The organism is Corynebacterium sp. HMSC059E07, assembly GCF_001814395.1.
Classification (GTDB): Bacteria; Actinomycetota; Actinomycetes; order Mycobacteriales; family Mycobacteriaceae; genus Corynebacterium; species Corynebacterium hesseae.
On record NZ_KV816333.1, the window covers coordinates 110701 to 157055 of the forward strand.

Here is a 46355-nt window from a genome sequence, read left to right on the forward strand (position 1 = left end):
GAGCCAGCGGGGGCAGTGGGGGCAGTGGGGCCAGAGGCGGCTGCGTTGCGGGCGGACGCAGAAGCAGCTGCTGGAGCTGCGGCGGCTGTGCCCGCCGCGACGGTTGCGGTTGCAGGGGCGGCTGCAGCGGCGGCAGTGGGGGAAGCCTGTGCTACTCGCCGCTTTTCTGATCGGCGTTTTTCCTGCTTGGCGCTTAACGCCCCGACGGATTGCGAGCGGCGGGCCAGAGCACGCGAAATCTCGTTCTCGGTGCCGGTTGAAGCCTTCTTCTCAGGCTGCTTGGAATCCCCAGTTTCTTTGCTCTTTTGGGGCGTTGTGGTTTCCCGGGGCTTTGCGGCCGCCTCGGTCTTTGTCTCCTCGTTGGCCTTTGCAGTCGCCGGGGCTTTCTTGGGTTTCGGGGCCGTCGCGGCCTTTTCGGCTCCTTCTTGCCGCTTGGGGTGTGCTGGAGCCGGGGAAGGAGACTGTGCTTTGTCGCCGTGTGCAGGTGGCTGCTTCGCAGCGGGCTGAGCTTGTGATGGCTTGGTTGTTGAAGCCTTGTCGGCGCTGGGCGTTGCAGGTGCCTGGCGTCGTTGGGCGGGGGCCTGCGGGTTCGGATGCCGTGGAATGGCCCGACGTGGGCCGCGCCGACCGGTCGAGGCTACTTCGGCTTCCTCACGGGCCTTAACTAGTTTGGCCTTTTTCACTGCCGAGGCTTTGGGAAGTGCATCCGGAGTCAGATCTAGAGTGAAGTCTTCAGCCGAACGCGGGCGTACGCGGCCAGGCCGAGAGGCAGGACGCTGGGTATTACGCGGGCCACGCCCAGTGGGTGCCGGTGGAGTCTTAGGGGTGCTTGCCTTAGCAGGCTTATCGCTCGCTGCAGGCGCGGTGGACTGAGCAGGTGGCGGGGACTGAGAAGGCGTAGCAGGCGCAGTGCGCGCGGAAGTTGCAGCGGGTGAAGGCGAGGTAGTTTTCGAGGAATCCGCCGAGGAGGACGGAGCGGGACTCGATGCAGACGACTCGCCCTTTGCCAAACGTGACATCATCGACCGCAAAAACTTCTTCACTACACACTCCGCAGGTAGACACCGGGGTTCGGGTACTGAGGCTCAGTAACCCGAGTAATCCTACTCTGTGCATACGGGCTACTCGGGCAAGGCTGCGGGGGAGCGTGTTAGGTGCGCAAAAGCTGGCGTAGTACGGTGCTAACCCCGTTGTTGGTATTAGCTGGGGCGATGATATCTGCAATTTCCTTCAGCTGAGGATGCGCGTTTTCCATGGCCACAGCCGTCCCGGCGGCGCGCAGCATCTCGAAATCATTGAGGTAGTCACCGAAGGCCACAGTGGCTGCGATCGGAATACCGGCGAGCTCAGCGAGCTTAGTTAGCGCCATACCTTTTTCCACGCCGCGGGCCATCACATCGAGCCAGACCTTGCCGGATACGGCGACATTGTCCTCCGGGACGGCGCGGACGATGGGATCGTAAATGTGCGCCTCAGTACCGGATTCGCAGAAAATAGCAATCTTGATGATGTTGCTATCCGGCACTGCATCCAAGTCATCGACCCAAGTGACCGCCTTGTAGTACTTTGCAATCTCTGTACGTGCCGCGTCTGACACATCCCGTGCAACGTAGGCGGTCTCCGGGGAACATAGAACTACGGTATGTTCCACACCGATGGCCGCAGCAGCCTCTCGTGCCGCGTGCACGGTGGATTCCGCAAGCGGGAATGCCGCGATGATCTCACCGCCGCGCATGATGACCGAGCCGTTTTCGGCGATAAACGTTTCGCCTTTCGGGAACATGTCCTTCAAGGTGGCCAGTTGGCGCCCCGAGGCCGGAACCAGCTCGCAGCCGCGGGCAGTGGCCAGGTCCTGGAGCTCCGAAAAGTCTGCAGGGAGTTGGCCATGCGCGTCGAGGAGCGTGCCGTCCATATCAAGGGCAACAAGTTGTGGGAGCAAGTAAGTCACACCAATCTAAAAGTGTTGAGCTAGAGGCAGGGAGCCATGTCCAACGTAGCGCCAAGAAATAGGTGGCTGAAACTTTTGTGATATGGAACACTGGTGCGCATGACTACGACTGATCCAGTACTCGTTTCCGTGCGCAACCACACAGGAGTCCTCGAACTCAACCGGCCGAAGGCCCTGAACTCTTTGAACCCGGACATGATTGACATCATCCGCCGCTCCCTCGAAGCGTGGGCACAGGATGACGACATCGAGCAGGTCCTTATTTACTCCAACAGTCCCAAGGCATTCTGCGCAGGCGGTGACGTGCGCCACGCGCGGGAGGGAATCGCGGAAGGCAAGCTGGAAGAGGTTGATGCCTTCTTCGCCAGCGAGTACCTCACCAACGGCGATATCGCCGAGTTTCCGAAGCCCTACATCGCCGTCATCGACGGCGTCGTCATGGGCGGTGGATTGGGCATTTCCCTGCACGGTTCGCACCGCGTGGTGACGGAAAAGGCCTTCGCTTCGATGCCGGAGATGAATATCGGCTACGTCACGGACGTCGGAGTAGCTTATGCGGCCCAGCGCATGGTGGGCACTCGCGGTGTAGCCTCGCCGGGTTTGGCAAAGTTTTGGGGTCTGAGCGGGTACCGCATGTATGCCGCGGACATGCTGTGGACGGGCGTGGCAACCCACGTGGTCAAGGATGCGGCCGAGCTGATCGAAGCCGCTATCGAGCGCGGTATTGATGCCGCACTGGAAGAGCTGGCCCTACCCGCGCCACAGCAGCCAGCACCGCTCGAGCAGGTGGCTCAAGACCTGGAGGAGACCTTCGCGCTGCCCACGTGGGAGGAGATTTCCGCGGAGCTGGACAAGCGCCCGCAGATCGCCGGCGAGGTGCGTCGCCTCATGGCAGCCGCGTGCCCAGCCGCCATCATCGCGGCCAATGAGCTCTATGAGGCGGAAGCCGCTGTCGACGATATCCGTGAGGCGCTCCTGCTAGAACTCAAACTGGGCATGCATATGTACCGCCGCCCCGACTTTTCCGAAGGCGTGCGTGCGGTACTGGTGGACAAGACCCAGGACGCAGCGTTTAACCCGGCGACCACGGAGGACGTTGACGTCGAAGAATTCCGCGCGGTGCTGAGCTCCTAGCGGTTATATAGGGCGTGCCCGCTGGTAAGCGGCGCGCGCCCGTTGCTCATCCACTCCCGCCGGCACCGCAACATTGAGTGTGGCCTGCGCGGCGGCCCGTGACGGCGCGGGCAGGTGAAACGCGGGGGCGTCGGATAACGCCAGCCCTTGGCGGCCGTCGGGTAGCTGCACTGGCAGCAGGGTCCACAGCCCCAGAATTGGCATGGCTAGCTGCGGCAAGCGCAGAGAGTGTGCCTCGGGGATGGGTACGCGGGCGCGAATCAGTTCGGGGATGGCATTGTCATATCCGAAGCGGCGCAGGTTCGCCGCGGCGTGGGCGGACATGGAACCGGAGAGCTCGTCCGCCCATGCCCACGTAAAGGTGTTCGTTGTGGCGTTGAGGGTGGCGATGAGATGGGAGGGAACCGTAAGCGAACCATAATCAGAGTTCACCACGGTGCGCGACGTGTCAGGGTCAAGGTCAGCCCACAGGTTGGGGAATCGGGCCTCCAGGAAGAAATTGTGCTCGGTGGCCATAAAGTGGGCGTCGGCCAGCACATCGCGTGCGCTGAGCCCGCCGCGGCCCAAGGGATGGGGGAGAGCCGTGATCCGGGCGCCGTGGAAGTGCGCGAGGCCTTGTACAACATCTGGTGCCACGCCCACATAGGAGGCGAGCTCGGCGGTGGCGAGGTGTTCGTCGACGCCTCCCTCAATATCCCCCGTATGCTCAAGCCCGGCCAGGATGCTGACACGGGGATCGGGGTGGATCTCCGCGAAGTTGACGGCGACGAGCGCCTCGCCCTCGCCCTGCGGGACGCGGATGACTGGGCGGTCACCCACGAGCCGCCGCGCCAAGCCGCGGAGCAGGGCGGAATCGGGTTGCGGGCCGTGGAACTCCGGTTGCGGCGCGTGTTCCGTCAACCCCGTAGACCAGTGCAAGCGGCCATCCTGGATTGTGGCTAGGCGCAGGCCATCGAAGTCATAGGTCCCAGAGGCGGTAGTAAAACGCACCACTGCGCGCTGATCGGTGGCGGGCTCGGAGTCGGAAGATGCAAAGTTCACCTCAACGTCGCGCACGTCGCCCAAGCGTGAGGAGAACGCGGCGTCGATGCCGGCTTGAATGAAGGCGCCAGCGGAGTACAGGTCCTGGGCTGAGTCCATTAGTGCTCCTTGACTTGGTTTTATTCCCTGAAGAAGGGATGCTCGATAGCCTCCTCATAGGCCTGAAGGAGGGCTTGGGTGGATTCTACCCAGGAATACTTTTCGGCTTCGCGGCGGGCGGCAGCACCCATCGACTCCCGACGCGTGGCGTCACGAAGAAGATTGACGGTAGCGCTGGCCCAGGCCTCATCATCGGCATCGGGTTCGATGAGATGTCCTGTAACGCCTTCCTCAATGACGAAGGGAATACCGCCGGCATTCGTGCCGATGACCGGCACACCCGAGGCGAAGGACTCTAGCGCCACAAGGCCCAGTGTCTCCGTGGCGGAGGGGAAGAGGAAGACATCTCCGACAGCGAAGGCAGCGGCGAGCTCCTCGCCGGACAAGTAACCGGTGAACACGGTGTGCGAAGGATCGAAGTTGGCCTTGAGCTCCTCCAGCGCAGGGCCATCGCCGACGACGGCAAGGCGGGCGTCACCAAGCTCTGTCCGCACCAGGTGCATTACGTGGTCGAGGCGCTCCAAGTCCTTTTCCTTGGAGACCCTCCCGATATAAGTCACCAGCGGGGAATCCGGGTGTCCACCGGTGAGGCGCTCGCGCATCTGCGCGGTGGCGCGGCTGGGGTGGTAGGCCTGCGTATCGACAGCCTTGGGCCACAGGTGCACGTTGTGGATCCCCACCTCCCGAGCCTTATCCACCATGGGGCCTGAGGTGCATAGGTTCACCGCAGCCTGGTTGTGCAGGTACTTCAGAGCGGCCTCAGTCAGCGGGCGGGTCCACCCGATGCCCAGTGCATCGACGTATTCAGGCACGTTGGTGTGGAAGCTAGCCACCAGCGGCACGGCATCGCGCTGCGCGGCAAAGACACCGAGCGCTGCTGTCCAAATGGGATTGACCGCGTGGATGACATCGGGATCGAAATCCCTGATTTCCTTGAAGAACTTCCACGAGGGCAAGCCGAATTTGATTTCCGGGTAGACCCACAGCGACAAGCTGGGTATGCGGGTGACCTCAAAACCAGCGTAGGAGTCAGGGGCCTTGCCCGTGGCAAAAATCCGGACCTCATGGCCCATCGCGGCCAGCTGGTCCAGAGTGCGCGTCAGGCGCGTGACCACGCCGTCGATCTTGGGGAGGAAGACCTCGGTAACGATTGCGATGCGCACGGAGGACTAGGCCTCCGTGGAGGGGACGCCGGCGTGCTGCTGGCGCGTCCACAGCGATTGCGCCGGAATCTTGGAGCGGTCAGCGCGGTCGGCGTACTTGCGTGCGACTTCCTCCACCTCGTGCAGCAGCCCTTCAGACAAGGTGGTCGGTTCCAGCCCCAGGTTGAGGAAGGTGTCGTTGGTGACGTGGAGCTCATTTTCCGCGGATTCCTTGCGCGGGTTCGGCACGTAGGCCACCTCTGCGCCAGAGATCTTCGCAACCAACTCCGCTAAGTCACGTACGCGGTGGGTTTCCGTCATCTGGTTGATGATCTTGACGCGCTCACCGCGCGCCGGCGGGTTCTGCAAAGCTAGCTCGATGCAGCGCACCATGTCCCGGATGTGGATAAAAGCGCGGGTCTGGCCACCGGTGCCGTGCACGGTCAGTGGGTAGTCGATGCCGGCTTGGATGAGGAAGCGGTTGAGCACCGTGCCGTAGTCACCGTCATAATCAAAGCGGTTGATAAGGCGCTCGTCCTTCTGGGTCTGCTCCGTGTGCGTGCCCCAAATGATGCCCTGGTGCAGATCGGTGATGCGCAGCTCATCGTTCTTGGCGTAGTAGGCAAACAGGTGCTGGTCCAGCACCTTCGTCATGTGGTAGACCGAGCCCGGGTTGGAGGGGTACAGGATCTGCTGCTTGACGACGCCCCCCTCACCCGCATCCACCTGCACGTCCAGGTAGCCTTCCGGGATCTTCATTCCGGCGGTGCCGTAGCCGTAGACACCCATGGTTCCCAAGTGAGCGACGTGGATATCCTGCTCAGATTCCACGATGGCGGCGAGCAGGTTGTGGGTGGCGTTGATGTTGTTATCCACCGTGTAGCGCTTGGTGCGCGAATTTTTCATGGAATAGGGGGCGGCGCGCTGCTCAGCGAAGTGCACCACGGCATCCGGACGCTCAGTGTTGAGGAACTCGAGCAGGTCGTCGTAGTCCTGGGCCACGTCGAGGTTGCGGAAGCCAATGGTCTTGCCGGAAACCTCGGTCCACGCAGCCAGGCGTTCCTCAATGGAGGCGATGGGTGTTAAGGATTCCGCGCCCAACTCCTCATCGATGGCGCGCCGGGAGAGGTTATCCACGATGATGACGTCATGGCCTTGGTCGGAGAGATAAAGGGAAGCGGGCCACCCACAGAAGCCGTCTCCGCCGAGAATCGCTACCTTCATTACTTATCTCTCCACATCACTGTCGGGGGCACGAGCTACGGCGCCGCCGACGATGGGGAAACCCCGTCGCGGCGGCAAGCACTTTTCAATACCTTACCGTTGACGGCCCTCACATGAGGGCCCTTAACGGTAAACAGTGAGTGAATGTTTCCTCGGGCTGCACCACTAGAGCAAAGCATGGTGCAGGGCGCAGGAGGCTCGGTGTCCAGAGTAAGTTCTGCAAACGCGCCCTGTACACTGGCCCGCATGCTTGAAGCCGTGCTCAATGCCTTTGCCGATTCCGTCAACGCCCTACTGATCGGAATCCTGGTGGCTATCGGCATCATGCTTCCGCGGGGGAGCTACCGCAAGATTGCGGCCCTCGTCATCGTCGGCGATTGGTTCGGTGTGCTCACCGCAGCCGCCGTGGTGATGTTCGTATTCGTCGGTATCCAGGACAAGGTTGCCGCGGCCTTGGAATCGCCTCTGCTGGGGTGGGGGCTGGTAGTCATTGGCCTTGCTCTGGGACTTCTAGCCTGGCGCTCCCAGGGCGAACCCAACGATATGGTGCAGAAACTGCTCGGCCCGCTGCGCACTCCTTCGGCTAAGACCGTTGTGGTGGGCTATGCCATGGGCGTTATCCAGTCCTTGACCTCCGTGCCCTTTTTCTATGGCCTGATGCACCTAGCGGCCAGGGACTTTAGCAATACCGTTAAGTACGGTGGCCTCTTTTTCTACGCCACGTTTGCGCTCTCGCTGCCGACGGTGTGCGGATTATTCATCGCCCTGGTGCGGGCGAAGCCACAGTCCTGGGCCGGACGCGCCTTTGCGTGGGCCCGGGAGAACTCCACCACCGTGGCATTGTGGAGCGGCTACGGCGTGGCCGCTTTCCTGGTGGTCATGGGCATCTTCGCTCTGCTTTAGGGGCTTGCCTTCAAGGCGACTCGGCAGCTGTCCTAGCTTCGCGGTGGTGGAACTGCCCTAGTTGCCAAAATTCTGGCCAGATCGTGCGGCAGGCTCGGGAGTTTTGGCAACAACGGCAGTTGCGACTGCTAGTCGTAGAGGACGGCGTCGAGAGGGAGGGCGTCGCCAAGCAGCGCCTGATTTTTTGAAATTTCGACGTAGCGCGCGGCGTGCGGTATGAAGGCGGCGGATTCCTCAGGGCTCAGCTCGCGCCGCACCTTGGCTGGAACCCCGGCGGCTAGTGTGCCGGCGGGAATGTCCTGGCCTTCGAGCACCACCGCGCCGGCGGCGATGAGAGAGCCAGGGCCCACGGTGGAGCCGGAGAGCAAGGTGGCTTTCATCCCGACGAGCGTGCCCGCACCCACCCGCGTGCCGTGGAGCATGGCCATGTGGCCCACGGTGACATCATCCTTCAGCACACACGGCTCGGTGGATTCAACGTGGATGACGCAGTTGTCCTGGATATTGACGCGGGCGCCTAGACGGATGGAACCAACGTCCCCGCGCAGCACGGAGCCATAAAACACGGAGGAGTCAGGGCCGATGGTGACGTCACCGATGATGGTGGCATTCGGGGCGATCCAGGCGCTGCGGTGGATGCGGGGAGTGCGTCCTTGGAAGGGAAGGATGAGCATGGCAGGCTAGCTTTCTTCAGGGGTGGTTTCGATGGAGACCGCAAGCGACTCGGAGACTTCATAATCGCCGGGCGTGGCGCTGATCTGGGCCAGCATGTCCCGTTCCGCAGGGGATAGCGGGATGGCCCAGCCCCGCTTGGGATCATGGACCGGACGCTGTGCCTTCGTCGTGGGGGAAAGATGCACCGTGGTCTTAGAGCCACTTAAGCGCGCGGGCTCGCCGGAGCGCGCCACCTCACTGAGTACCTGTGCGCCGGCTGGGGAGGTAACCAGGATGATGAGGCCGCCGGCCGTGTGGACGGACAGGTGGTCTACGGAGACCTCGACGGCGTGGGGATCCGGGGAGGCCAAGCGGACGGTGGGGGAGCCGCCGAGCTTATCGACGATATCCTTTACCGCGGAAAACAAACTCATGGCGCGATCCTAGCGCGGGGGTACCATCGTGCAGTGTGATTGACGCGAAAGATACAGCACTCGTCATTGAAGGCGGCGGTATGCGCAATTCCTATACCGCCGCGTGCATCGTCAAACTCCTAAAGGAGGAGGTGGAATTCGGCTGGGTCGGAGGCGTGTCCGCGGGCTCCTCGCACACCGTGAACTTCCTTTCCCGCGATGTGGTTCGCTCCGAGGAATCCTTCGTGGACTTTGCCAAGAACCCCAGCTTCGGCGGCCTGGGCTCACTGTTGCGCGGTAGCGGCTACTTCAATGCGGAGTTCATCTACGAGAAGGCTGCGGACCAGGACATGCCCTTTGACTGGGAAGCCTTTGACGCTAACCCGGCGCAGGTGTGCATTTCCGCCGCGCGCGCAGATACGGGGGAGAGCGTGTATTGGGGGCGTGAAGACATCAAGACGCAGGAAGACCTGATGGTGCGTGTGCGCGCCTCCTCGACGCTGCCGTTGATCATGCCGATGCGCGTCATCGACGGTGCGCCGTATGTCGACGGCGCCATGGGGGAATCCGGCGGCATCCTCATCGAGCAGGCGGAGAAGGCCGGGTTTGAGAAGTTCCTGTTCCTGGGGTCGAAACCGCGTGGCTACGTGCGGCCTGAGGTGGGGCGGCCGGCGGCGCTGCGACGAATCTTCCGAAAGTACCCTGCCGTAGCGGAGGCGATGATTGCTCGGCCGGCCCGGTACAACGCCTCCAAGGGCCGGCTTCTGGAGCTGGAAAAGGAGGGGAGCGCACAGCTTTTCTTCCCGGAGGATATGCAGGTGGCATCGACTGAGCGTTCTGTGACAAAGCTGCGCTCCAACTATGAGGCTGGGCGCGCGCAGACCTATGCCGAATGGCCGGCGTGGAAGGAATTCCTCAGCAGCTAGTGAGCTCAGCGGGGTCGTGCGCGACTCACTTTTGCCAACACGGTGTGAGTCGCGCCTCCTCTAGGGAGGAGAAGCGGACCCATGCATGGAGTTTTCTGAGTGTTTTCTTACAATGATTTCCCGTGTTGGCACTATTTGATGGAAATATTTGGCTGAGCATTTTCTTTATTGCTTTGCTCGGCACGTTATTTGGCATGATTCCCTTCGGCCCGCTGCGCTTCGGCGCAGCCGGCACCTTGTTCGTGGGATTGGCCATCGGCGCCTTTATCGATCTCGACGGCACGATCCTCAGCAGCCTGCAGGAGATGGGCCTTGGCCTCTTCATCTATATGCAGGGCTTGTCTGCCGGCGAGCGCTTCTTCAAAGGCTTCTCTGAACAGCTCAAGCACATGATTACTGCCGCGATAGCGGTGGTGGGTGCTGCCGCCGTGGCACTTCTCGCGGGCGGCTGGTTGGGACTGTCGCCCTTGCTCTCCGTGGGCGTGTTCTCCGGTGCGACGACCTCGACGGCATCGCTTGCCGTGGCGCAACAGCAAACGGGCGAGGAACTGCCCGCCGTGGGCTACTCCTTGGGCTATCCGGTAGGCGTGGCCGTCGCTATCCTCCTGGTAGCTTTTCTGCTCAAGCAGTCCTGGCCGGCCACTAAGGACAAGGACAATTCCGCGGAGGAGGTCTTTCGCTCCCGGACTATTCGGGTGACCAAGGACATCACCTACGAGGAGCTGGTGGAGCGATTCGAGGATCAGTTTGTTATCGCCACGATTCGCCGCGGCAATATCCGAACCGTGGCCGGGGACCATCCGGAGATTCGCAAGGGTGACATCCTGCGCGTACTCGTGACGAAGGCGAAAAGGCACGAGCTTACCGCTGCCCTAGGCAAGCGTCAGCCTCAAGTGCCCTTCGTGGACAAGCGCTTGGTCATTGAAACCGTGGTGGTGTCGAACTCCGATATTGCCGGTCGAACCGTGGAGGACCTCAACCTCTTCAAGCGCTATGGTGGCCGCATTGTCCACGTGCAACGCGGCGATGAAGAATTCCTGGCCAGCTTCGATACGCACCTCGATGCCGGTGACCGGGTGACGGTGATTGTGGATCAAGACCGCCTGGGCGATATTCGTGATTACTTCGGTGACTCGGTTCAGGGGTATTCCCAGCTGAACTGGGTTGCTGTCGGTGGTGGTCTGTTCTTGGGCTACCTCATCGCGCTCATTGTGGTTCCGCTACCAGGTGGTGCGTCCTTTGAGCTTGGCTTTGCACTCGGCCCATTGATAACCGGACTTGTCCTCGGTGCTCTGCACCGCACGCGCCGCGTGCCCTGGAAGGTTCCGGCTTCAATCAATCTGGCTCTTCAGCAGTGGGGCCTGGTTATCTTCCTGGCTTCGGTGGGCTTGGCCTCGAGTGAGGCTTTCCAGTCCACGGCATTCTCCTGGATGGGCCTGAAATGCATGGTTCTCGCCGCCATCATTACCGTGGTTGTCGTCGTCCTCTTCGCTGTGGCTAACAGGTTCCTCGGCCAGTCAGAAACCCGCACCGCGGGCGGCGTTTCCGGCATCTTTGGCCAGCCTGCCGTGGTCGACTACGCCACAGGAATCAGCACGGATTCCCGCATTATGACTGGCTACGCGGCCACCATTGTGGTGGCGCAGATAGTCAAAATCGTGGTCATTCCGCTGATGCTCACGGTCTAATCCGCCACAAGTGTTTCGATGGTGAGCTCCGGGTGCTCCTTCTCAATGAAGGCCAGCTTCCATTTATCACCAAAGAGCGCGATGAGCTCGCCGTCGGTGCGGGTAAAGATTTCTACGCCGCGCTGGCGGCCCAGTTCGGGCGCGGATTCGGCGTCGGTACGGCGGGCCACCGAGTAGGGGATGGGCTCGGTGATGGTCTCCACGTTGTACTCGACCTCCATGCGAGCCTGCATGACCTCGAACTGCATGGGGCCCACCGCAGCCATGACCGGGGCGGCATCGCCACGCGTATCGTTGCGCAGAATCTGGACCACGCCTTCCGCAGCCAGTTGGTCCAAGCCCTTGCGGAATGCTTTGTAGTCACCCAAAGACTTCGCGCGCAGGATGCGGAATGCCTCCGGCGCGAACTGCGGCATGGGCTTGAACTGCACCTTCTTGCCCGTGTAAATCGTGTCACCAGGTGCCAAGGAACCGGCATTGACCAAGCCCACGATGTCACCCGGGTAAGCCGTATCCACGGTGTCACGCGTGCGGCCGAAGACCGTCAGAGCGTACTTAGTGGAGAAGCTGCGCCCAGACTGCGCATGGTTGACCTGCATGCCGCGCTCAAACTCACCGGAGACGACGCGCATGAAAGCCAGGTTATCGCGGTGCTTGCGGTCCATACCCGCCTGCACCTTGAAGATGACGCCCGCGAAGTCATCGGTGACCTCACGTACCTCATCGATGGCGGAGGTAGCGGCCTCGATGGCCTGCGGATCTGATTCGCGCGAGCGCGGAGCCGGGGCGATGGCGCACAGAGTATCCAGGATCTGGTGCACGCCGAAGTTCAGCATCGCGGAGGCGAAGATGAGCGGGGACGTCACGCACTGTTCGAAGAGCTCCTGGTCGTGCAGGGCGCCGTCGGCTGCCAGCAGCTCTGCTTCCTCCACGGCCGTCTCCCAAGCGTCCTCTTCCTTCGCGGCTGCATCCTCAGGCGCGTAGTGCTCCTCCGGGGCGATGGTGGAACCACCGGCGGTGCGCAGGAAGTGCACGTACTCATCAGCCTCGCCGTCATCGTTGATGTGGGCCAAGCCGCGGAAGTCGCCAGCGATACCCACCGGCCAGTACAGCGGGGTGGGCTGCAGCTGGATTTCGTTGACGATTTCGTCGACAAGCTCCAGCGGCTCTCGTCCCACGCGGTCCCACTTGTTGATCACCGTAATGATCGGCAGGCCGCGGGCCTTACACACGCGAAACAGCTTGAGGGTCTGGGGCTCGAGGCCCTTGGCGGCGTCGATAAGCATGACGGCAGCATCCACCGCCGTGAGCACGCGGTAGGTATCCTCCGAAAAGTCCGCGTGGCCCGGGGTGTCCACCAGGTTGATCATGTAGGGCTCGCCCTCGTGGCCCTCGGGCGCGTACTCGAACTGCAGGGCCGAGGAGGCCACGGAAATGCCGCGCTCCTTCTCCATCTCCATCCAGTCAGAGACCGTGGACTTGCGGTTGCCCTTGCCGTGCACCGCGCCGGCTTCGTTGATGACGTGCGCGTGAAGTGCCAGCGCCTCCGTCAGCGTGGACTTACCAGCATCCGGGTGGGCGATGACGGCGAATGTGCGGCGGCGGGAAGCTTCGGAGGCAATACTCATGCGGGCTAGTTTAGCCGCTGGCTGTTACCACTCCACATTGAGCTGGCGGCCCAAATCATCGAAGACTCGCCGCGCCACCGAGAGCTTCTTCGCAATCGGCCTCTGCAGGCCTGGCTTGCGCTTGTTGTTGTAGTACTCGCCGGAATTGAAATGGATGCCCGGGGTGCCGCTGAGGAAATAAGCAAGGTTCTCGCCGCCCTTGTCTGCCTTGCCCAAGAAATGCTTGGCTGCAGTGGTCGAATACAGCTTGCTCGTCCTACTCGTTGAGTTTTGCCCGAAGCCAGTATTCAACACGCCCGGGTGGAAGGCCACGGAGGTCAGACCGTGCGAGTCGAGGTAGCGGGTCAGAAGAATATCGCCCAACTTGGCGTTGCCGTAAGCGCGCTCCGCGGTGAATTTTTCAAAGGTATTTGGGTCACCGGGGTCGAAAGCGGAATACAGGACGTTGGCCAAAGAGGCGGTTTGCACCACGGTGGTGTCGCTGGCCCGCAGGGTATCGCGCAATAAAGAGGACAGAAGAAAAGGCGCCACAACGTTGATCTGCCACGTGCGCTCGAAGCCATCGGCGGTGGTGAAGGGGCCGTCGAACATGCCGCCGGCGTTATTGCCCAAGGCATCGATCTGCGGGTACTGGCTTAGCTCTTCCGCGAGGCGGCGAACTTGGCCCAAAGACTCGTAGTTGGCCACGTGAAAGGCCGCACCAACTTCTTCGGCTACGGCCTGCGTCTTTTCCGGGTTCCGGCCCACGAGCACGAGCGAATCCTGCGGGCGGCGCTGGTGAAGGATGCGGGCCGCGGCCGCGCCCACCCCGCTCGAAGCACCGGTAATGACGATTGTTCGAGGGTCATGATCAGAAGGCAGGTTCTTGCTCGCGCGGCTCATACTTGGACAGTGTAGGGCGTTGAGCGCGGCCGCGCCGGGGTTTATTTAGCCCGGGAATGGATTTCCTGTTGGGCCTTACTGAGTCCCTCTGTCACGATGAGGCGGGCGGCCTCAGCAGCGGTGGCGATGGTGGAATCGAGGGCAGCGCTGGCGTCGACAGGCGCGAGCACCCAGTCCGGAATGGAACCACCCTTGGACGGGCGCCCGATGCCCACACGCACGCGCAGATAATCGCGCGTGCCCAGGCGCTCGCTCAGCGACTTCAAGCCGTTATGGCCATTCTCGTTGCCGCCCTTCTTAATGCGCACCTTGCCGGCGGGTAGGTCGAGCTCGTCGTGGATGACGATGATGTTCTCTGCCGCAACCCCCAGCTGCGCGGCCAAGGGTGCGATGGGATCACCGGAGAGATTCATGTACGTGTGTGAGCGCAGCGCCACGACCTTCGTGCCCCCGAGCTCGAGCTGTGCGGCGCTGAGCTGGTGCCCGGTGACGGGTTCAAGCATGTCGCCAGATTCGGCGAGGAGATCATCCACCGCCATGTACCCCACGTTGTGACGGGTCGCGGCGTATTTCGCGCCGGGATTGCCTAAGCCGACGATGAGCCACTTAGCGCTTAAATCGGCTGGACTTAGTCCAGGGTTGACTGCCTTTTTCGTCTTCTTCGGCGCAGCCTCAGCGCTGCCAAAGAGACGGGTGAAAAAGTCACGGATGGCGGACACAACAACTCCCTTGATGGATTTTCTTTAGGCTGGGGGACCATGAGTCAACTTCTAGAGGCTATCACCTGTCCCGTCCTACCTGCCCCGATGGCCGGTGGGCCCACCACGCCTGAACTGGTTGCCGCCGCTGAGTCCGCCGGTTCTTTTGGCGCGCTGGGCCTGGGGAGCTCTTCAGTAGACGCCGCGCGGGAGGCCATCGCTGCGTGCGCCGGCACGCGCTTCGGCGTCAACCTCTTTTATCCGCAGAGGGAGCTGACAGAATCGGAGCTCGCGGCTGCACGGTCCCTTGCCGCCGAAGAGAACGCCGTGCTTGGCGACGTCCCCCTAGACTTCGGTTGGCAGGACAAGCTCGACGCCGCGCTGGATGGTGGGGCAGCGGTGCTGTGGTCGATGTTCGGGGTCTTTGAAGAAGAGGAGATTGCGCGCATCCACGCCGCTGGGGCTGAGGCGTGGACCACGGTCACCACCCCGGAGGAGGCGCAGTCCGCGGCCGCGCGCGGCGTCGATGTGTTGTGCGTGCAAGGGCCTGAAGCCGGGGGACACCGCGGTGTATGGGACCCGAGTGCGGAACCCGATCCGCGCCCGCTCAAAGAACTTGTTGCGGCGGTGCATCAAGTCACGGGCATTCCGCTCATTGCCGCGGGTGGGCTGCGCACCGCGGAGGATGTCGCCGAGGCCTTGGCGTGGCCGGGGGTAGAGGCAGTCAGCTGTGGCTCTGCCTTCTTGCTGTCCGATGAAGCCGGAACGAGTGAGCACAACCGTGGCCTTCTGCGCCGCGGCGGCCGGACGGTGTCGACCCGCGCGTTCTCCGGGCGCTACGCCCGCGGGCTGGAGACTGCCTACACACGGGTACACCCGGACCTGCCTTTGGTCTACCCCTATCTCAACGCGTTGCTGAAAACGCGTCGTGCGCAGCTCGACGCCGACGTGGACTATTGCCTCGTGGGCGTCGACGTGGAGAAAATCGGCGGGGGTAGTGTGGCGGAAATCCTCGCGCAACTACACCCAAACGGGCATGAATAGGGGTTAAGATTTACGGATGGACATAGTTTTACACCCTTTTTGACGAGTAAAGGATACAAAGTACGTGACTTCGAACGCGCACATTGGGCACGAGGATTGGAACGAGCGCCTGGAGCTGGCCCAAGAGATGATCCCGCTCATCCACCAGCTGCACCGCAATAACAACGTTGTCACCTCTATCTACGGCCGCCTGCTCATCGGTGTGACCGATATCGACATCATCAAGGCGCACCGCTACGCCCGCCGCATCGCTGAGCGCGAGCTTCCCACCGCAGAGACCCTGCCCATCCTCAAGGAACTGTGCTCGATGAACCTGGGCACCGCTTCCATCGACTTGGGCCGCCTGGCCACTGGCTTCGAGGAATCCGGCTCCGACAACCTGCGCAACTACCTCGAGGAGACCCTCGTGGATCTCGTCGGCGCTGCTGTGGATAAGGAATCCACCGACGTTGTCCTCTACGGCTTTGGTCGCATCGGCCGCCTCCTAGCCCGCATCCTCATCGCCCGCGAAGCTGCCTACGGCGGCGTGCGCCTGCGCGCTATCGTCGTGCGCAAGAAGGGCGACATTGACATCTTCAAGCGCGCCTCGCTCCTGCGTCGTGACTCCGTACACGGTGCTTTCAACGGCACCATCGCCGTCGACGAGGAGAATGAGGTCATCTGGGCCAACGGCACCAAGATTCAGATGATCTACGCCAACAACCCGGCGGAGATCGACTACACCAAGTACGGCATCGACAACGCCATCGTCGTGGACAATACCGGTGTCTGGCGCGACCGCGAGGGCCTGTCCCAGCACCTGCAGTCCAAGGGTGTGGCTCGCGTGCTGCTGACCGCTCCGGGCAAGGGCGACCTGAAGAACATCGTCTACGGCATCAACCACGGCGATATCGAGGATTCCGACCAGATCCTCTCCGCCGCATCCTGCACCACCAACGGCATCACCCCGGTGCTCAAGGTCATCAACGACCGCTACGGCGTGGTTCACGGACACGTGGAGACCGCACACTCCTTCACCAATGACCAGAACCTCATCGATAACTTCCACAAGGGTGACCGCCGCGGCCGCGCAGCCGGCCTGAACATGGTGCTCACGGAGACTGGTGCCGCCAAGGCTGTGGCCAAGGCTGTCCCGGAATTCGCTGGCAAGCTCACCGGTAACGCCATCCGTGTTCCTACCCCGGATGTCTCCATGGCTGTGCTCAACCTCGAGCTGGAGAAGGAAGCCGACCGCGACGAGGTCAACGACTTCCTGCGCAACGTCTCCCTGCACTCTGACCTGCGCCAGCAGATCTCCTACATTGCCTCCCCGGAGGTTGTGTCCTCTGACTTCGTGGGCTCTACCCACGCTGGTGTCGTCGATGGCCTCGCCACCATCTCCTCCGGCAAGCACCTCGTGCTCTACGTGTGGTACGACAACGAGTTCGGCTACTCCAACCAGGTCATCCGCATCGTCGAGGAAATCGCCGGCGCTCGCCCGGTGGTCTACCCGAAGCGCGTTGATGTTTCTGAGCTCTAAACGCTAAAACACTGCTACCGCCCGTGCTGCATGGCGCGGGCGGTAGTGCTGTTTTAGGGTCCTGCTCGGCTTGCGACCTAGCATTGCCAGGATGCTTCACGCCCACAACTGCCCGATCTGCCAAAAGTAGGGGCCGAGATCGAAAAATCTAGACTGTTTTCGTCAGATTGGTCAGTTTTAGCGGGAAGACAGCGCTCGAGTATGGAGTAAATGTCGTGCGCGCAATGTCGCGGCCACCCCGAGCACTGCGGCCAACACCACAGCGACGGCATAGCGCAAAGGTGAGTGCGCAACCAAAGGCCAGGCGGGGAAGGCGAGTACCCACAGACCGGTATCAGCCAAGACATCGCCGCCCAAGGTGACGGAGACAATCGTCCCTACGATTGTGAGAGCGATAGCGCTCACAGTGCCGAAGCGAATCACCAGAATGAGTGATACAGCTGCGATGACATAGCCCACCCCAACCGCAAGGGGCAAAGCGGAAAACTGTGCAGCGCCATCACCACCTGCGAGCGCACTGGCCAGGTATGCGGCAGCGCATACCGCCAGGATGACACACAGGAACCAGAGGAGAATTCCGGATGTGCCGAACCGTGTTTCCATATGGACCAACGGCCATGAATCAGCTACACGGGGCCAAACGAGGACCGGCAAGATACCTGCGCCGACCGGAAGCAGAAAGTAGTGAAAGAAACCTTCGACGTAGTTAGCGGGATATTGCAGGGCGACAAAGCCTAGCGCCAGAATGCTGAGCATCAAGCAAGAGAACACCGCTGGGCTAAAAGCTGCACGGTGGAGTCCTAGCAACGTGGACCACAGCGAGGACTGTGCCGCCGCACGGGGGTGGCTCGTTGGCTGCCATACTTGGGCTTCTTCCATGGTGGTATTAGCAACGTCGGCATCAGTCTGGGCCGTTGTGGAACGCGCGAAACGGTGTCGCAGCGAGAACATTGGCCGGTATCGTCGCGGCGTGTAGACCGCGGCTAATGCTCCGAGAACGGCGAGGATGACGCACAATATGAAAGCCGGTAGTGGACTGCTGGTGAGAAGTGGGTCGTGTGGTTCAAGAGGCACCGAGTTCTGGTGAATACGCAATGCGCGCAGAAGCAATCGTTGCGGCCATGCTGGGGGAAAGGCCCACCACCTGCCTGATTCGACAGTGCACGGAAGGATGCTGATTATTTGCCATAGGGCCGCGGCTACCAGCGTTAAGCCGAAGCCCAGTCGGCGGGCACAGGCGGCGGAAAGCCCGGCAATGCCAAGCGCGCCAAGGAAGGAGTAGAGCCCAGCTACGAGGATAAGTTCATGATTCTCCCGCCCCTGGGCAGCGACAACGAACCAAGAAACACCAAAGTTCAGAATATGGAAGAGCGCAAGGCTGACAATGACAACGATAAAGCGGGCAGCATTCTCGAGACGCGGGTTGAGGTTTCTCCATTGCGTTCCGCCGCTGCGAGTGATGGTCTCGCGGCGTTCTGGAATGGTAGCGAACAGCCCAGTAAGAGGGGAATACATGCCGGTAACAAACAAGGATTGCCAAGCCAAGACGCCTGTGGCATCACTGTGCACCGATGCCATAGATGAGAAGATCATCGTCATGAGGACCAGCGGTAGAGCAAGTAAAGGCAACCACTGTAAGGCGCTTCCACGGCTGCGCAGTAGTTCTGCTGAAAGGTAACTCGGGCGAGGGGCAGTAGTGTGCTTAGGCACGTGACTCTCCTTCCCGGTTGGTAGGCGCTTGGGAGGGGTGGCTCGGTGAGGTAAGTCGGAAGAATTCTTCCTCCAACTGACCACGTGGAGCTAGCTCGTGCAGGGAACCGGAATAGCGAATCGTACCCTCGGCCAAGACGGTGATGTCATGGGCAAGGTGCAGGACCTCTCCAAGCTGGTGGGAGCTGACGATAACGGTGTGCCCAGCCGCGGCTAGTTGTTGTAGTAGCTCTCGCAACTCCATGATGCCTTGGGGATCGAGGCCATTCTGGGGCTCATCAAGAACAAGTACCTCTGGATTGCCGAGGAGAGCTTGCGCTAACGCCAGGCGGGCTTTCATACCAGTGGAAAAGGATTTCGCCTTCTTGGAGCCAACGCCGTTGAGCCCTGCGATGGAGAGACCCCGGTCAATCTCGGAATCAGGAAGGCCTAGAAGTCGAGCGTGAACGCGAAGATTCGCCGAGGCAGACAGATGGCCATAAAAGGCTGGCCCGTTCACTGAGGCACCAATGCGGCGAAGTACATTGCGGCTCCATGGTTGGCCCGCCACGTTGATGGAGCCCGAGTCGGGCGGCAGGAGACCTAAGAGGATGGAGAAGAGCGTCGACTTTCCTGCTCCGTTGCGCCCGAGGAGCGCATGCACGCGGCCCGGGGAGATGCGGAAGGAAACATCATCGAGGACTCGTTGCCGACCAAAAGACTTCGAGATGTGCTCAAAAGAGATATCGCAATTCATAAAATGCAGTATCGCCGGGGCTCATCATAAAGGAATCCGCCTGCATGATGGTCTTCAGCGAGCAGACCTCCTACCGTGGTAGGAGCTTAGGCAACCCCAGCACGCTGCGCTAAGAGAACGAGGGCCACTCGGTCACGTGCGGCGAGTTTAGACATGAGCGCGGAGACGTGAGTTTTCACCGTGGTTTCTGCGATGACCATGTCGGCGGCTATCTCCGCATTTGTAGCACCACGCGCGATGAGCGAAAGCACTTCCATCTCGCGGCGTGTTACAAGACTGAGTCCTTGGCGTTCCTGGGCGCTGAGGTTTTCGCGCGTCAGCGCCGAGCGATAAGCCTCCAGCACTGGGCCGGTTACCCCGGCGGCCAGCACCGATTCTCCTTGCGCCACGTTGCGAACGGCGGTCACAAGAACCTCTGGGTCGGCATCCTTCAGCAGGAAGCCGTGGGCGCCAGCGGAGATGGACCGCGCCACGAGTTCTTCATCATTGAATGTGGTGAGCATGATGATGCGGCACTCGGGCTTGCGCTCGAGTATGGCTTGAGCCGCTCCGATGCCGTCCATGCCGGGCATGCGAATGTCGAGGATAGCCACATCAATGTGGTGGCTTAGTGCTGCTGCCACGGCATCCGCCCCAGTGGCAGCGGTTGCCGCGACCTCGATGTCTTCTTGCGTAGTGAGGATGGTAGACAACGCTGAGAGCAGCATTGCTTGATCATCGGCCAATAAGACGCGGATTCTAGATCTGCTGTGTGGCATCCTTGGTCTCCTTCATCGGTATCTGTGCGTGCAAGGAAAAGGAATGAGCATCGCCGGAATAGTCGAGGCGACCGCCGAGCGAACGAGCTCGTTCCGCTACTCCGACTAAGCCCACGCCGCTGCCCGCGACGTTGCTTGGCGTGGGATGAGGATTGGTGGAGGTGAGGGTGAGCGCGGCGGCGTCATCAAGTACAAGCTCAACCACGACATGCGTGCCGACGCCCTGATGGCGCAGAGCATTCGTCAAGCCCTCCGTGGTAATGCGCACCAATGCCATCTGCACCAACGACGGCACGGCGTATTCAGCTGGGAGGTTTGCGTCGACTTTCAGCCCAGCAGCGCGGAAGCCTTCGAGGATTCCTTCGATGTGCTCAAGTTGTTGAGCAGGCTCCAGAGCCGTGGGTCGGGGTGAGCGCAAGGCAGCGACGATTCCGCGAACCTCGCGCAGGGCGGTATCCGCATTATCGCGGATCGAAAGAAGTGCTTCTTCAGCCGCGCCGGAGTCCGTATTCGCTGCAACGATGCCTGCATTAGCCTGAACCTTAATCAGGGTGAGGGAATGGGCAAGGACATCGTGCAGTTCCCGTGCAATGAGGAGGCGTTCTTCTTCTTGTGCCTGGTGGAAGCGCTCGCGGGCTAGTATCTCCCGTTGGCGATCACGGTCAAAATACCGGGCAGCGATGAAATACGTGCTGCCCAGCACTGCCCAATGGGCCACCACCATGGCAAGGAAGGGTGTGTCTACCTCATAGCGCAGAAGGTAAGTCTCAGTGTCGATGCGCCACATGAAGGGGGAGATAAAGGTACCGAGTGCGGTGATGAGGAGGACCACCCGCGGAACCAGCCTCTGGGTGATGTACCGCGAGGTGGTGTACACGGCCATGGGGGCGGTCAGCGCCCACGGGGTGAGGCCGCTATTGGTGGGGAGCTGGTTCATCCATATGACAGCCCAGGCCAGGAGCAGAACTAGGAATCCTGTTGCGCTCACGATTGGCCTCGAGCGCCACACGAGGAAGAACGGTATGAACAGCAGCGACAAGAGAGCCTCGAGTACTTCCACCGTTCCGGAAGAGGAAAACGCCAAGGCACAATAAAAGGCCGCTACGAGCCCCGCGACTCCTGCGAGTAGCGCGTCCCCCAAATGCACCGAGGACAGGAAGGTACGCGCGGTGCGGGAAGAGCTCATAGACGGCCATGGTAGTACATGCCGAAAGTACTACTTCTTTTTCTTGTCCTTCTTGCCCTTCTTTTTCTTTCCCTGCTTCTTGCCGGAGCCGTTGCCGTTGACCTTGTCGCGCTCCAAATCGGCTGCGACATCTGGTACGTAGGCAAATTCATTGCGCGGCGGGCGTACGTATTCGGCCTCGAGCTCGGGGCGATCTGGGATCTCAGGAACATCCTGCTCTACGTGCTGGTACGGAACCATCTTGAGGATGTGGTTGATCACGTTGATGCGCGAGCGCTTCTTGTCCTCGGATTCCACGGTGTACCACGGGGAGGACGGGGTATCGGTGTGGACGAACATTTCATCCTTGGCACGCGAGTAGTCTTCCCAACGGGTAATGGACTGCAAGTCCATGGGGGAGAGCTTCCAGCGGCGCAGCGGATCGTTGCGGCGGGACTTAAAGCGTGCGAGCTGCTCCTCATCAGAAACGGAGAACCAGTACTTAAGAAGGATGACGCCATCCTCGATGAGCATGTGCTCCAGCAGCGGAGCCTGGTGAAGGAAGCGCACGTATTCTTGCTGGGAGCAGAAGCCCATGACACGCTCCACGCCGGCGCGGTTGTACCAGGAACGGTCGAAGATGACGATCTCGCCGGCGGTGGGCAGCTTCTCAATGTAGCGCTGGAAATACCACTGGCCCGCCTCGCGGTCGGTGGGCTTCGGCAGCGCCTCGATGCGGCAGGTACGCGGGTTGAGGTACTGCGTAATGCGCTTGATGGCGGAACCCTTGCCGGCGGCGTCGCGGCCTTCCATGATGATGACCACGCGGGCGCCGGTCTCAACGACCCACTGCTGCATCTCGACGAGCTCTGCTTGGAGGCGCTTGAGCTCGTCCTCATAGGCTTGCTTATCTAGCTTCGGCGGCTTGGTGGCAGACTTCTTAGACTGTGAACTCATACCTCTAAATTTACCGCTTAGCTGGGAAAATACCTAACCGCGGGGGTTAGGTAAGTGGGGCGAATTGGGAGGTATTTAGTCAACCTCGTGTTGCGTCACCGCGCCGCTGGCGGCGTCGACGTCGAGTTCATGTTCCTGGCCATTAGCCTTGAATTCAATCTCCCAGTGCGGGCCCTTGCCGTCATCACCATCGTCGTAGTCGACTTCCTTCTCCGTGACGGCCTGGGCATCAACGCCGGCATGGGCTAAAGCTTTCTCGAATGCGTCATCGCCGGTGAGTTTCCCAGAATCCACTGCATTTCCGGCGTCCCCGGCAGCAGCGGTGTCTGCAGGCTGCTGGGCGTCGTCATCGCGGTCATCGTCGTCATCATCATCGCCCTGGTCCGCGCCAGTTGCAACGGCTGTTTCCGTCACGGTTTCCACAGACGCGGGAGTCGGCGTCGGGGCGGGATCGGCCTCTTTATCTGAAGAGCACGCAACCAGCGCGGTGCTGGCGCATAGTGCGAGGCCTGCGGCGGTGAAGCGGGAGCAAAGAGTCATTGAGGCTCATCCTCCTTGGTCAGTCGGGCACGTGTGGTGTCCCACCCTAACGAAGCCTGTCAGTTTTCGCTGAAGATCCTGGATAAGGCTGAATGTTAACGGCCGTGACAGGTACAGTCTTCGCCGCAGCCCCCGGCAGCGGGAGGTTCGCCGAAGCGCGTGGTGTTCTCAATCGCGCCGAGCCCTTCGATACTGATGCGGGTGCGGGAGCCGTCGCCAAGCAGTGCTTCCTCGCCGCGCGCGAAGCCCACGCCTTCCGGGGTGCCGGTGGCAATAACATCGCCTGGATTCAGAGGGTAGAGGGAGGAACAGAAGGCGATGAGCTCGGCCACGGAGAAGATGAGGTCATCGGTGTTATCGTCCTGGCGGACTTCACCATCGACGGTCGTGACTAGCCGCGCGGCCTTGCCCGGGGCCCATTCATCAGTCGTGGTCAACCACGGTCCGAAGCCGGCGGTGCGGTAGAAGGATTTACCGGCGTGGAACTGCGTGGTGGCGCGCTGATAATCCCGCAGAGTGTAATCGTTCATAATGGCATAGCCGGCCACGTAATCCAGCGCATCTTTCGCACTCACCCGGTGCGCGCGGCGGCCCATGACTACGGCGAGCTCTCCTTCATAGTCCAGCTTCTTCGTGGCATAGTCCGGCACATAGACATCGTCGAAGGGCCCGGTCAGAGCCTCCGGGAACTTGATGAAGAGCGTGGGCTGTGTAGGCAGCTCGCGGCCCATCTCACGGGCATGCTTGGCGTAGTTGACGCCAACACAGATGATCTTTCCTGGGTTCGGGATGACGGGGGCGAGGTCGGCGTCGTCGAAAACCACGGGCTCACCGGAGAGCTGCGCAGCTTTGTACCAATCGGGGCTGGCGAGCAGTTCTCCTACGTCCTCATAATCCAGCTCGGTGCCCACGTTGGGGCCGTCAATACGGATAGCGCAGGTGCCAAAACTGGTGCGGAGGGTAGCGAGTTTCATGGCAGTTAGTCTAGCGCGCGAAGAATCTCATCGACCGCGTCGGCGCACATGATGGGGACCTCCTGCGCCTCCTGCTTGTTCCATGTTTTAAGCACAAATGCGGCTGGGTCCATGCGCCCGGGCGGGCGGCCGATGCCGACTGAAAGGCGCTGGTAGTCCTTGGTGCCCAGAGATTTCGTGGTGGAGCGCAGCCCGTTATGGCCGTGGTCCCCGCCGCCGAGGCGCCGCTTGATGGTGGCGAAGTCGAGCTCCAGCTCATCGTGGACAACGATGATGTGATCATGAGGAACGTTGAAGTATTGGGCGAGGGCCTTGATGGGTCCGCCCGACAGGTTCATAAAGCTGCGCGGCTTGGCGACGATCACCTTGGTGTCCCCACGCCGCGCTTCGGCTATATCGGTGTTCGTCTTCTTGTGAACTGAAAAGGTAGCGAATAGCTCGTGGGCTAGCTCATCAGCCACGTCAAAGCCGATGTTGTGGCGGGTACCGGTGTACTTCGGGCCGGGGTTTCCTAGACCAACGACGAGAAAGGGAGAAGAAGTCACGCTGCCCATTCTAAACAGCGTAGGGGCGAAAAACGGCGAACCGCGTCCGTCCCCAGAAAGCTGGGGGCAGGCGCGGTGCGTTAGATAGGTGAGGGGAAGTTTACTCCTCGTCCTTCTTCTCCTCGGAAGCGGACTCGTCGGCGGACTCGGCGCCAGCCTCAGCGCCACCTTCCTCAGCAGCCTCAGCGGCAGCCTCGACGTCCTCATCAACCTCCGGCTCGGAGATGGAGACGATGACGGTGTCTTCCTCGGCAGCAAGGGTGGTGCCCTCCGGCAGGGAAACCTCGCCGGCGGTGACCACGGTGCCGTCCTCGAGGCCCTCGATGGACACGACGATCTCTTCCGGAATGTTGAGCACGTCTGCCTCGACGAGGAGGACGTCGGCATCCTGGATGGACATGAGGCCCGGAGCCGGCTCGCCCTCGAGGACAACCGGAACCTCGACCTCAACCTTCTCGCCACGCTTAATGGAGAGCAGGTCGATGTGGTCGATGTTGAAGGTCAGGACGTTCTGGTCAATGTGCTTGACCATGACCAGGTGCTGCTCGCCCTCGAGCTCCAGCTCGAACACGGCGTTGACGCCGTGGTTACGGACCAGTGCGGTCATTTCCAGGCGGTCAACGGCGAAGTGCAGAACGTCGACGGCGTGGCCGTAGACGACGCCCGGGATCTTGCCTGCAGCGCGCAGACGGCGAGCGAAGCCCTTGCCGAACTCGGAACGGACTTCAGCCTTCAATACGGGGCGCTCAGAAGCCATAAGTAAATCTCCTTAAAGTATCGTTGTGCGGCAAGGGCTCATGAAGAACCGTGTAGATACGACAAAAGCCTGCCGATGGACGTCTTGGACGAGTCATCGCAGGCTTAAAAGAATTCCGCAAAAAGAATTCACTGCTTAACTTATATAATCGCGTCGATAACGGATTTCTCCCTCGCCGAGACTCGGAAAGCATAGCACGTACTTGACCGCCTCCACAAAACACATCCTTTTGCTATCGCTCCTGCTTAAAGGAGATGACGATGGTCTAAGAAAGGTGTTTGAGCGCCTCGCGCTGAGACAATGGTGCCAGCTCGTGGTCGCGGACAAAGTCCCGCACCCACTCTGGATCGCGGCGCGCATGATCCCGCAGCGCCCAGCCGATTGCCTTGCGGATAAAGAACTCGTCGCCGTACGGAGAATGCTCAGAATCATCGGCCAATCTAGGGGGCAGCGGGCAAGGATTGACCGCACCGCCTGCCGCCGTGGCGTCGATTTCACGCCTAAGAAGGCAAATTGGTGCTTCATATAGGCGGACATGGGTTCGGCCTGGGAAGCATCGGCGAGCGACGTTAATGCTCGTTGTACATCGGCAAATGCTGTCTGGGGGTTGGTCACCCTAACAGTATGACCATAGGAACGCCGCCACTCGCAGTCCCAAAGGACTGAGAGTGGCGGCAGCAGGTTCGGTGAAGGCTCTAGTGAGTCTCGAAGAGGGTAGTCACGGAACCGTTCTCGAAGATTTCGTGGATGGTGCGAGCCAGCAGCGGGGCGATGGACAGGACCGTGAGGTTGTCCCAGCCCTCGGTGGACTGCGGCAGGGTATCGGTCGTGATGACCTCGACAGCACCGCACTCGGACAGGCGCTCGCGGGCCGGGTCGGAGAAGACACCGTGGGTACACGCAATAACCACGGACTTGGCGCCGGCTTCTTTGAGCACGCGGACAGCGCCCGCGATGGTGCCGCCGGTATCAATCATGTCATCGAGCAGGATGCAGTCCTTGCCCTCGACGTCACCGACGACGCGGTTGGACACCGTCTTGTTGGCCTCGGTAGTGGAGCGGGTCTTGTGAACGAAGGAGAGTGGGGCGTCGCCAAGCTCGTGCGCCCACTTCTCCGCCACCTTCACGCGGCCAGCATCGGGGGAGACCACAGCGAGGTTGTCCAGCGGGTACTTGGACTTGATGTAGTCCACCAAGATCGGCATCGCGTGCATGTGGTCGACCGGGCCATCGAAGAAGCCCTGAATCTGGTCGGTGTGCAGGTCCACGGACACGATGCGGTCGGCACCAGCAGCAGCCAGCAAGTCTGCCACCAGGCGGGCGGAAATAGGCTCGCGTCCCAGGTGCTTCTTGTCCTGGCGTGCGTATGGGTAGAAGGGCAGGATGGCGGTGATGCGCTTAGCGGAGCCGCGCTTGAGCGCGTCGATCATGATGAGCTGTTCCACCAACCACTTGTTGAGCGGCTGGGTGTGGGACTGCATCACGAAGCAGTCGGCACCACGGACGGACTCCTCGAAGCGAATGAAGATCTCACCGTTGGCGAAATCGCGCGCGGTGGTTGGAACCAGATCGGTCTTGAGCTCCTTGGCCACAGCCTCAGCCAACGCTGGGTGAGCGCGCCCAGTGAAGAGCATCATGTTCTTGCTGCTGCCGGTAACCTTGCCAGTCATAGGTAGATATCCCTTTACTTGTCGTTAGTTAGTGGTCTATTCGTCAGCCTTGGCGTCCTGTGCCTTGCCGGCGGCTTCTGCTGCCGGCGTGCCCGGACGCTTCTTTTGCACCCAACCTTCGATGTTGCGCTGCTTGCCGCCGGAGACCGCGAGCGCTCCCGCAGGAACGTCGTCCTTAATCACTGTACCCGCACCGGAGTAAGCGCCATCACCGACGGTGACGGGGGCGATGAACATGGTGTCCGAGCCGGTGCGCACGTGGCTGCCGATGGTGGTGTGGTGCTTGTTGACGCCGTCGTAGTTGACGAAGACGGAGGAAGCACCAATGTTGGAGTAATCGCCCACGGTGGCGTCACCGATATACGTCAGGTGAGGCACCTTGGTGCCGCGGCCGATCTGTGCCTTCTTTGCCTCGACGAAGCCGCCCAGCTTGCCTTCTTCGCCCACGATGACGCCGGGGCGGATGTAGGTAAACGGGCCAATCTGCGCGTTGCCGCCAATGACGGAGTCGAAGCCGTGCGTGCGCACCACATGTGCGCCTTCACCAACCTGCATGTTGGTCAGCGTGGTGTCGGGGCCGATTTCGGCGCCATCGGCGATGGTCGTGGCACCCCACAGCTGGGTGTTGGGGTGAATGGTGACGTCCTGGCCAATGGTCACGTTGACGCCGATCCAGGTGGTGTCGGGGTCAACGATGGTGGCGCCGCCGCGCATGGCTTCCTCAACCACGCGGCGGTTGAGCAGGCGGCCGGCTTGAGCTAATTGCACGCGGTCGTTGACGCCGGAGAGCTCCTCCGGATCGGCGGCGACGTGCGCACCAACGCGGTGGCCGTCTTCGCGGGCAATCTCCAACACATCGGTGATGTAGAGCTCGCCCTGGGCGTTATCGGAGTTGAGCTTCGTCAAAGCGTCGCGAAGCACGGCACCGTCGAACGCAAAGACGCCGGAGTTGACCTCACGCACCTTTCGTTGTTCCTCAGAGGCGTCCTTCTGCTCCACGATGGCGGTGACGGATCCATCCTCGGCGCGCAGCACGCGGCCGTAACCGGTGGGATCCTCCAGCGTCATGGACAGAACTGTTACGGCATTGCCCTCGCCGGTATGGGCTTCCTGCAGCTGGCGCAAAGTCTCCGGACGCAGAAGTGGAACGTCACCGTTAGTCACGATGACGGTTCCGTTAAAGTCCGGCAGAGCGCTCAAGCCGCACTGCACGGCGTGGCCGGTACCGTTCTGCTCCTCCTGGACCGCCTGAGAAACTGCGCAATCCAGTTCCTCGGCGATGGCATCGACAGCAGGGGAGACCTGATCACGCTGGTGGCCCACGACGACCACGAGGTGCTCCGGATTCAGGCCGGCGGCTGCGTGGAGGGCGTGGCCGAGAAGTGACCTCCCGCCAATCTCATGCAACGTCTTTTGGGTTGAGGATTTCATGCGGGTACCTGCGCCTGCTGCCAGGACAATGGCGGCGCAGTCAGTTACTTCAGCCACGAGTGTGTGCTTCTCCTGTGATTGGGGGTCAGGACTTACTGTGTTTCATCATAACGCGTGCTGCCTACTTCCCGTGTGACACCTCCGGGAGCGCTCGGGCACGCCATGCGTCAATCAGGCCGATGCACGCTAAGAACAGGATGGCCGCCGAGGGGCCCGCGAGTGCAATGACGGCGGAGATGCCGCCGACGACGAGGAGGATGACGCCCATCATGGTGTTTGCGGCCCCGACGTAGCGGGTGCGCTTATCCTCACCAGCCATGTCCACCACATAAGTCTTGCGAGCCACGCGGATGGCGGCGTGCGCCAGGTTGACCAGGAAGAAGCCGAGGGGAAGCGCCCACATGCTCATAGCCGTCGGCGCCCACGCGGCACAGGCCACGATGACCAGCAAGATGAATGCCGCGGCACCCGCGGCCCAGGACATGACCAAGCGGGAGGACTTATCGGACAACACACCGGAAACCCGGCCGCCGACGAGGCTGGCCAAGCCCGAAGCCAGGACGAAGCCGCCGAGCCCACTGAGCGCCTGCGAGCCGATGTTCTGCGAAAGCACCACGATGAAGGATGTGGACAAGGCGGAGACCAGCAACAGGGCGCGGACGTTAACGAAGCCACGGAAGCGGGCATCCTGGGTGTATAGCTGCCAGGTGTCCTTCCACCAGCTGCGGTTTATCCCCTTCTGACCGGAGCTTTCCGGCACAGGCTCCTCGATGCTGCGAAAGACCGCTGCTGCCAGGAACCACGTGGCCGCGCCGATGGCCAGCAACACCGCCAGACCCCAACGCGGGAGTTCGCCCAGAACGGCGAGGACGCCACCGGTAATCAGGGTGACCGCCCCGCCGAGCTGCGTGGCCCGTCCGGTCACCACGCCGCGGCGCCCCTTGGAGATGGTGCGGCCCTGGACGTCCTTGCCGGTGAGCGAACACAGCGCGCGTAGCACGGCGAGAACAGCAAGCGCGAGGCAGACAATGAGGCCGAGGAGGGGGCCGCGAACAAGCACAGCAGCCGCCGCGATAATCGCCGCGCACACACCCTGACCCACCGAGCCCAGCACCCACAGGCGCTTGCGGGCGGGATGGGACACCACCCACGGGGTCAGGGCCGCCTGCGGGAGCATGGAGCCGGACTCGCGCAAGGGGACCAGTAGGCCCGTGAAGAAGCCCGGCACCCCGGCCGCACTGAACAGCCAGGGGAGGACGGTCTTGCCGGAGAGCAATTGATCGCCCATGTCCTGCAGGCCATTCGACCACACGAAGCGGCGGGCGTTGGCGGATTCCTGGGAGGGTGACGAGCTCTGAGTCATGACTGTGATCTTAAGCCCGACTCGACCTTATCCGGGCCCTAAGGTTTGCCTGATCTCTATCCTGGAAAACATGTCTATCTCCGCTCGTCCCACAGTGTCCCGCCGTGTCTTCGTCCAAGGCTCCATGCTCACCATCGCCGGTGCCTCCGTGATGGGGTTGAGCGCCTGCTCCACCTCGGGGTCGAAGAATCAGCCGGAGCCACAGGGCTATGACGGTGAGCCGCGCGCCCTGCCCATCCCGCCGGTGGAAGAGGGCGAAGTTATTGACGGAACGCGAGTTTTCAAGCTGACCGCGCAGGACGGTTACTCGGAGGTCCTCCCCGGCAACGACCGCACCAGGACGTGGGGTTTCAACGGCCCCTTCTTAGGGCCCACCCTGCGCGCCCGGCGCGGGGAGAAGGTCCGCGCGGAAATTACGAACAACCTCATTGAGATGACCACGGTGCACTGGCACGGCATGAAATTGCCTGCCTACTCAGATGGCGGCCCGCACTCGCCAATTGAGGTGGGCAAGACCTGGAAACCCGAATGGGAGATCACCCAGCCCGCGGCCACGCTGTGGTACCACCCGCACCCGCACATGGCCACGGCCACGCATGCCTACCGTGGGCTGGCGGGGATGTTCCTGATTGATGACGACGTGGCCTCTGGTCTTGACTTGCCGCAGGATTACGGTGTGGATGATATCCCGCTGGTCATCATGGATGCGAAATTCACCGAAGACGGCCAGATCGATGAGAAAAGCGATAACACCCTGGGTCTTCTGGGTACCACGCCTCTGGTCAACGGCATTACCAATGCACGCTTCGACGCCACCACGCGCCGGGTCCGCCTGCGCCTGCTCAACGGTGCCTCGATGCGCTTCTACACACTGGAGCTGAGCAACGGCCCCTTCCACGTCATTGCCACGGACACAGGGCTTCTCGACGCCCCCGTGAAAGTCGACTCCCTCCTCTTCGGCCCGGGCGAGCGTGCCGAAATCATCGTAGATTTGGAGCCCGGTAAGGAGGTCACGCTGCGCTCGGTGCCGCGCAAGGATAACTTTGGGGTGCCCAAAGACAAGGATGCGGCTGACTTTGGATTCCAGGATTCCTTTGACATTCTCACCATCTCCGGGCCTGCGGAGTCCGCGCCGGAGTCACCGGCCCTGCCGGCAACGCTTGACCCAGCCGCGGCGAAGACCCCGTCAACGGATGGGCTCACGGAGCGTGAGTTCGTGCTCAACACCTTCATGATTAACGGTGAGCAGATGGACATGGCGCGGGTGGATACCGTCATTGATCACGACGCCCCGGAAATCTGGACCGTGACCAATGAGAATTCTGATTGGCCGCACAACTTCCACATCCACAACGCCCGCTTCAAGGTCCTGGACTGGGACGGCGATGAGAAGATGAATGTGTTCAACTCCGGGTGGAAGGACATTGTGAACCTTCCGCCCAAGGCAACCGCGCGCTTGCTGGTGGAGTTCGGACACTTCCCGGACAAGACCATCCCGTACATGTACCACTGCCACATGTTGCTTCATGAGGACGAGGGAATGATGGGGCAGTACGTCATGGTCAATAAAGGCGAGAAGCCCGACGTGCGTGTAAAGCCAGCAGCCTTAGTCTTCGACCAAACCGCCACCACGCACTCCGCGCACAGCGGCCAGGTGGTGGATTCCTCCCGCAGCCCCTATGCGACGCCGGAGGCGCAGGGCTAACCCTTCACGATGCTCTCGTAGGCACGGCCCGCTAGCGCCGAGCTGTGCCAGCGGGGTGCCGATGCGGAGGCGCTTGATATCTGCAAAAGTGCAGACCTGAAAGTGCAGACCCCTGGTCGTCGCCAAGCAGTGCGTTGCGCTTCACGACGCCCACCTGCGTATCTGCACTTCCAGGTCTGCACATTTGGAAAGGGTGGCCGTCAAGGGGGTTCCGGGGCGGCGCTTTAAGGTGGCAGGAAGTTGAGGATAGTGAACTACAGCAAATCCACCATCATTATGTGAGCAGTACGCTAGGGTCAGTATCTGTGATTCAGGACGTCGACCCGCTCATCCATTCCCTGTACCAGGTCTTTGACCTCATCGGTGTGGTGCTCAACGGCATTATCGGTGGCACGATTGCACGCCGTAGGGAATTCGACATTATTGGTTTCGTCTTTCTGGCGCTCTTTTCGGCGCTGGCGGGCGGCATGATTCGTGACATGCTGATCGCTAGCGGTCCGGCAGCGGCTATCTCTGATCCGCTGTACCTCACGCTGGCGTGTGTGGGCGCGCTCGTTGCTTTCTTGACGGATTTGAAAGGCAAGGCCTGGGAAATCTTCCTCGAGCACGCGGATGCTGTCATCTTGGGCGTGTGGTGCACGACTGGATGTGTGAAGGCGCTGACCCATGGAATGCCGTTTATCGCCTGCGTATTCTTGGGCGTCTTGACTGCAGTGGGTGGCGGAATGGTGCGCGATGTTGCTTCCGGCCAGATTCCCTCGGTCTTTGGGGGAAGCCCGCTCTACGCCGTGCCGGCGGTGCTTACAGGAATCGTGATGGCATCCTTCGCGCACTTCGACAAGTTTGCCCTTGGCATGGTCATCTCGCCCTTCGTGGGCTTTGGCCTAGCGGTTATGGCGTATTGGCGCGGGTGGGTGCTTCCGCGCGCTGGTATTGCTCCCTTGAACTACACCGCGGCGCAGGTGGCGTCGATTGCGCGGAGGGCTGAAATCAGGGGATTTAGGCGCGGTCGCAAGAAAAGAAAATAAACACCGCCAAGAGCTGAAAAATTGCAGTCCAGGCGGTTTTGTGCTTGCTTCCCCACCAGGACTCGAACCTAGAATGACGGTACCAAAAACCGTAGTGTTGCCGATTACACCATGGGGAAACGCGCCCACATTATGAGCGCTGGGGGACATGTTACCCGACGGGTGCGTATCAGACCTAAACAGGTGGCCAAGACTCGCATTCCCGTTGCTTGCGGCTTACTTTTAGCTGGTGCGGGCCATGTCCGATGGGGGAGATACAGTAGTAGGCATGGTTCGACAAAGGATGACCGGGCGTGAGCGCCGTGAGCAGTTGATCTCCATTGGCCGTGCGGCCTTCGCAGAGCGCGGTTTCGATGGCGCCAGCGTGGAGGACATCGCGGCACGCGCCGGAGTGTCCAAACCGGTGGTCTATGAGCACTTCGGCGGCAAGGAAGGCCTCTATGCCGTCGTCATTGACCGCGAGCTCGTCGCTTTGGAAAAGGTCGTGACGGAATCGCTACAGACGGGTTCTTGGCGCGAGCGCATCGAGCAGGGGGTTGTCGCCCTGCTGACCTATGTGGAGGAGGAAACCGATGGTTTCTTGATCCTCGTGCGCGATTCCAAGCCAGGGGATGAGCGTAGTTTCTCCACGTTGTTGAACGCAGCAGTTAATCAGATCGCGCACATCCTCGGTGAGGCCTTTGAACATCGCGGGCTCGACCCAGAGCTGGCGGTGCTCTACGGCCAGGCGCTCGTCGGCATGGTGGCCACCACAGCCCAGTGGTGGCTGGATGAGCGTGAGCCTTCGCGTGAGACAGTTGCCGCGCACATCGTAAATCTGTGCTGGAATGGTCTTTCCGGCATGGAAGCAGCACCGAAGTTGAAGGGAGCTAAGTAGGTGGCAACGCCGATGCTGGGCGGGCTTTTAAAAGTAGCCGCCTCAGATCCGAAACTTAAAGGCCTCGCCTCCCAAGTGGGGGAAGCCTCATTGCACATTACTGGCATCGACCAGGCCCGTCCCTGGGCCATCGGTACCTTGGCGCACCACGCACCGGTGCTGGTGGTGACCGCCTCCGGGCGCGAGGCAGAGGACCTTACCGCGGAGCTGACGGCCATGCTGGGGGATAAGGTCGCCTACTTCCCGGCCTGGGAGACGCTTCCGCATGAGAGGCTGTCGCCGGCCGCGGATATCGTCGGCAAGCGCGCGCGTGTGCTTGACCTCGTGGGGGCGGGCAAAGCCCAGGTCGTGGTGACCTCCGCCCGCGGGTACTGCCAGCCCATCCTGAGCAAGGTGGAGGGCCGCGCACCCATTTTCCTGAAGGAAGAGGACGAGCACGAGCTCGCGCATATCCTGTCGGAGCTGGAGTTTCGCGCCTATAAGCACGTGGACATGGTGGCCAAGCGCGGTGAGTACGCCACGCGCGGCGGCATTCTTGATGTTTTCCCCACCACGTCGGACTACCCGGTGCGCGTGGAGTTCTGGGGTGATGAGATTACGGATATCCGTCAGTTCTCCGTGGCTGACCAGCGTGCCATCCCCGAGATCGAGGTGGGAGAGGTCGCTATCTATCCCGCCCGTGAGCTGCCGATCACCAATGAAGTCGCCGAACGCGCCCGCGAGCTGGCGCAGAAGTTTGGGGGCAACGCAGCGCTGGCGGAGCTTCTGACCAAGGTAGGGGAGCACATCCCGGCTGAAGGTATGGAAGCTGTGCTGGCCGTGCTTGCCGACGCCCCCTTCGTCACCCTCCCCGAACTCCTTGCCCCGGGCACGCACGTGCTGCTCGTGGCGCCGGAGAAAATCCGCACCCGCATCGCGGATCTGGAATCCACCGATGCGGAGTTCTTGGCTGCTGGCTGGGAGGCCGCCGCGATGGGCGCGGATGGCCCGCTGGCTGCCGAGGGCTTGGACACCTCGGCGTCGAGTTATCGCTCCTATGAGTCGTTGGAGGCGACGTGCCGGAATATCGAGGCACCGCTGTGGACTTTTGCGCCGCCGGGGATGTTTGCGGCGGCTGAATCGCAGACCTTACCGCTGGACTTTGAGCCCGGACCTACTCCGCGCGGTGATATCCCAGAGATTGATGCCATGATGGCGCAGCTTCTGGCGCACACGACGGCCGGCGGGCGTGCCGCCTTCATTGCCCCTGCGCAGGGCGCTATCAAGCGCATGGTGGAGCGCTTTGCGGAGAAGGGTATCCCCACGAAGGTGGCCACACCTGGCTGGGAGCCGAGCCCCGGCGAAGTCACGCTCTACCAGGCCTTGTCACATGCTGGGCTGGTGTTCCCGAAGGTACGCAAGCTCAAGGACGCTGAGGCACTGCCGCTGGTCGTCATCACGGAAACTGACCTGACGGGTAACCGTGTGGGCGATATTGCGGGGGCGAAGCGTCGCCCAGCAAAGCGCCGTAACCGCGTGGATCCCCTCGCACTCAAGCAGGGGGACTACGTGGTGCATGAGACCCATGGCATCGGCAAGTTCCTCAAGATGGCCGAGCGCACCGTTCAATCCGGTGACGAGACTTCGCGCCGCGAATACATCGTGTTGGAGTATGCCGCCTCCAAGCGCGGCCAGCCAGCTGACCAGCTGTGGGTCCCCATGGATTCGCTGGATTTGCTGAGCAAATACACCGGCGGTGAGACGCCGACGTTGTCCAAGATGGGCGGCTCGGACTGGAAGAACACCAAGAAGAAGGCGCGCGCCGCGGTGCGCGAGATCGCCGGTGAGCTGGTGGAACTTTATGCCAAGCGCCAGGCTGCACCCGGTCACCAGTTTGGCCCCGATACCCCGTGGCAGGCGGAGATGGAGGATAACTTCCCCTTCGTCGAGACCGAGGACCAAATGCTGGCCATCGACGCCGTCAAGCAGGATATGGAATCCACGGTGCCGATGGACCGCGTGGTCGTCGGCGATGTGGGCTATGGCAAAACCGAGGTGGCGGTGCGCGCAGCCTTCAAGGCCGTGCAGGACGGCAAGCAGGTCGCGGTCCTCGTGCCCACCACTTTGCTGGCCCAGCAGCACACCGATACTTTCCGCGAGCGCATGCAGGGCTTCCCGGTGGATATTGAGGTGCTTTCGCGTTTTACCTCGGCCAAGGAATCCAAGGAGATTCTGGCCGGTTTGGCGGATGGTTCCGTGGACATCGTCATCGGTACCCACCGTTTGTTGCAGACTGGCGTGCAGTGGAAGAACTTGGGCCTCATCGTGGTGGATGAGGAGCAACGTTTTGGTGTCGAGCACAAGGAGCACATCAAGGCGCTCAAGGCCAGCGTGGACGTGCTCACCATGTCCGCGACGCCGATTCCGCGCACCTTGGAGATGTCCATGGCGGGCATCCGCGAGATGTCCACCATCCTGACCCCACCGGAGGACCGCCACCCGGTCCTGACCTATGTGGGCGCGTATGAGGATAAGCAGGTGGCCGCGGCCATCCGCCGTGAGCTGCTGCGCGACGGCCAAGTCTTCTTCATCCACAACAAAGTTGCGGATATCGAAAAGAAGGCCCGCGAGCTGCGGGACCTGGTGCCGGAGGCCCGAATCGTCGTGGCACACGGCCAGATGAACGAGGACGTCCTTGAGCGCACCGTCCAAGGTTTCTGGGACCGCGAGTTCGACGTCCTGGTGTGTACCACCATCGTGGAAACCGGCCTGGATATTGCTAATGCGAATACCCTCATCGTGGAGAACGCCCACCACATGGGCCTGTCCCAGCTGCACCAGCTGCGCGGGCGCGTGGGCCGCTCCCGCGAGCGCGGCTATGCCTACTTCCTGTACCCGAAGGGCGCCACGCTGACGGAAACTTCCTATGACCGCCTGGCCACCATCGCCCAAAACAACGATCTGGGCGCCGGTATGGCCGTGGCCATGAAGGACCTTGAGATGCGCGGTGCCGGCAACGTGCTGGGCGCCGAGCAATCCGGCCACATCGCCGGCGTGGGCTTTGACCTCTACGTGCGCCTTGTCGGTGAGGCAGTGGAGACCTTCAAGGCGCTCGCGCGTGGTGAGACCCCCGTGGTCACGGACGAAGGCCCGAAGGAAATCCGAATCGATCTCCCGGTGGATGCCCATATTCCGGAGTCCTATATCAACTCCGAGCGCTTGCGTTTGGAGGTCTACCGCAAGCTGGCGGCCTCCAAGGACAACGCGGACCTGGCTCATGTGGTGGAGGAAATGCAGGACCGCTACGGGCCCATTCCGGAGCCGGTCGAGCGCCTGCTCGCCGTGGCTCGCCTGCGCCACCAGGCCCGCCGGGCCGGGGTCAGCGATATCACGGTGCAGGGCACGCGCATCAAGGTCCATCCGGTGGAGCTGGCGGATTCCAAGCAGGTACGCCTCAAACGCCTCTTCCCAGGCTCCAACTACCGTGCAGCTGCCAAGGCCATCCAGCTCAACTTCCCCAAGGCCGGACGCAACGTCACGGACCCGAAGCTGCGTGACATCGAACTCCTGCAGTGGGTGGCGGACTTCTTGGCCTCGATGTTCGAACTCGAGCGCGTCGACGTCAGTGGTGCTAAGACTAAGAAGAATGTCATTAGCGTAGGAGAAAAATAATGGACGCCAGCACCGCCGCCGGGATTTCTCGGGCCAATCCCAGAATCGTTTTAGTGGCGGTGTGGATGGCTGCCTCGCTGCTCAGCATCCCCGTCTCACTGGTGATTAAGTTCAGCGGTGAGAACGGTGGCTGGCTCACCTTCATGTTGATGATGTTCGGGGTAATCCTGGTCGGCATCTGGGTGCTACTTGGTTTGCTCCCGCTGTTCATCCGCGGTGATTACACAAGCAAGCTGGCATGGGCGTGGGTGTCCCTGGCTTTAGTGTTCATCGGCTTTATCGTGGGCAATGCCAACGTGCCGGATTTTGGGGACGTCGGACCAGCCACCGTTCCGACGTGGTGGTTTGGCAACGAGGAAGCGGCCTCGATTACTGGAGGCATCTTCCTCGTCATCAGCGCTATCGGCCACGTGTTGTGGATAGCAAGCTGCATCGCCTATGCAGTGCTATCGCACCGCTCGGCGCCCGAGGTTTTCTAGAGCGCCAGGCGGCCCGTGCTCAAGCCCCACACCGCGGCAACCGCGCCGATAACTACCAGCGCTACCACGAACCATTCGAAGGTGTTGAACACGCGTTCCTTCTTGTACAGGCGGGTGGCCACATAAGGAATCATGCTGGGGACTACGGCCAGCGCGCCGAGAAGAACATAAACCGGGTCGGCGGCATAGATGAGCCACAGGGAATAGATGAAGGCGACGAGGCCGATGCAGAGGTGGCGGCGATTCTCTCGGCGGCTCACCTCCGGACCTGAAATATCGAAGCGCACCCCGGCATGCGGGTGAGTCAGCCCCTTGCCGCGCACGGCCAAGAGGACCAGGTAAAGGGAAGAGAAGATGTAGGGCAGCAGGTACATGATGGTGGCCAGCTGCACCATGGCGTTATAAGAAGTTTCGTTGAGGAAGAAGACGATAACGAAGAGCTGAATCGTCAGCGTAGAAATCAGCTGCGCTACCCACGGCGCACCGGCGATGTTCACGGTGCCGATCTTGCGGGGGAGAAGACCATCGACAGCCATCAGGACAATCGGCTCCGCGCACAGCATCTGCCAGGACACGTAGGCGCCGAGCACGGAGAGGCACAGGCCGAGGGAAATGAGAGCGCCGCCCCATTCGCCTACGGCCGCGGTGAGCACGGACGCCATCGAGTTATCCGGCAGCGCTGCGAGCTCCTCCTGGGTAAGCACGCCGAAGCTCAGCGTGGACACGGATACCAGCAACGCCAGAACGCTGATGAAGCCGATGACAGTGGCGCGGCCGACGTCGGCACGCGTGCGCGCCTGCTTGGAGTACACGGATGCGCCCTCCACGCCGATGAAGACCCACACGGTAAAGAGCATGATGCCCTGAATCTGCTCGAAGAGGGACTTATCGGAGGCCTCACCCCAGAAATCAAGAGTGAATTTGTCCCAGCTAAAGCCTACGAATGCGAGGATGACGATGAAGGCGAGGATGGGGACGATCTTGGCCACGGAGGTGACCATGTTCATGATGGCCGCCTGCTTAATACCGCGGGCCAGCACAGCAAAGATTCCCCAGGACAACACTGATACGGCGATGGCGGAGACCCAGCGGTGGTCGGCGTCAAAGAAAGGCACGTAGTGGCCAATGGTGTTGAAGAACAGGGTGGCGTAGCCTACCTGCGCCATGACGGAACCCAGCCAGTAGCCCCAGCCGGAGGTAAAACCGATGAAGTCACCCAGGCCGGCGCGAACATAGGAGTACACACCGGAGTCGAGGTGCGGCTTGCGGTGCGCGAGAATTTGAAAAACGAAGGCGACAGAGAGCATGCCCACGCCGGCGATGAGCCAGCCGATGAGCATGGCGCCAGGGCCGGCCACGGAGGCGATGTTCTGCGGAAGAGAGAAGATTCCGGCGCCCACCGTGGAACCGATGATGAGCGCGATGAGCGTCCACAATGTCACAGAGTGTGTGCGCGGCGATTCGGTGAGATTGGAAGTGGTCATTGGTTAAAAATACCCCTTCAGGCGGGCGTTTGTGCAACTGCAGCGAAAGTTCAAAGAACTGGGGACCTATACTCGTTGCTTATGACTGTCCTGTTGTTAGATCCGCGCTGGCCCACGTTAATCCCTATGGAGGCCGTTGGGAAACTGCAGGGCCCTGTTGTTTTCACTGATGAAATTCCGGTGAAGGTGCGCTGGGACTTTGATTCCCTGTTGTGCGGTGAGGATCCGGAAGGCCATGGTGTTGTGGTGAGCACAGATCCATCACACCCGCAGGTGCGCGCGCTTATCGACGCTGATGCGGACCTCATCCTCGCCCCCTCCCTTGAGGAACCGATGTGGAAGGCACGTGAGGTGATGTCGCGTGCGCGGCGCATCGGGGAGTGGGAGCGCGATCAAACCCACGAGACGTTACTGCCGTATCTAGAAGAAGAGTCGGCGGAATTCGCCCAGGCGGTGCGGGAGCGTGCCACTGATTCCGAGTTGCTTAAGGAATTGGGCGATGTCTTCTTGCAGGTCCTCTTTCACGCCGAGATCGCGGCACGCCGTGGGGCTTTTACTCTCGACGATGTCGCGATGTCCTTCGTCAACAAAATGCGCTCCCGCGCGCCCTACCTTTTCGACGGCACGGAGGACGTCGTGGGGGTAGAGGAGCAGGAGCGCCTGTGGGCCGAGGGTAAGGCCCGAGAAAAGAACTAGCCCTTCTGGATCATCGAGGACAGCAGGGGAGCGTAGTCAGCGATCGTGGAGGATAGGCCGGTACCGCCGGTTGCGAGAGTGTCTTCCTTGACGATCTTGCACTCGAGGGCGCGGTCGGCGGTCTGGCCGGAGTACTTCACGGCGGCCAAGGCCAGCGGGCCGAGTTCCTCAGAGTTGCCCAGTGCGGTGAGGTTCTTGGACAGCTGGTTGCGGGTGGTGTTCGGAGTAAGCAGCTCACCCTCGGTGCTCTGATCAATCAGCGTCAGGGTGCTGCGCAGGGTGTTGCAATCAGCGGACTGGATGCCCTGGGAGAGGAAGCCGCCCAGCTCAGTCAGGGAAGCGGCGGAGGCGGTAGCGGGTGCGATGGCACCCAGAGTGACAACGGCGGAAGCAGTAGCGAGGATACGACGGATGGACATGGAACTCCTTGACTAAGAGAAAGACACGTTTCTAGAACGGACAGTGATAGAACGTGGAGCACCAGCAGGGCCTCGGCTCTCTGTTCAACGCTGCAGTGTAGCGCAGAATGTTACGCATGGGAACATTTGGACATAACTTTTGTTCCGCGATTGTCGTAGGTCTTGTCTATACGGTCGCCTCGTGGCGCCCTCTGTGTCGCTCGACCCCCTTCCTGTAACGGGCTGTAGTATTCACCTTTATGACGCAGGGGCTTAGGAGGATCGGGGGCTGTGGCCTCGGCATTGTCTTGGCCATCATTCTGATCATTTCCTTGGTGGCTTGGAGTCTTTCCTTCCTGGATAAGCCATCCCCGTTCCGGCAGCTTTCCCCCGTCCCAGAGGAACTTCCACCCGTGGGCGGGGCAGAGGTGCCCGCTATTGATGTCGACGGGCCGGGGCGCACGGCGGACAAGCTGACGTGGTGGTCCGACCAGCTTGCTAACGCCACCAGTATCCCCGCCCAGGCATTGCGGGCCTACGGCAACGCCGAGCTGATTGCGCGGCAATCCTGGCCGAACTGTAATCTGCGCTGGAATACCCTCGCCGGTATCGGGTGGGTAGAAACTCGTCACGGGACCTATAACGGAAGCCTCTTCGACCGTTCATCCCTCGATGAGAATGGTTATCCCGACCCGCCCATCGTGGGCATTCCTCTCGACGGAACTAACAACACCACTTTGGTTCCTGATAGCGATGGCGGCGCCATTGACGGCGATGTCGAGTTTGATCGGGCGGTTGGCCCCATGCAATTCATCGCTTCTTCGTGGGAGCATCTAGGCCGAGATGCCAACGGCGATGGTGTTGCTGATCCCAATCAAATCGACGATGCCGCGTTGGGTGCTGCCGCACTGCTGTGTCACGGAAATAGGGATCTTTCCACGCCAGAGGGATGGCGTTCAGCGGTCCTCAATTACAACCAATCTGAGGACTACCTGCGTAAAGTCGCAGCAGCCGCAAATTCCTACGCCATTGAACAGCCTGCCGTGTCCTAGCCTCTTTCTAGATCTATGTCACGTTGTCCGTTTCCGCCCGACACGTTCCGAAGTTTTCTGGAACAATTGTCCCCAGGTGGTTTGGGAGCCCCTCCCAGAACACGAACCCAAGATCAATTTGGCTCTATAGGAGTGAAAGCAGCATGGCTGACATCATCCACGTAATGGCACGCGAAATTCTTGATTCCCGCGGCAACCCCACTGTTGAGGCTGAAGTATTCCTCGACGATGGTGCACGCGGTGTCGCCGGCGTTCCGTCTGGCGCTTCCACCGGTGTTCACGAGGCTCACGAGTTGCGTGACGGTGGTGACCGCTACTTGGGCAAGGGCGTTCTGAAGGCTGTTGAGAACGTCAACGAAGAGATCGCTGATGAACTTGCTGGCTTCGAGGCCGATGACCAGCGTCTCATCGACCAGGCCCTGATCAAGCTGGACGGCACGGATAACAAGTCCCGCCTCGGCGCCAACGCCATCCTGGGCGTGTCCATCGCAGCCGCTAAGGCCGCTGCCGAGTCTGCTGGCCTTCCGCTCTACCGCTACATTGGCGGCCCGAACGCTCATGTCCTGCCCGTTCCGATGATGAACATCGTCAACGGTGGTGCCCACGCTGACTCCGGCGTTGACGTTCAGGAGTTCATGATCGCCCCGATCGGCGCCGAGTCCTTCAGCGAGGCTCTGCGCATGGGTGCACAGGTCTACCACGCACTGAAGGCCGTTATTAAGTCCAAGGGCCTGTCCACCGGCCTGGGTGACGAGGGCGGATTCGCTCCGGAGGCTGAGTCCACCAAGGCAGCTCTGGACCTCATCGTTGAGGCCATCGAGAAGGCCGGCTTTAAGCCGGGCAAGGATGTTGCCCTGGCCCTCGACGTTGCATCCTCCGAGTTCTACAAGGACGGCAAGTATCACTTCGAGGGCGGCGAGCACACCGCTGAGGAGATGGCCAAGGTCTACGAGGACCTCATCGCCAACTACCCGATCGTGTCCATCGAGGACCCGCTGCAGGAAGATGACTGGGAGGGCTACACCAAGCTCACCGCAGCTATCGGTGACAAGGTGCAGATTGTCGGCGATGACTTCTTCGTCACCAACCCGGCTCGCCTGAAGGAAGGCATTGAGAAGAAGGCCGCCAACGCTCTGCTGGTGAAGGTTAACCAGATCGGTACCCTGACTGAGACCTTCGACGCCGTTGAGCTGGCACACCGCAATGGCTACCGCACCATGATGTCCCACCGCTCCGGTGAGACCGAGGACACCACCATTGCTGATCTCGCCGTTGCTCTGAACTGCGGCCAGATCAAGACCGGTGCTCCGGCCCGTTCTGAGCGCGTTGCCAAGTACAACCAGCTGCTGCGCATTGAGCAGGAACTGGGTGACGCCGCAGTTTACGCCGGCCGCTCCGCATTCCCGCGCTTCCAGGGCTAGGACTCAACTCCGGTTTCTAGCAGTGGTCTGCACAGACCACTCGCTGAACTACTGGTGAAACAAAAGGTGCCACAGAAACTGTGGCACCTTTTAGTCGTTTTGATCGTGGCACCTTTCCTGTTGTCCGGCCCCGAACAGGCCCAGCCCAAAACTTCTGAGGCGCATGTTATTTCTGGGACACGTCGCGCGCCGCACAGCACCTGGGCCGGTCCGGGATACAATGGCTTTCCGATGGCACGCACTACTTCTCCCCGCACGAAACGCCGGAACACCGTTCCGGTTCGCACGCGTGCCCGCGATGAGCAGCGAGCTAAACGGAAGAAAGCGCCTGTGCAGCCCAAAGGGCTAGACATCCTCGGGATCGGCGTGATCATCGCTGTTGTTCTCGTAGTACTGCTATCCATTGCCGTTCCGCTGCGAAATTACTACCACGGCCAATCGGAGATTGCGCGGCTGGAAAGCTCAATCGTCGCCAAGCAGGCACAGAAGGATGACCTCCTCACGGAGATTGACAAGTACCGATCCGAGGAATACGTCAAGGAGGAGGCGCGCCGCCGCTTCGGTGTCATGGATGAAGGTGAGATGGCCTTTCGCATCATGGATCCGCGCATGGACTCTGGTGACACGGTGACCTCAGAGCGTCGTGAGGATGCCGACGACCGCGAGTGGTACACGGTGCTGTGGGATTCAGTATCGGAAGATGCGGAAAACCTACCGGAAACACCTGCTGAATAGGACTCATCCATATCTCCATGTCACAATGGTTCCTATGACCGTGACCGATGCTGACCTTGAAGTCGTCCGCGAACAGTTGGGTCGCGCCCCGCGCGGCGTCGTGGACATTGCTTACCGCACCCCGGACGGAGCCCCAGCGGTGATTAAAACCGCACCCAAGCTTCCCGACGGCACCCCGTTTCCCACCCTTTACTACCTCACCGACCCGCGCCTGACTGCCGAAGCATCGCGCCTTGAGGTCGCCCATGTCATGAAGTGGATGGAGCAGCGCCTCGCCCAAGAAGAGGACCTGCAGCAGGATTACCAGGCAGCGCACGAACACTACCTGGAAACCCGTAACGCCATGGAAGACCTGGGCACTGAGTTTTCAGGTGGCGGCATGCCAGAGCGCGTGAAGTGCCTCCACGTTCTCATCGCTTATGCCTTAGCTGAGGGGCCGGGCCGCGTGCGCTTTGGTACCGAGGCCGTCGCGATGGCTGCGGAGCACGGTAAACTCCGGGGAAGCGCCATCCCTGAGGATTGGCCCACCGTGGGGGACCTGGGCATCGACATGACCCAGTTCGATTTTTCTAACGCCGGTTAAAAGAAAGGCTGACCCTATGACTCGCGTCGCTGCTGTCGACTGCGGAACCAACTCCATTCGCCTGCTCATCAGCGAGATTCAGGAGGATGGCAATATCCGGGACATCACCCGCACGATGGAGATCGTTCGCCTTGGCCAGGGCGTCGATGCTACCGGTGAGTTTGATCCTGAAGCTCTTGCGCGGACTCGCGTAGCGCTCGAAGGCTACGTCAAACAAATGAAGTTTGAAAAGGTCGAGCGCGTGCGCATGGTCGCCACCTCGGCCACTCGTGATGCAAAAAACCACCGCGAGTTCTTCAACATGACCGAGGAGCTTCTCGGTGAAATCCAGCCGGGGGCTCGCGCGGAGGTAATTTCCGGTGAGGAAGAGGCACTGCTGTCCTTTACCGGTGCGGTGGGGGACCTGCACTCTGAGGAGGGCCCGTATTGCGTCATCGATTTGGGCGGTGGTTCGACAGAGTTCGTCGTGGGGACAATCGATGGCGAGATCCTCGGCTCGCACTCTGCTCAGATGGGGTGCGTGCGGCTTACCGAGCGCATCATGCGCACCGATCCTCCCACGGAGGCCGAGATTGAGATTGCTAGCGATTATGTTGCTGAGCGCATGGCCGAAGTGGAGAAGATCGTTCCTATCGACAAAGCCCTCACCTTCGTTGGCTGTGCCGGTACGTTTACGACTCTTTCGGCGCTTGCCCAGGGGATGGAGCGCTACGATGCCGACTCCATCCACGGTTCCGAGCTTCGCTTCGATGCACTGCGGGTGCTCACCCGACAGATGATTGGATTGCCTTCGGATGTGCGCGCTCTCAACCCCGTCATCCACCCCGGGCGTGCAGATGTCATCGGTGGTGGATGCGTGGCCATCGAGGGCATCATGACGATGATTGAGCGCAACAGTGAAGCCCGTTCCTTCTTCATCAGTGAGAAGGACATCCTCGACGGCATCATTAGCGGCCTCGCCGCCAGTTAGCGAACTCAAACCAAAAGAGTTGCGCAGAAGCCGACCCTATTTTCAGTCCACGCCTACCCGTGCCCTAAGATGAGTGGGCGCGGTTTGGCCCCCATAGCCCAATCGGCAGAGGCAGTCGACTTAAAATCGATTCAGTCTGGGTTCGAGTCCCAGTGGGGGCACCACTGGGGGCACCATGACCAGCGGAAACGCTGAATTTAACGGGGCGAAGGTGGGGAACGCTTCCCAGCGCTCCTCTTCATAGTTTGCGGCAACAGGGGCGCCGGCAAGCGCAGTGCTTGTCGACGCATTCCTGTTACGCGTGGACAATTTTGCGAATTTTGAGATTTTTGGGAACTTCCTAGCAGTGGGGAGCGTTGATCTTGATGAAATGACAAATAAGGCGGCCCTAGGGGCCGTTTTTTAGAGAAAGACTGTGAAAGGAATCGGGATTCGCGTGCGTTCTAGCAACCCCGTCATGAGTTCCCTCTCGTCCAGCCAAAGTCAGACCCAGGGTGGAAATCCCTACGGTCAGAGCGATAATCCATTTGTTCAGGAGAATCGCAGCGCCGATCGGCCGCTGACTGTTGATGATGTTGTGACCAAGACTGGAATTACTCTTGGCGTCATCATTGTTATGGCCGTGCTCAACTTTGCTGTTGGTGAGTTGATTAACCCAGGCATCGCGATGATTCTTACCCTGGTCGGTGCGCTCGGCGGTTTCATTACTGTTCTTGTCTCAACGTTTGGCAAGAAGTTTGGTTCTGCAGCCGTCACGTTGATCTATGCCGTGTTTGAAGGCCTCTTTGTGGGCGGATTCTCCCTCATGTTTGCCGGCGTATCCTTCGGTAATTCCGATGGCATGGCACTTATCGGCCAGGCAATCATGGGTACCGTAGGTGTCTTTATCGGCATGCTGATGGTCTACAAGACCGGTGCCGTCAAAGTCACCCCGAAGTTCAACAAGATCATGTTCGGCCTCATCGCCGGCGTGGCCGTGTTGGCTCTGGGTAACATGCTGGGCGCTATTTTCTTCGGCTTTAATCCGCTACGTGATGGTGGCATGCTTTCCATCATCTTCTCCCTCGTCTGCATTGTTCTGGCGTCCTTGTCCTTTATGACAGACTTCGACCAGGCAGACCGCCTGATTCGCCAGGGTGCCCCGGCGCAATATGCCTGGGGTATCGCTCTTGGTTTGGCCGTGACCTTGGTCTGGCTGTACACGGAGATTCTTCGTCTGCTGAGCTACTTCAGGGACTAATTAGTCTCATACTGCTTCTGCGAAACCGGCGGCTGGCACCACAAGCTTTGTGGTTGCTGGCCGCCGGTTTCTTTGTGTGCGTGGCGCATCTCTTTTGGAGCAGGGGTATAGCGCCCGTTAGGTGCGGGCGGGATCTTGGCATTGACTGGCGCGAGCTAATACAGATTGCAACAGTTAGAACAGGATTTCCCTTCGCAAATATCTATTTGCGTACCAATTGCGGTACAGGTGGCCAGTACCTCAAGCCGTGTGACGTGGATGACTGCGGGGGTAGTTACGGTTGCAAATCTGAGGTCCTGTTCGGTTCTTGTGGGCGAAATGTTCGATTTATTGGGTGGGTGAGTCTTTGCCTTGCTGTTAACAGGCTCCGTGAGCCGTCCGCTGGATATGTGGGCAACTGCATCGGCAAGCACCTGTTTCTGCGCCTAGCCCTGAGCATTCCGCGACCATGCCTGTTGCGACCGGCTATTTGGTAGCAGTGTCGTGA

At 60.9% G+C, this 46355-nt stretch carries 43 protein-coding genes, 1 tRNA gene and 2 pseudogenes (1 of these 46 running past the window's edge); 20 read left to right on the forward strand and 26 right to left on the reverse strand.

Features of this window, described 5'->3' with window-relative positions:
- Window positions 1-683, reverse strand: partial view of an acyltransferase family protein gene (locus tag HMPREF2967_RS13270; protein ID WP_232770825.1) — the 5' portion only. The gene continues 1885 nt to the left of window position 1, outside the view; 683 of the gene's 2568 nt are visible here — the first part of the coding sequence; its start codon is at window positions 681-683; its stop codon lies beyond the left edge, outside the window.
- 226 nt (window positions 684-909) lie between these two features.
- Here HMPREF2967_RS13270 and HMPREF2967_RS13275 point away from each other — a divergent pair, with 226 nt between their 5' ends.
- Entirely contained in the window at window positions 910-1092 is a 183-nt protein-coding gene (locus HMPREF2967_RS13275) for a hypothetical protein (protein ID WP_070530609.1), read from the forward strand.
- A gap of 58 nt (window positions 1093-1150) precedes the next feature.
- Here the strand turns inward: HMPREF2967_RS13275 and HMPREF2967_RS10730 are convergent, their stop codons facing one another.
- Window positions 1151-1948 (reverse strand): HAD-IIB family hydrolase, encoded by a 798-nt coding sequence (locus tag HMPREF2967_RS10730; RefSeq protein ID WP_232770826.1) that lies wholly within the window; start codon window positions 1946-1948, stop codon window positions 1151-1153.
- Window positions 1949-2047: 99 nt separating this feature from the next.
- Between HMPREF2967_RS10730 and HMPREF2967_RS10735 the strand changes: the two genes are divergently transcribed.
- Entirely contained in the window at window positions 2048-3082 is a 1035-nt protein-coding gene (locus HMPREF2967_RS10735; RefSeq protein ID WP_070565755.1) for an enoyl-CoA hydratase/isomerase family protein, read from the forward strand.
- A 3-nt stretch (window positions 3083-3085) separates the two neighbouring features.
- On the opposite strand, the gene HMPREF2967_RS10740 is transcribed toward HMPREF2967_RS10735, so the two are convergent.
- From HMPREF2967_RS10740 to HMPREF2967_RS10750, 3 genes are read right to left on the reverse strand one after another with little or no spacing between them, the layout of a single operon-like run.
- A complete protein-coding gene (locus HMPREF2967_RS10740) occupies window positions 3086-4222 on the reverse strand; it encodes a DUF6882 domain-containing protein (RefSeq protein ID WP_070686402.1) in 1137 nt (378 codons plus the stop codon).
- 20 nt (window positions 4223-4242) lie between these two features.
- Window positions 4243-5385, reverse strand: coding sequence for a glycosyltransferase family 4 protein (locus HMPREF2967_RS10745; RefSeq protein ID WP_070686404.1), 1143 nt, complete (start codon window positions 5383-5385; stop codon window positions 4243-4245).
- A gap of 6 nt (window positions 5386-5391) precedes the next feature.
- On the reverse strand, window positions 5392-6588 hold the full coding sequence (locus HMPREF2967_RS10750; protein ID WP_070563427.1) for an NAD-dependent epimerase/dehydratase family protein: 1197 nt from the start codon (window positions 6586-6588) through the stop codon (window positions 5392-5394).
- A 246-nt stretch (window positions 6589-6834) separates the two neighbouring features.
- On the opposite strand from HMPREF2967_RS10750, the gene HMPREF2967_RS10755 reads away from it, so the two are divergent.
- Window positions 6835-7491 carry a hypothetical protein gene (locus tag HMPREF2967_RS10755; RefSeq protein WP_070683847.1) on the forward strand — a complete coding sequence of 219 codons (657 nt, stop codon included), beginning with the start codon at window positions 6835-6837 and terminating at the stop codon, window positions 7489-7491.
- Window positions 7492-7619: 128 nt separating this feature from the next.
- On the opposite strand, the gene HMPREF2967_RS10760 is transcribed toward HMPREF2967_RS10755, so the two are convergent.
- On the reverse strand, window positions 7620-8165 hold the full coding sequence (locus HMPREF2967_RS10760) for a gamma carbonic anhydrase family protein (RefSeq protein ID WP_070520833.1): 546 nt from the start codon (window positions 8163-8165) through the stop codon (window positions 7620-7622).
- A gap of 6 nt (window positions 8166-8171) precedes the next feature.
- Window positions 8172-8579 carry a hypothetical protein gene (locus tag HMPREF2967_RS10765; protein WP_070530594.1) on the reverse strand — a complete coding sequence of 136 codons (408 nt, stop codon included), beginning with the start codon at window positions 8577-8579 and terminating at the stop codon, window positions 8172-8174.
- A 35-nt stretch (window positions 8580-8614) separates the two neighbouring features.
- Between HMPREF2967_RS10765 and HMPREF2967_RS10770 the strand changes: the two genes are divergently transcribed.
- A complete protein-coding gene (locus HMPREF2967_RS10770) occupies window positions 8615-9484 on the forward strand; it encodes a patatin-like phospholipase family protein (RefSeq protein WP_070683845.1) in 870 nt (289 codons plus the stop codon).
- 122 nt (window positions 9485-9606) lie between these two features.
- On the forward strand, window positions 9607-11172 hold the full coding sequence (locus HMPREF2967_RS10775) for an aspartate-alanine antiporter-like transporter (RefSeq protein WP_070683843.1): 1566 nt from the start codon (window positions 9607-9609) through the stop codon (window positions 11170-11172).
- Here HMPREF2967_RS10775 and HMPREF2967_RS10780 read toward each other — a convergent pair.
- The 3 genes from HMPREF2967_RS10780 to pth (HMPREF2967_RS10790) are packed head-to-tail and all read right to left on the reverse strand — an operon-like array spanning window position 11169 to window position 14401.
- Window positions 11169-12800 carry a peptide chain release factor 3 gene (locus HMPREF2967_RS10780; protein ID WP_070683841.1) on the reverse strand — a complete coding sequence of 544 codons (1632 nt, stop codon included), beginning with the start codon at window positions 12798-12800 and terminating at the stop codon, window positions 11169-11171. The two genes, HMPREF2967_RS10775 and HMPREF2967_RS10780, sit on opposite strands and share 4 nt — an antisense overlap.
- 24 nt (window positions 12801-12824) lie before the next feature.
- Window positions 12825-13682: an SDR family NAD(P)-dependent oxidoreductase gene (locus HMPREF2967_RS10785; protein WP_070683839.1), complete on the reverse strand. Its 858-nt coding sequence runs from the start codon at window positions 13680-13682 to the stop codon at window positions 12825-12827.
- 41 nt (window positions 13683-13723) lie between these two features.
- Entirely contained in the window at window positions 13724-14401 is a 678-nt protein-coding gene (pth, locus tag HMPREF2967_RS10790; protein ID WP_070597531.1) for an aminoacyl-tRNA hydrolase, read from the reverse strand.
- 39 nt (window positions 14402-14440) lie between these two features.
- Between pth (HMPREF2967_RS10790) and HMPREF2967_RS10795 the strand changes: the two genes are divergently transcribed.
- A complete protein-coding gene (locus tag HMPREF2967_RS10795; RefSeq protein WP_070597533.1) occupies window positions 14441-15424 on the forward strand; it encodes a nitronate monooxygenase in 984 nt (327 codons plus the stop codon).
- A gap of 64 nt (window positions 15425-15488) precedes the next feature.
- Window positions 15489-16943, forward strand: coding sequence for a glyceraldehyde-3-phosphate dehydrogenase (locus tag HMPREF2967_RS10800; protein ID WP_070597535.1), 1455 nt, complete (start codon window positions 15489-15491; stop codon window positions 16941-16943).
- Window positions 16944-17120: 177 nt separating this feature from the next.
- On the opposite strand, the gene HMPREF2967_RS10805 is transcribed toward HMPREF2967_RS10800, so the two are convergent.
- The 14 genes and pseudogenes from HMPREF2967_RS10805 to HMPREF2967_RS10865 form a co-directional block, all read right to left on the reverse strand.
- Complete coding sequence (locus HMPREF2967_RS10805) at window positions 17121-18542, reverse strand: ABC-2 family transporter permease (protein WP_232770828.1); 1422 nt, start codon at window positions 18540-18542, stop codon at window positions 17121-17123.
- 103 nt (window positions 18543-18645) lie between these two features.
- The gene (locus tag HMPREF2967_RS10810) at window positions 18646-19389 is read right to left on the reverse strand and encodes an ATP-binding cassette domain-containing protein (RefSeq protein WP_070520853.1); all 744 of its coding nucleotides are present in this window, start codon (window positions 19387-19389) and stop codon (window positions 18646-18648) included.
- A gap of 86 nt (window positions 19390-19475) precedes the next feature.
- Window positions 19476-20147 carry a response regulator gene (locus HMPREF2967_RS10815; protein WP_070686406.1) on the reverse strand — a complete coding sequence of 224 codons (672 nt, stop codon included), beginning with the start codon at window positions 20145-20147 and terminating at the stop codon, window positions 19476-19478.
- Window positions 20128-21333 (reverse strand): sensor histidine kinase, encoded by a 1206-nt coding sequence (locus HMPREF2967_RS10820; RefSeq protein WP_070520859.1) that lies wholly within the window; start codon window positions 21331-21333, stop codon window positions 20128-20130. Before HMPREF2967_RS10820 ends, HMPREF2967_RS10815 begins: the two co-directional genes overlap by 20 nt.
- Before the next feature lie 30 nt (window positions 21334-21363).
- Window positions 21364-22269, reverse strand: a complete 906-nt coding sequence (gene ppk2, locus HMPREF2967_RS10825; protein WP_070447108.1) for a polyphosphate kinase 2 — start codon at window positions 22267-22269, stop codon at window positions 21364-21366.
- A gap of 75 nt (window positions 22270-22344) precedes the next feature.
- Window positions 22345-22809 (reverse strand): PepSY domain-containing protein, encoded by a 465-nt coding sequence (locus HMPREF2967_RS10830; protein WP_232770831.1) that lies wholly within the window; start codon window positions 22807-22809, stop codon window positions 22345-22347.
- Window positions 22810-22904: 95 nt separating this feature from the next.
- On the reverse strand, window positions 22905-23783 hold the full coding sequence (locus tag HMPREF2967_RS10835) for a fumarylacetoacetate hydrolase family protein (protein ID WP_070565799.1): 879 nt from the start codon (window positions 23781-23783) through the stop codon (window positions 22905-22907).
- A 5-nt stretch (window positions 23784-23788) separates the two neighbouring features.
- Window positions 23789-24337: an aminoacyl-tRNA hydrolase gene (gene pth / locus HMPREF2967_RS10840; protein WP_070683835.1), complete on the reverse strand. Its 549-nt coding sequence runs from the start codon at window positions 24335-24337 to the stop codon at window positions 23789-23791.
- Window positions 24338-24428: 91 nt separating this feature from the next.
- Complete coding sequence (locus tag HMPREF2967_RS10845; protein WP_070529222.1) at window positions 24429-25085, reverse strand: 50S ribosomal protein L25/general stress protein Ctc; 657 nt, start codon at window positions 25083-25085, stop codon at window positions 24429-24431.
- A gap of 265 nt (window positions 25086-25350) precedes the next feature.
- A pseudogene (locus HMPREF2967_RS13475) lies at window positions 25351-25488 on the reverse strand (DNA alkylation repair protein); the annotation flags it as partial.
- A gap of 77 nt (window positions 25489-25565) precedes the next feature.
- Window positions 25566-25622, reverse strand: a pseudogene (locus HMPREF2967_RS13480) (hypothetical protein); the annotation flags it as partial.
- Window positions 25623-25780: 158 nt separating this feature from the next.
- Window positions 25781-26755, reverse strand: a complete 975-nt coding sequence (locus tag HMPREF2967_RS10855; protein ID WP_070520869.1) for a ribose-phosphate diphosphokinase — start codon at window positions 26753-26755, stop codon at window positions 25781-25783.
- Window positions 26756-26791: 36 nt separating this feature from the next.
- Window positions 26792-28243, reverse strand: coding sequence for a bifunctional UDP-N-acetylglucosamine diphosphorylase/glucosamine-1-phosphate N-acetyltransferase GlmU (gene glmU, locus HMPREF2967_RS10860; protein WP_070686408.1), 1452 nt, complete (start codon window positions 28241-28243; stop codon window positions 26792-26794).
- Between the two features lie 64 nt (window positions 28244-28307).
- Entirely contained in the window at window positions 28308-29549 is a 1242-nt protein-coding gene (locus HMPREF2967_RS10865; protein WP_070686410.1) for an MFS transporter, read from the reverse strand.
- 70 nt (window positions 29550-29619) lie between these two features.
- On the opposite strand from HMPREF2967_RS10865, the gene HMPREF2967_RS10870 reads away from it, so the two are divergent.
- The 5 genes from HMPREF2967_RS10870 to HMPREF2967_RS10895 all read left to right on the forward strand — a co-directional run bounded on the left by HMPREF2967_RS10870 (window position 29620) and on the right by HMPREF2967_RS10895 (window position 37289).
- Window positions 29620-31254 (forward strand): multicopper oxidase family protein, encoded by a 1635-nt coding sequence (locus HMPREF2967_RS10870; protein WP_070686412.1) that lies wholly within the window; start codon window positions 29620-29622, stop codon window positions 31252-31254.
- Between the two features lie 308 nt (window positions 31255-31562).
- Entirely contained in the window at window positions 31563-32282 is a 720-nt protein-coding gene (locus HMPREF2967_RS10875) for a trimeric intracellular cation channel family protein (protein WP_232770835.1), read from the forward strand.
- 268 nt (window positions 32283-32550) lie between these two features.
- Entirely contained in the window at window positions 32551-33159 is a 609-nt protein-coding gene (locus HMPREF2967_RS10885) for a TetR/AcrR family transcriptional regulator (protein WP_070520882.1), read from the forward strand.
- Window positions 33160-33171: 12 nt separating this feature from the next.
- A complete protein-coding gene (mfd, locus tag HMPREF2967_RS10890; protein ID WP_070686441.1) occupies window positions 33172-36810 on the forward strand; it encodes a transcription-repair coupling factor in 3639 nt (1212 codons plus the stop codon).
- A complete protein-coding gene (locus HMPREF2967_RS10895; RefSeq protein WP_070686416.1) occupies window positions 36810-37289 on the forward strand; it encodes a hypothetical protein in 480 nt (159 codons plus the stop codon). Before mfd ends, HMPREF2967_RS10895 begins: the two co-directional genes overlap by 1 nt.
- Here the strand turns inward: HMPREF2967_RS10895 and HMPREF2967_RS10900 are convergent.
- Window positions 37286-38773, reverse strand: a complete 1488-nt coding sequence (locus HMPREF2967_RS10900) for an amino acid permease (RefSeq protein WP_070686418.1) — start codon at window positions 38771-38773, stop codon at window positions 37286-37288. The genes HMPREF2967_RS10895 and HMPREF2967_RS10900 overlap by 4 nt on opposite strands.
- An 81-nt stretch (window positions 38774-38854) precedes the next feature.
- Here HMPREF2967_RS10900 and HMPREF2967_RS10905 point away from each other — a divergent pair, with 81 nt between their 5' ends.
- Window positions 38855-39469 (forward strand): MazG nucleotide pyrophosphohydrolase domain-containing protein, encoded by a 615-nt coding sequence (locus HMPREF2967_RS10905; RefSeq protein WP_070686420.1) that lies wholly within the window; start codon window positions 38855-38857, stop codon window positions 39467-39469.
- On the opposite strand, the gene HMPREF2967_RS10910 is transcribed toward HMPREF2967_RS10905, so the two are convergent.
- Window positions 39466-39888, reverse strand: coding sequence for a hypothetical protein (locus HMPREF2967_RS10910; RefSeq protein ID WP_070686422.1), 423 nt, complete (start codon window positions 39886-39888; stop codon window positions 39466-39468). The genes HMPREF2967_RS10905 and HMPREF2967_RS10910 overlap by 4 nt on opposite strands.
- A 239-nt stretch (window positions 39889-40127) precedes the next feature.
- Between HMPREF2967_RS10910 and HMPREF2967_RS10915 the strand changes: the two genes are divergently transcribed.
- The 7 genes from HMPREF2967_RS10915 (at window position 40128) to HMPREF2967_RS10945 (ending at window position 45868) form a co-directional block, all read left to right on the forward strand.
- A complete protein-coding gene (locus HMPREF2967_RS10915; protein WP_070686424.1) occupies window positions 40128-40919 on the forward strand; it encodes a lysozyme family protein in 792 nt (263 codons plus the stop codon).
- A gap of 143 nt (window positions 40920-41062) precedes the next feature.
- Window positions 41063-42340 (forward strand): phosphopyruvate hydratase, encoded by a 1278-nt coding sequence (eno, locus tag HMPREF2967_RS10920; RefSeq protein WP_070520900.1) that lies wholly within the window; start codon window positions 41063-41065, stop codon window positions 42338-42340.
- 231 nt (window positions 42341-42571) lie between these two features.
- Window positions 42572-43075 (forward strand): septum formation initiator family protein, encoded by a 504-nt coding sequence (locus tag HMPREF2967_RS10925; RefSeq protein ID WP_070520902.1) that lies wholly within the window; start codon window positions 42572-42574, stop codon window positions 43073-43075.
- 34 nt (window positions 43076-43109) lie between these two features.
- Window positions 43110-43658, forward strand: a complete 549-nt coding sequence (locus HMPREF2967_RS10930; protein WP_070520905.1) for a DUF501 domain-containing protein — start codon at window positions 43110-43112, stop codon at window positions 43656-43658.
- A 16-nt stretch (window positions 43659-43674) separates the two neighbouring features.
- Entirely contained in the window at window positions 43675-44628 is a 954-nt protein-coding gene (locus tag HMPREF2967_RS10935) for a Ppx/GppA phosphatase family protein (RefSeq protein ID WP_070686426.1), read from the forward strand.
- An 87-nt stretch (window positions 44629-44715) separates the two neighbouring features.
- A tRNA-Leu gene (locus HMPREF2967_RS10940) sits at window positions 44716-44792 on the forward strand.
- A 272-nt stretch (window positions 44793-45064) separates the two neighbouring features.
- On the forward strand, window positions 45065-45868 hold the full coding sequence (locus HMPREF2967_RS10945) for a Bax inhibitor-1/YccA family protein (RefSeq protein ID WP_070686428.1): 804 nt from the start codon (window positions 45065-45067) through the stop codon (window positions 45866-45868).
- Window positions 45869-46355 lie beyond the last annotated feature (487 nt).

What these genes read in the sequence shown, in the direction of transcription:
- HMPREF2967_RS10735 (WP_070565755.1), top strand. Translation starts at nt 2,048, where the DNA reads ATGACTACGACTGATCCAGTACTCGTTTCCGTGCGCAACCACACAGGA.
- HMPREF2967_RS10740 (WP_070686402.1), bottom strand. Translation starts at nt 4,222, where the DNA reads ATGGACTCAGCCCAGGACCTGTACTCCGCTGGCGCCTTCATTCAAGCC.
- HMPREF2967_RS10750 (WP_070563427.1), bottom strand. Translation starts at nt 6,588, where the DNA reads ATGAAGGTAGCGATTCTCGGCGGAGACGGCTTCTGTGGGTGGCCCGCT.
- HMPREF2967_RS10755 (WP_070683847.1), top strand. Translation starts at nt 6,835, where the DNA reads ATGCTTGAAGCCGTGCTCAATGCCTTTGCCGATTCCGTCAACGCCCTA.
- HMPREF2967_RS10760 (WP_070520833.1), bottom strand. Translation starts at nt 8,165, where the DNA reads ATGCTCATCCTTCCCTTCCAAGGACGCACTCCCCGCATCCACCGCAGC.
- HMPREF2967_RS10765 (WP_070530594.1), bottom strand. Translation starts at nt 8,579, where the DNA reads ATGAGTTTGTTTTCCGCGGTAAAGGATATCGTCGATAAGCTCGGCGGC.
- HMPREF2967_RS10780 (WP_070683841.1), bottom strand. Translation starts at nt 12,800, where the DNA reads ATGAGTATTGCCTCCGAAGCTTCCCGCCGCCGCACATTCGCCGTCATC.
- HMPREF2967_RS10785 (WP_070683839.1), bottom strand. Translation starts at nt 13,682, where the DNA reads ATGAGCCGCGCGAGCAAGAACCTGCCTTCTGATCATGACCCTCGAACA.
- HMPREF2967_RS10795 (WP_070597533.1), top strand. Translation starts at nt 14,441, where the DNA reads ATGAGTCAACTTCTAGAGGCTATCACCTGTCCCGTCCTACCTGCCCCG.
- HMPREF2967_RS10805 (WP_232770828.1), bottom strand. Translation starts at nt 18,542, where the DNA reads ATGACGATGATCTTCTCATCTATGGCATCGGTGCACAGTGATGCCACA.
- HMPREF2967_RS10810 (WP_070520853.1), bottom strand. Translation starts at nt 19,389, where the DNA reads ATGAATTGCGATATCTCTTTTGAGCACATCTCGAAGTCTTTTGGTCGG.
- HMPREF2967_RS10815 (WP_070686406.1), bottom strand. Translation starts at nt 20,147, where the DNA reads ATGCCACACAGCAGATCTAGAATCCGCGTCTTATTGGCCGATGATCAA.
- HMPREF2967_RS10820 (WP_070520859.1), bottom strand. Translation starts at nt 21,333, where the DNA reads ATGAGCTCTTCCCGCACCGCGCGTACCTTCCTGTCCTCGGTGCATTTG.
- ppk2 (WP_070447108.1), bottom strand. Translation starts at nt 22,269, where the DNA reads ATGAGTTCACAGTCTAAGAAGTCTGCCACCAAGCCGCCGAAGCTAGAT.
- HMPREF2967_RS10830 (WP_232770831.1), bottom strand. Translation starts at nt 22,809, where the DNA reads ATGACTCTTTGCTCCCGCTTCACCGCCGCAGGCCTCGCACTATGCGCC.
- HMPREF2967_RS10835 (WP_070565799.1), bottom strand. Translation starts at nt 23,783, where the DNA reads ATGAAACTCGCTACCCTCCGCACCAGTTTTGGCACCTGCGCTATCCGT.
- pth (WP_070683835.1), bottom strand. Translation starts at nt 24,337, where the DNA reads ATGGGCAGCGTGACTTCTTCTCCCTTTCTCGTCGTTGGTCTAGGAAAC.
- HMPREF2967_RS10845 (WP_070529222.1), bottom strand. Translation starts at nt 25,085, where the DNA reads ATGGCTTCTGAGCGCCCCGTATTGAAGGCTGAAGTCCGTTCCGAGTTC.
- HMPREF2967_RS10855 (WP_070520869.1), bottom strand. Translation starts at nt 26,755, where the DNA reads ATGACTGGCAAGGTTACCGGCAGCAGCAAGAACATGATGCTCTTCACT.
- HMPREF2967_RS10865 (WP_070686410.1), bottom strand. Translation starts at nt 29,549, where the DNA reads ATGACTCAGAGCTCGTCACCCTCCCAGGAATCCGCCAACGCCCGCCGC.
- HMPREF2967_RS10870 (WP_070686412.1), top strand. Translation starts at nt 29,620, where the DNA reads ATGTCTATCTCCGCTCGTCCCACAGTGTCCCGCCGTGTCTTCGTCCAA.
- HMPREF2967_RS10885 (WP_070520882.1), top strand. Translation starts at nt 32,551, where the DNA reads ATGGTTCGACAAAGGATGACCGGGCGTGAGCGCCGTGAGCAGTTGATC.
- mfd (WP_070686441.1), top strand. Translation starts at nt 33,172, where the DNA reads ATGCTGGGCGGGCTTTTAAAAGTAGCCGCCTCAGATCCGAAACTTAAA.
- HMPREF2967_RS10895 (WP_070686416.1), top strand. Translation starts at nt 36,810, where the DNA reads ATGGACGCCAGCACCGCCGCCGGGATTTCTCGGGCCAATCCCAGAATC.
- HMPREF2967_RS10900 (WP_070686418.1), bottom strand. Translation starts at nt 38,773, where the DNA reads ATGACCACTTCCAATCTCACCGAATCGCCGCGCACACACTCTGTGACA.
- HMPREF2967_RS10905 (WP_070686420.1), top strand. Translation starts at nt 38,855, where the DNA reads ATGACTGTCCTGTTGTTAGATCCGCGCTGGCCCACGTTAATCCCTATG.
- HMPREF2967_RS10910 (WP_070686422.1), bottom strand. Translation starts at nt 39,888, where the DNA reads ATGTCCATCCGTCGTATCCTCGCTACTGCTTCCGCCGTTGTCACTCTG.
- HMPREF2967_RS10915 (WP_070686424.1), top strand. Translation starts at nt 40,128, where the DNA reads ATGACGCAGGGGCTTAGGAGGATCGGGGGCTGTGGCCTCGGCATTGTC.
- eno (WP_070520900.1), top strand. Translation starts at nt 41,063, where the DNA reads ATGGCTGACATCATCCACGTAATGGCACGCGAAATTCTTGATTCCCGC.
- HMPREF2967_RS10925 (WP_070520902.1), top strand. Translation starts at nt 42,572, where the DNA reads ATGGCACGCACTACTTCTCCCCGCACGAAACGCCGGAACACCGTTCCG.
- HMPREF2967_RS10930 (WP_070520905.1), top strand. Translation starts at nt 43,110, where the DNA reads ATGACCGTGACCGATGCTGACCTTGAAGTCGTCCGCGAACAGTTGGGT.
- HMPREF2967_RS10935 (WP_070686426.1), top strand. Translation starts at nt 43,675, where the DNA reads ATGACTCGCGTCGCTGCTGTCGACTGCGGAACCAACTCCATTCGCCTG.